56 protein-coding genes, 1 other RNA gene and 2 pseudogenes are annotated in these 57,671 nt (G+C 52.1%); 15 read left to right on the top strand and 44 right to left on the bottom strand.

The window, feature by feature from the left end:
* Positions 1–11: 11 nt before the first annotated feature.
* Positions 12–1,373: a signal recognition particle protein gene (gene ffh / locus ACHHZ7_RS19575; RefSeq protein ID WP_003031226.1), complete on the bottom strand. Its 1,362-nt coding sequence runs from the start codon at positions 1,371–1,373 to the stop codon at positions 12–14.
* 165 nt (positions 1,374–1,538) lie between these two features.
* On the opposite strand from ffh, the gene ACHHZ7_RS19570 reads away from it, so the two are divergent.
* Together ACHHZ7_RS19570 and ACHHZ7_RS19565 are read left to right on the top strand one after the other, a co-directional pair.
* Positions 1,539–2,330: an inner membrane protein YpjD gene (locus ACHHZ7_RS19570; protein WP_003031224.1), complete on the top strand. Its 792-nt coding sequence runs from the start codon at positions 1,539–1,541 to the stop codon at positions 2,328–2,330.
* An 18-nt stretch (positions 2,331–2,348) separates the two neighbouring features.
* Complete coding sequence (locus tag ACHHZ7_RS19565) at positions 2,349–3,638, top strand: HlyC/CorC family transporter (RefSeq protein WP_008785520.1); 1,290 nt, start codon at positions 2,349–2,351, stop codon at positions 3,636–3,638.
* A gap of 49 nt (positions 3,639–3,687) precedes the next feature.
* Here the strand turns inward: ACHHZ7_RS19565 and grpE are convergent, their stop codons facing one another.
* The gene (gene grpE, locus ACHHZ7_RS19560; protein WP_008785521.1) at positions 3,688–4,281 is read right to left on the bottom strand and encodes a nucleotide exchange factor GrpE; all 594 of its coding nucleotides are present in this window, start codon (positions 4,279–4,281) and stop codon (positions 3,688–3,690) included.
* Between the two features lie 122 nt (positions 4,282–4,403).
* Between grpE and nadK the strand changes: the two genes are divergently transcribed.
* The 3 genes from nadK to bamE all read left to right on the top strand — a co-directional run bounded on the left by nadK (position 4,404) and on the right by bamE (position 7,523).
* Positions 4,404–5,282, top strand: a complete 879-nt coding sequence (gene nadK, locus ACHHZ7_RS19555; RefSeq protein ID WP_003826406.1) for an NAD(+) kinase — start codon at positions 4,404–4,406, stop codon at positions 5,280–5,282.
* An 85-nt stretch (positions 5,283–5,367) separates the two neighbouring features.
* Positions 5,368–7,029, top strand: a complete 1,662-nt coding sequence (gene recN / locus ACHHZ7_RS19550; protein ID WP_008785523.1) for a DNA repair protein RecN — start codon at positions 5,368–5,370, stop codon at positions 7,027–7,029.
* Positions 7,030–7,178: 149 nt separating this feature from the next.
* Positions 7,179–7,523 (top strand): outer membrane protein assembly factor BamE, encoded by a 345-nt coding sequence (bamE, locus tag ACHHZ7_RS19545; RefSeq protein ID WP_008785524.1) that lies wholly within the window; start codon positions 7,179–7,181, stop codon positions 7,521–7,523.
* A gap of 50 nt (positions 7,524–7,573) precedes the next feature.
* On the opposite strand, the gene ACHHZ7_RS19540 is transcribed toward bamE, so the two are convergent.
* Positions 7,574–7,870, bottom strand: coding sequence for an RnfH family protein (locus ACHHZ7_RS19540; protein ID WP_008785525.1), 297 nt, complete (start codon positions 7,868–7,870; stop codon positions 7,574–7,576).
* The gene (gene ratA / locus ACHHZ7_RS19535) at positions 7,854–8,297 is read right to left on the bottom strand and encodes a type II toxin-antitoxin system toxin RatA (RefSeq protein ID WP_003826396.1); all 444 of its coding nucleotides are present in this window, start codon (positions 8,295–8,297) and stop codon (positions 7,854–7,856) included. Before ratA ends, ACHHZ7_RS19540 begins: the two co-directional genes overlap by 17 nt.
* A 154-nt stretch (positions 8,298–8,451) precedes the next feature.
* Between ratA and smpB the strand changes: the two genes are divergently transcribed.
* From smpB to ACHHZ7_RS19500, 7 genes are all read left to right on the top strand, one after another.
* Positions 8,452–8,934, top strand: a complete 483-nt coding sequence (smpB, locus tag ACHHZ7_RS19530; RefSeq protein WP_003031211.1) for an SsrA-binding protein SmpB — start codon at positions 8,452–8,454, stop codon at positions 8,932–8,934.
* Between the two features lie 583 nt (positions 8,935–9,517).
* Complete coding sequence (locus tag ACHHZ7_RS19525) at positions 9,518–20,992, top strand: BapA/Bap/LapF family large adhesin (RefSeq protein WP_060683400.1); 11,475 nt, start codon at positions 9,518–9,520, stop codon at positions 20,990–20,992.
* A gap of 71 nt (positions 20,993–21,063) precedes the next feature.
* On the top strand, positions 21,064–22,473 hold the full coding sequence (locus ACHHZ7_RS19520; protein WP_060683399.1) for a TolC family outer membrane protein: 1,410 nt from the start codon (positions 21,064–21,066) through the stop codon (positions 22,471–22,473).
* On the top strand, positions 22,470–24,656 hold the full coding sequence (locus tag ACHHZ7_RS19515) for a type I secretion system permease/ATPase (RefSeq protein ID WP_060683398.1): 2,187 nt from the start codon (positions 22,470–22,472) through the stop codon (positions 24,654–24,656). The genes ACHHZ7_RS19520 and ACHHZ7_RS19515 overlap by 4 nt, the downstream gene beginning before the upstream one ends.
* Before the next feature lie 7 nt (positions 24,657–24,663).
* Positions 24,664–25,827 carry an HlyD family efflux transporter periplasmic adaptor subunit gene (locus ACHHZ7_RS19510; RefSeq protein ID WP_085951585.1) on the top strand — a complete coding sequence of 388 codons (1,164 nt, stop codon included), beginning with the start codon at positions 24,664–24,666 and terminating at the stop codon, positions 25,825–25,827.
* 72 nt (positions 25,828–25,899) lie between these two features.
* Positions 25,900–26,263: a transfer-messenger RNA gene (gene ssrA, locus ACHHZ7_RS19505) on the top strand.
* 167 nt (positions 26,264–26,430) lie between these two features.
* Positions 26,431–27,255 (top strand): hypothetical protein, encoded by an 825-nt coding sequence (locus ACHHZ7_RS19500; protein WP_284243163.1) that lies wholly within the window; start codon positions 26,431–26,433, stop codon positions 27,253–27,255.
* Between the two features lie 426 nt (positions 27,256–27,681).
* Here the strand turns inward: ACHHZ7_RS19500 and ACHHZ7_RS19495 are convergent.
* Positions 27,682–28,187, bottom strand: a pseudogene (locus ACHHZ7_RS19495) (S24 family peptidase).
* On the opposite strand from ACHHZ7_RS19495, the pseudogene ACHHZ7_RS19490 reads away from it, so the two are divergent.
* Together ACHHZ7_RS19490 and ACHHZ7_RS19485 are read left to right on the top strand one after the other, a co-directional pair.
* Positions 28,179–28,298: pseudogene (locus ACHHZ7_RS19490) on the top strand (hypothetical protein); the annotation flags it as partial. The pseudogenes ACHHZ7_RS19495 and ACHHZ7_RS19490 sit on opposite strands and share 9 nt — an antisense overlap.
* Before the next feature lie 93 nt (positions 28,299–28,391).
* Positions 28,392–28,634, top strand: coding sequence for a DinI family protein (locus ACHHZ7_RS19485; protein WP_284243161.1), 243 nt, complete (start codon positions 28,392–28,394; stop codon positions 28,632–28,634).
* Positions 28,635–28,795: 161 nt separating this feature from the next.
* Here ACHHZ7_RS19485 and ACHHZ7_RS19480 read toward each other — a convergent pair whose 3' ends face one another.
* From ACHHZ7_RS19480 to ACHHZ7_RS19435, 10 genes are all read right to left on the bottom strand, one after another.
* Positions 28,796–29,938 (bottom strand): tail fiber domain-containing protein, encoded by a 1,143-nt coding sequence (locus ACHHZ7_RS19480; protein WP_395149162.1) that lies wholly within the window; start codon positions 29,936–29,938, stop codon positions 28,796–28,798.
* Between the two features lie 58 nt (positions 29,939–29,996).
* Positions 29,997–30,236 carry a cor protein gene (locus ACHHZ7_RS19475; RefSeq protein ID WP_354676261.1) on the bottom strand — a complete coding sequence of 80 codons (240 nt, stop codon included), beginning with the start codon at positions 30,234–30,236 and terminating at the stop codon, positions 29,997–29,999.
* A 108-nt stretch (positions 30,237–30,344) separates the two neighbouring features.
* Positions 30,345–31,019 (bottom strand): hypothetical protein, encoded by a 675-nt coding sequence (locus ACHHZ7_RS19470; protein ID WP_395149161.1) that lies wholly within the window; start codon positions 31,017–31,019, stop codon positions 30,345–30,347.
* Positions 31,019–31,333, bottom strand: a complete 315-nt coding sequence (locus tag ACHHZ7_RS19465) for a hypothetical protein (RefSeq protein ID WP_003826224.1) — start codon at positions 31,331–31,333, stop codon at positions 31,019–31,021. The genes ACHHZ7_RS19470 and ACHHZ7_RS19465 overlap by 1 nt, the downstream gene beginning before the upstream one ends.
* A complete protein-coding gene (locus ACHHZ7_RS19460; RefSeq protein ID WP_395149160.1) occupies positions 31,333–34,518 on the bottom strand; it encodes a host specificity protein J in 3,186 nt (1,061 codons plus the stop codon). Before ACHHZ7_RS19460 ends, ACHHZ7_RS19465 begins: the two co-directional genes overlap by 1 nt.
* 54 nt (positions 34,519–34,572) lie before the next feature.
* On the bottom strand, positions 34,573–35,163 hold the full coding sequence (locus ACHHZ7_RS19455; RefSeq protein WP_148977621.1) for a tail assembly protein: 591 nt from the start codon (positions 35,161–35,163) through the stop codon (positions 34,573–34,575).
* A gap of 55 nt (positions 35,164–35,218) precedes the next feature.
* Positions 35,219–35,644 (bottom strand): hypothetical protein, encoded by a 426-nt coding sequence (locus ACHHZ7_RS19450; RefSeq protein WP_395149159.1) that lies wholly within the window; start codon positions 35,642–35,644, stop codon positions 35,219–35,221.
* 110 nt (positions 35,645–35,754) lie between these two features.
* Positions 35,755–36,498 carry a hypothetical protein gene (locus ACHHZ7_RS19445; protein ID WP_047715739.1) on the bottom strand — a complete coding sequence of 248 codons (744 nt, stop codon included), beginning with the start codon at positions 36,496–36,498 and terminating at the stop codon, positions 35,755–35,757.
* Positions 36,499–36,575: 77 nt separating this feature from the next.
* Positions 36,576–37,244, bottom strand: a complete 669-nt coding sequence (locus ACHHZ7_RS19440) for a Bro-N domain-containing protein (RefSeq protein ID WP_052941157.1) — start codon at positions 37,242–37,244, stop codon at positions 36,576–36,578.
* Positions 37,231–37,398, bottom strand: coding sequence for an Arc family DNA binding domain-containing protein (locus ACHHZ7_RS19435; protein ID WP_071698655.1), 168 nt, complete (start codon positions 37,396–37,398; stop codon positions 37,231–37,233). The genes ACHHZ7_RS19440 and ACHHZ7_RS19435 overlap by 14 nt, the downstream gene beginning before the upstream one ends.
* Before the next feature lie 119 nt (positions 37,399–37,517).
* On the opposite strand from ACHHZ7_RS19435, the gene ACHHZ7_RS19430 reads away from it, so the two are divergent.
* Entirely contained in the window at positions 37,518–37,961 is a 444-nt protein-coding gene (locus ACHHZ7_RS19430; protein WP_047715738.1) for an Arc family DNA-binding protein, read from the top strand.
* A 6-nt stretch (positions 37,962–37,967) separates the two neighbouring features.
* Here ACHHZ7_RS19430 and ACHHZ7_RS19425 read toward each other — a convergent pair whose 3' ends face one another.
* From ACHHZ7_RS19425 to ACHHZ7_RS19285, 29 genes are all read right to left on the bottom strand, one after another.
* Complete coding sequence (locus ACHHZ7_RS19425) at positions 37,968–38,678, bottom strand: C40 family peptidase (protein ID WP_395149158.1); 711 nt, start codon at positions 38,676–38,678, stop codon at positions 37,968–37,970.
* Between the two features lies 1 nt (position 38,679).
* The gene (locus ACHHZ7_RS19420) at positions 38,680–39,435 is read right to left on the bottom strand and encodes a phage minor tail protein L (RefSeq protein ID WP_395149157.1); all 756 of its coding nucleotides are present in this window, start codon (positions 39,433–39,435) and stop codon (positions 38,680–38,682) included.
* Complete coding sequence (locus ACHHZ7_RS19415) at positions 39,432–39,779, bottom strand: phage tail protein (protein ID WP_003826213.1); 348 nt, start codon at positions 39,777–39,779, stop codon at positions 39,432–39,434. The genes ACHHZ7_RS19420 and ACHHZ7_RS19415 overlap by 4 nt, the downstream gene beginning before the upstream one ends.
* A gap of 3 nt (positions 39,780–39,782) precedes the next feature.
* The gene (locus tag ACHHZ7_RS19410) at positions 39,783–42,299 is read right to left on the bottom strand and encodes a phage tail tape measure protein (RefSeq protein WP_395149156.1); all 2,517 of its coding nucleotides are present in this window, start codon (positions 42,297–42,299) and stop codon (positions 39,783–39,785) included.
* Positions 42,277–42,555, bottom strand: a complete 279-nt coding sequence (locus ACHHZ7_RS19405) for a phage tail assembly protein T (RefSeq protein WP_008322441.1) — start codon at positions 42,553–42,555, stop codon at positions 42,277–42,279. Before ACHHZ7_RS19405 ends, ACHHZ7_RS19410 begins: the two co-directional genes overlap by 23 nt.
* Before the next feature lie 50 nt (positions 42,556–42,605).
* Entirely contained in the window at positions 42,606–43,013 is a 408-nt protein-coding gene (gene gpG, locus ACHHZ7_RS19400) for a phage tail assembly chaperone G (RefSeq protein ID WP_315684513.1), read from the bottom strand.
* 36 nt (positions 43,014–43,049) lie between these two features.
* The gene (locus tag ACHHZ7_RS19395; RefSeq protein WP_181553706.1) at positions 43,050–43,787 is read right to left on the bottom strand and encodes a phage tail tube protein; all 738 of its coding nucleotides are present in this window, start codon (positions 43,785–43,787) and stop codon (positions 43,050–43,052) included.
* A gap of 7 nt (positions 43,788–43,794) precedes the next feature.
* On the bottom strand, positions 43,795–44,193 hold the full coding sequence (locus tag ACHHZ7_RS19390; RefSeq protein WP_032938647.1) for a phage minor tail U family protein: 399 nt from the start codon (positions 44,191–44,193) through the stop codon (positions 43,795–43,797).
* A complete protein-coding gene (locus ACHHZ7_RS19385) occupies positions 44,190–44,744 on the bottom strand; it encodes a phage tail protein (protein ID WP_003826200.1) in 555 nt (184 codons plus the stop codon). The genes ACHHZ7_RS19390 and ACHHZ7_RS19385 overlap by 4 nt, the downstream gene beginning before the upstream one ends.
* 9 nt (positions 44,745–44,753) lie before the next feature.
* Complete coding sequence (locus tag ACHHZ7_RS19380) at positions 44,754–45,107, bottom strand: head-tail joining protein (protein ID WP_032938641.1); 354 nt, start codon at positions 45,105–45,107, stop codon at positions 44,754–44,756.
* A gap of 11 nt (positions 45,108–45,118) precedes the next feature.
* Positions 45,119–45,523: a DNA-packaging protein FI gene (gene gpFI, locus ACHHZ7_RS19375; protein WP_395149155.1), complete on the bottom strand. Its 405-nt coding sequence runs from the start codon at positions 45,521–45,523 to the stop codon at positions 45,119–45,121.
* Positions 45,524–45,568: 45 nt separating this feature from the next.
* Entirely contained in the window at positions 45,569–46,594 is a 1,026-nt protein-coding gene (locus ACHHZ7_RS19370; RefSeq protein WP_043016020.1) for a major capsid protein, read from the bottom strand.
* 67 nt (positions 46,595–46,661) lie between these two features.
* Positions 46,662–46,994 (bottom strand): head decoration protein, encoded by a 333-nt coding sequence (locus tag ACHHZ7_RS19365; protein WP_395149154.1) that lies wholly within the window; start codon positions 46,992–46,994, stop codon positions 46,662–46,664.
* A gap of 9 nt (positions 46,995–47,003) precedes the next feature.
* Positions 47,004–48,341 (bottom strand): S49 family peptidase, encoded by a 1,338-nt coding sequence (locus ACHHZ7_RS19360; RefSeq protein ID WP_395149153.1) that lies wholly within the window; start codon positions 48,339–48,341, stop codon positions 47,004–47,006.
* Positions 48,322–49,914, bottom strand: coding sequence for a phage portal protein (locus ACHHZ7_RS19355; RefSeq protein ID WP_003826190.1), 1,593 nt, complete (start codon positions 49,912–49,914; stop codon positions 48,322–48,324). Before ACHHZ7_RS19355 ends, ACHHZ7_RS19360 begins: the two co-directional genes overlap by 20 nt.
* On the bottom strand, positions 49,911–50,117 hold the full coding sequence (locus ACHHZ7_RS19350; protein ID WP_003034782.1) for a phage head-tail joining protein: 207 nt from the start codon (positions 50,115–50,117) through the stop codon (positions 49,911–49,913). The genes ACHHZ7_RS19355 and ACHHZ7_RS19350 overlap by 4 nt, the downstream gene beginning before the upstream one ends.
* Positions 50,117–52,039, bottom strand: a complete 1,923-nt coding sequence (locus tag ACHHZ7_RS19345) for a phage terminase large subunit family protein (protein WP_395149152.1) — start codon at positions 52,037–52,039, stop codon at positions 50,117–50,119. Before ACHHZ7_RS19345 ends, ACHHZ7_RS19350 begins: the two co-directional genes overlap by 1 nt.
* Positions 52,014–52,559 carry a terminase small subunit gene (locus tag ACHHZ7_RS19340; protein ID WP_000453624.1) on the bottom strand — a complete coding sequence of 182 codons (546 nt, stop codon included), beginning with the start codon at positions 52,557–52,559 and terminating at the stop codon, positions 52,014–52,016. Before ACHHZ7_RS19340 ends, ACHHZ7_RS19345 begins: the two co-directional genes overlap by 26 nt.
* Before the next feature lie 313 nt (positions 52,560–52,872).
* Positions 52,873–53,352, bottom strand: coding sequence for a hypothetical protein (locus ACHHZ7_RS19335; protein ID WP_279278969.1), 480 nt, complete (start codon positions 53,350–53,352; stop codon positions 52,873–52,875).
* Positions 53,353–53,458: 106 nt separating this feature from the next.
* Positions 53,459–53,737: a hypothetical protein gene (locus ACHHZ7_RS19330; RefSeq protein ID WP_395149151.1), complete on the bottom strand. Its 279-nt coding sequence runs from the start codon at positions 53,735–53,737 to the stop codon at positions 53,459–53,461.
* An 83-nt stretch (positions 53,738–53,820) separates the two neighbouring features.
* The gene (locus tag ACHHZ7_RS19325) at positions 53,821–54,018 is read right to left on the bottom strand and encodes a hypothetical protein (RefSeq protein WP_395149150.1); all 198 of its coding nucleotides are present in this window, start codon (positions 54,016–54,018) and stop codon (positions 53,821–53,823) included.
* A 29-nt stretch (positions 54,019–54,047) separates the two neighbouring features.
* A complete protein-coding gene (locus tag ACHHZ7_RS19320; protein ID WP_395149149.1) occupies positions 54,048–54,245 on the bottom strand; it encodes a hypothetical protein in 198 nt (65 codons plus the stop codon).
* Positions 54,202–54,471: a hypothetical protein gene (locus ACHHZ7_RS19315; protein WP_395149148.1), complete on the bottom strand. Its 270-nt coding sequence runs from the start codon at positions 54,469–54,471 to the stop codon at positions 54,202–54,204. The genes ACHHZ7_RS19320 and ACHHZ7_RS19315 overlap by 44 nt, the downstream gene beginning before the upstream one ends.
* A 7-nt stretch (positions 54,472–54,478) precedes the next feature.
* Positions 54,479–55,096 (bottom strand): glycoside hydrolase family 19 protein, encoded by a 618-nt coding sequence (locus tag ACHHZ7_RS19310; protein ID WP_395149147.1) that lies wholly within the window; start codon positions 55,094–55,096, stop codon positions 54,479–54,481.
* Positions 55,096–55,377: a phage holin family protein gene (locus ACHHZ7_RS19305; RefSeq protein WP_008323297.1), complete on the bottom strand. Its 282-nt coding sequence runs from the start codon at positions 55,375–55,377 to the stop codon at positions 55,096–55,098. The genes ACHHZ7_RS19310 and ACHHZ7_RS19305 overlap by 1 nt, the downstream gene beginning before the upstream one ends.
* Positions 55,364–55,759: a phage holin family protein gene (locus ACHHZ7_RS19300; RefSeq protein ID WP_008323296.1), complete on the bottom strand. Its 396-nt coding sequence runs from the start codon at positions 55,757–55,759 to the stop codon at positions 55,364–55,366. Before ACHHZ7_RS19300 ends, ACHHZ7_RS19305 begins: the two co-directional genes overlap by 14 nt.
* Before the next feature lie 94 nt (positions 55,760–55,853).
* Positions 55,854–56,639 (bottom strand): hypothetical protein, encoded by a 786-nt coding sequence (locus ACHHZ7_RS19295; RefSeq protein ID WP_395149146.1) that lies wholly within the window; start codon positions 56,637–56,639, stop codon positions 55,854–55,856.
* A 149-nt stretch (positions 56,640–56,788) separates the two neighbouring features.
* A complete protein-coding gene (locus tag ACHHZ7_RS19290; protein WP_395149145.1) occupies positions 56,789–57,367 on the bottom strand; it encodes a DUF1133 family protein in 579 nt (192 codons plus the stop codon).
* A 14-nt stretch (positions 57,368–57,381) separates the two neighbouring features.
* The coding region (locus ACHHZ7_RS19285) for a DUF968 domain-containing protein (protein WP_395149144.1) at positions 57,382–57,671 on the bottom strand (290 nt) is incomplete at its 5' end.

Genomic DNA, 57,671 nt, shown 5'->3' with positions numbered 1-57,671 from the left:
AGCCAGGCCGATTAGCGGCCTGGGAATCCTGGGGGCATCATCCCCTTCATACCACGCATCATCTTCGCCATTCCGCCCTTCTTCATTTTCTTCATCATGCGCTGCATGTCGTCGAACTGTTTCAGAAGGCGGTTTACGTCCTGCACCTGCATACCGCAACCGGCAGCGATACGGCGTTTACGGGAACCTTTGATAATTTCCGGCTTAGCGCGTTCTTTCATCGTCATCGAGTTGATGATGGCTTCCATACGCACCAGCACTTTATCGTCCATCTGCGATTTCACATTGTCAGGGATCTGACCCATGCCCGGCAGCTTGCCCATCAGGCTTGCCATACCGCCCATGTTTTTCATCTGGTTAAGCTGTTCAAGGAAATCGTTGAGATCGAAGCCATCGCCTTTTTTCAGCTTGCTGGCTAATTTTTCTGCCTGTGCGCGGTCAACCTTGCTTTCGATATCTTCGATCAGCGACAGCACGTCGCCCATGCCGAGAATGCGCGAAGCAATCCTGTCCGGATGGAACGGCTCCAGTGCTTCGGTTTTCTCGCCGACGCCGAGGAATTTAATCGGCTTACCGGTAATATGACGAATAGAGAGCGCCGCACCGCCACGGGCATCACCATCAACTTTTGTCAGCACTACGCCGGTTAACGGCAGCGCTTCGTTAAAGGCTTTTGCGGTATTCGCGGCATCCTGACCGGTCATGGCGTCGACCACAAACAGCGTTTCTACCGGCTTGATAGAAGCGTGGACCTGTTTGATTTCGTCCATCATCGCTTCGTCAACGTGCAGACGACCGGCGGTATCCACCAGCAGCACGTCGTAGAATTTGAGTTTGGCTTCTTTCAGCGCGGCGTTAACGATATCGACCGGCTTCTGGCCGACATCCGACGGGAAGAAGTCAACACCGACCTGCTCGGCCAGCGTTTCCAGCTGTTTGATCGCCGCCGGGCGATAAACGTCCGCAGAGACCACCAGCACTTTCTTCTTGTGCTTCTCGCGCAGGAATTTACCCAGCTTACCGACGCTGGTCGTTTTACCCGCACCCTGCAGGCCCGCCATCAGCACCACGGCTGGCGGCTGTGCAGCCAGATTCAGGGTCTGGTTTTCTTCGCCCATTGCCGCAACCAGTTCGTTACGGACAATCTTGACGAACTCCTGACCCGGCGTCAGGCTTTTGTTAACTTCATGACCAACCGCTTTCTCTTTTACGCGATTGATAAACTCACGCACTACCGGCAGCGCTACGTCAGCCTCCAGCAGCGCCATGCGCACTTCGCGCAGCGTCTCTTTAACGTTGTCTTCAGTAAGGCGTCCACGGCCACTGATATTGCGCAGCGTGCGCGACAAACGATCGGTTAAATTATCAAACATTGTCTCTCGCCTGGGGTGGAAACGGTCGGTCGCGACAGCGACACATCAACAGAAATTTGTCGCAGTATAACATGAAGCCGCCTTTGTTGTTATGCAACGGTTGGAGCAGCGGTCACGTAACGCTATACTGCTTTTCTTTATCACTGGCCAACTGTCGACACCTATATGCCCGTTTTTGCTCTGCTCGCCCTTGTCGCCTACTCAGTCAGCCTCGCGCTGATTATTCCCGCTCTGCTGCAAAAAAACAGCGGCTGGCGGCGTATGGCTATTCTCTCTGCGGTCGTTGCGCTGGTAAGCCATGCTATCGCCCTGGAAGCGCGTATCCTACCCGGCGGTGAAAGCGGACAAAACCTGAGTCTGTTGAACGTCGGCTCGCTGGTAAGCCTGATGATCTGTACGGTAATGACCATCGTCGCGTCCCGCAATCGTGGCTGGCTATTGCTGCCCATTGTCTACGCCTTTGCGCTGATAAACCTGGCCTTCGCCACATTTATGCCTAACGAGTTCATCACCCATCTCGAAGCTACGCCAGGCATGATGATCCATATCGGGCTTTCGCTTTTCGCTTACGCCACGCTGATTATCGCCGCACTCTATGCGCTACAACTTGCGTGGATTGACTACCAGCTGAAAAACAAGAAACTGGCCTTCAGCAATGAGATGCCGCCACTGATGAGTATTGAGCGGAAAATGTTTCATATCACCCAAATTGGCGTGGTTCTGCTGACGCTCACCCTGTGCACTGGCCTGTTTTACATGCATAACCTGTTCAGTACCGAGAACATTGATAAAGCCGTTCTCTCTATCGTGGCATGGTTTGTCTATATCGTTCTGTTGTGGGGACATTACCATGAAGGTTGGCGCGGACGTCGCGTCGTATGGTTTAACGTCGCAGGCGCTGGCATTCTGACGCTGGCCTATTTCGGCAGCCGTATCCTGCAGCAGTTCGTGAGTTAAATCTTTAAGGAACCCTACGTGGAACACATCTCCACCACCACGCTCATTATCACGCTCCTCATCATGGTGGTCATTTCCGCCTATTTTTCCGGTTCTGAAACCGGAATGATGACCCTGAATCGCTACCGCCTACGCCATCGGGCCAAACAGGGAAATCGCCAGGCAAAACGCGTTGAAAAGTTACTTCGCAAGCCGGATCGCCTGATAAGCCTGGTGCTCATCGGTAATAATCTGGTGAATATTCTGGCCTCCGCACTCGGCACCATTGTCGGTATGCGCCTGTATGGCGATGCTGGCGTCGCCATTGCCACCGGGGTACTGACGTTTGTGGTGCTGGTTTTTGCCGAAGTGCTGCCAAAGACGATTGCCGCGCTATATCCGGAAAAAGTTGCCTATCCGAGCAGCGTCCTGCTGGCTCCGCTGCAGATTCTGATGATGCCGTTAGTATGGCTACTCAACACCATTACGCGGCTTCTGATGCGCATGATGGGCATCAAAACGGATATCGTAGTGAGCGGTTCGCTGAGTAAAGATGAACTGCGAACGCTGGTGAATGAATCGCGCTCGCAAATCTCACGCCGTAACCAGGATATGCTGCTGTCAGTGCTGGATCTGGAAAAAGTCAGCGTCGATGACATCATGATCCCGCGTAATGAAATCATCGGCATTGATATTAACGATGACTGGAAATCAATCGTGCGTCAGCTTTCGCACTCCCCGCACGGTCGTATTGTGCTGTATCGCGACTCGCTCGACGATGCCATCAGTATGCTGCGCGTACGTGAAGCCTGGCGATTGATGGCCGAGAAAAAAGAGTTCACCAAAGAGACCATGTTACGCGCCGCCGACGAAATTTATTACGTTCCGGAAGGCACACCACTCAGCACCCAGCTCATTAAATTTCAGCGCAATAAGAAGAAAGTGGGCCTGGTCGTTAATGAATATGGCGATATTCAAGGACTGGTTACGGTCGAGGATATTCTGGAAGAGATTGTTGGTGACTTCACGACCTCAATGTCACCGACGCTTGCCGAAGAAGTCACGCCGCAGAATGACGGTTCGGTGATCATTGACGGTAGCGCCAACGTTCGTGAAATCAATAAGGCGTTTAACTGGCACCTGCCGGAAGATGACGCTCGTACCGTGAACGGTATTATTCTTGAAGCGCTGGAAGAGATCCCGGTTGCTGGCACACGTGTGCGTATTGGGCAGTACGATATCGATATTCTCGACGTGCAGGATAATATGATTAAACAGGTGCAGGTGTTGCCCGTCAAACCGCTGCGGGAAAGCGTATCGGACCAGTGAGAGTAATCCAGACCGGGTAGCGCATCAGCATTACCCGGTCTGAGGCTGATTAGCCTTTGGCTTTCGCCACAGAGACCATCGCCGCACGGATGGTACGTCCGTTCAGGGTATAGCCTTTCTGCATAACCATCAGCACATTACCGGCAGCAACGTCGTCAGACTCTACCATTGCAATCGCCTGGTGCACGTTCGGGTCCATCGGCACGTCGATATCTGCAACCACCTGTACGCCAAACTTCGCCACGACATCCAGCATTGACTTACGGGTCAGCTCAATACCTTCGACCATAGCCGCCATAGCGTCATTGCCTTTGTCCGCAACTTCCAGCGCACGGTCCAGGCTATCCAGCACCGGCAGCAGTTCGTTGACGAATTTTTCCAGTGCAAACTTATGCGCTTTTTCTACGTCCAGTTCGGTACGACGACGCAGGTTTTCCATTTCCGCTTTGATACGCAACACGCTGTCGCGCTCGCGCGTTTCGGCTTCAGCAAGCTGAGCTTCCAGATTCGCAATTTTTTCATCGCGCGGATCCACCTGCTCAGCAGAAGCGTCTGGTTCAACCGCCTCAACTTCTTCGTGCTGATCCATGATAATTTCTTCCGGGGCTTGCCCCTCAGGCGTTTTCTGTTCTTTACTACTCATGAATTTCTCCGCGTTTTTTTCGCATTCATCTCGCTAACTTGGCTTATTATGGGGATCAGATTCAGGGATTCAAGGGAAGTACTCACATTGTCACTAATCTTCGTTACAAGGACCTCGAGAAAATGAACAAACATTTCAAGTGTATTGGCATTGTGGGGCATCCACGTCACCCCACTGCACTGACCACACATGAAATGCTCTACCGTTGGCTGTGCGCCAAAGGTTATGAGGTTATCGTTGAGCAACAAATCGCCCACGAGCTGCAGCTGAAAAATGTGAAAACCGGTACGCTCGCAGAGATTGGCCAGCAGGCAGACCTCGCCGTGGTAGTCGGCGGCGACGGCAATATGCTGGGCGCCGCACGCACCCTGGCACGTTATGATATCAAGGTTATTGGCATTAACCGCGGTAATCTCGGTTTTCTGACCGACCTTGACCCAGACAATGCCCACCAACAGTTAGCTGACGTGCTGGAAGGCCACTACATCAGCGAAAAGCGCTTTTTACTTGAAGCCCAGGTGTGCCAACAGGATTGCCAGAAGCGCATTAGCACTGCGATCAATGAAGTTGTGTTGCACCCCGGAAAAGTGGCGCACATGATTGAATTTGAAGTCTATATCGATGAAATTTTTGCCTTCTCCCAGCGTTCGGACGGCTTGATTATTTCCACACCGACCGGCTCTACCGCCTACTCGCTCTCTGCCGGAGGTCCGATCCTGACGCCTTCACTGGATGCTATTACGCTGGTCCCGATGTTCCCGCATACGCTTTCCGCACGACCACTGGTGATCAACAGTAGCAGCACCATTCGCCTGCGCTTCTCTCATCGCCGAAACGATCTGGAAATCAGTTGCGACAGCCAGATCGCCCTGCCTATACAGGAAGGTGAAGACGTATTAATTCGCCGCTGTGATTATCATCTGAACCTGATACACCCAAAAGATTACAGCTATTTCAACACATTAAGCACTAAACTAGGCTGGTCAAAAAAATTATTCTAATTTAACGCCAACCCCTTTACTGTATAAAAAACCAGTTTATACTGTATGTAATTACAGTTATGGTTTTTCATACAGGAAAACAGTTATGTTGGCACAACTGACCATCAGCAATTTTGCTATCGTTCGTGAACTTGAGATCGATTTCCAGAACGGAATGACCGTTATTACCGGTGAAACCGGTGCGGGTAAGTCCATTGCCATTGATGCTCTCGGTTTGTGCCTGGGCGGACGCGCAGATGCCGACATGGTACGTGCAGGCGCCACGCGAGCCGACCTCTGCGCGCGATTCGCCTTAAAAGACACCCCCGCGGCTCTGCGCTGGCTGGAAGAAAACCAGCTTGAGGAAGGCCGTGAATGTTTGCTGCGTCGTGTTATCAGCAGCGATGGACGTTCACGCGGCTTCATTAACGGCACTGCCGTACCGTTGTCACAGCTGCGCGAGCTGGGCCAGTTGCTTATTCAAATCCACGGTCAGCATGCGCATCAGCTCCTGACAAAATCAGAACACCAAAAGTCTCTGCTGGATGGTTACGCCAATGAAGCGTCCCTGACTCAGGAAATGGCTGCGCGCTACCAGCTGTGGCACCAAAGCTGCCGTGACCTGGCGCATCATCAACAACAGAGTCAGGAACGAGCAGCCCGGGCGGAACTGTTGCAATACCAGTTAAAAGAACTGAACGAATTCAACCCGCAGCCGGGTGAATTTGAGCAAATTGATGAAGAGTACAAGCGTCTGGCTAACAGCGGGCAATTGCTCACCACCAGCCAACAGGCGCTGGCTATCCTGGCGGATGGCGAAGACATCAACCTGCAAAGCCAGCTGTACACTGCAAAGCAGCTGGTCACTGAACTGGCAGGCATGGACGGCAAACTTTCCGGTATCCTGGATATGCTGGAAGAGGCCACGATCCAACTCAGCGAAGCCAGCGACGAGCTGCGCCACTATTGCGATCGTCTGGATTTGGACCCTAACCGTTTGTTCGAACTTGAACAGCGTATTTCCAAACAAATCTCATTGGCCCGCAAGCATCATGTTGCCCCTGAAGCGCTGCCACAGTTCTATCAGTCATTGCTGGATGAACAACAGCAGTTAGACGATCAGGCCGACTCGCTCGAAACCTTAACCCTGGCGGTGAACAATCACCACCAGCAGGCTCTGGAAACGGCAAAAATGCTGCACAAACAGCGCCAGCATTATGCTCAGGAGCTGGGACAACTGATTACAGAGAGCATGCATACTCTCTCAATGCCGCACGGTGTCTTTTGCATTGATGTGAAATTTGAGGAACATCATTTGAGCGCAGACGGTGCCGATCGCGTAGAGTTTAAAGTGACCACTAACCCAGGCCAGCCGTTGCAGCCGATTGCGAAAGTCGCTTCCGGTGGGGAACTGTCGCGCATTGCACTGGCTATTCAGGTTATTACCGCACGCAAAATGGAAACACCTGCGCTGATTTTCGATGAAGTGGATGTCGGTATCAGCGGCCCGACTGCTGCGGTAGTGGGAAAAATGCTGCGTCAGTTGGGCGAGTCAACTCAGGTAATGTGCGTTACTCACCTGCCGCAGGTTGCTGGCTGTGGCCATCAACATTTCTATGTCAGCAAAGAAACAGATGGCGCGATGACCGAAACACACATGCAGCCGCTTGATAAACGCGCTCGCCTGCAGGAATTAGCCCGCCTGCTTGGCGGTAGCGAAGTGACGCGCAATACCCTCGCAAATGCAAAAGAACTGCTGGCGGCATAAACTTTTTTACCTTGTTAAGGTCTGAGTTCAACATAAAATCGCCGACCGACCCGACAGCAAAAGGTTTTAAAGTGGTGAAAGGTCTATTATCATCGGCATATTACATATGAGCCGCGTACTGCTCGGGCCCGAAAAGGAATCAAATCACTATGCGCTGTAAAACGCTGACTGCTGCTGCAGCAGTACTACTGATGTTGACTGCAGGCTGTTCCACTCTGGAGCGAGTGGTTTACCGCCCTGACATCAACCAGGGAAATTATCTGACACCTACCGATGTCGCCAAAGTGCGCACGGGTATGACGCAACAGCAGGTTGCTTATGCTCTGGGTACACCAATGATGTCCGATCCTTTTGGCACTAACACCTGGTTTTATGTGTTCCGTCAGCAACCTGGTCATGAAGGCGTAACCCAGCAAACACTGACGCTGACCTTTAACAGCAGCGGCATTTTGACGAACATTGATAACAAACCTGCTTTGACCGACAACAAGTAGGATTAACAGATCAAAAAAAGGTGCTCAATGAGCACCTTTTTTATTGTCTGCTATTTTTTAGCGGATTTCTCTGCTCGCTGTCTGCGCAGCTCTTTCGGATCGGCAATCAGTGGCCGGTAAATTTCCACCCTATCACCGTCCTGGAGAACATCAGCAAGCTTTACCGGACGGCTGTAAATGCCCACTTTATTTTTGCTGAGATCGATATCGGTACGCAATTCCAGCAGCCCGGAAGCGCGGATAGCCTCTTCCACCGTAGCGCCCTGTTGCAGCGTCACACGCTGTAGATACTGTTTCTCGGGTAGCGCATACGCCACTTCAACGACAATTTTAGCTGACGCTGACACTGTAAACCTCTTTCGCGCGGACCGTGAAGGCCTGCACCATGTTCGAAGCCAGCTCTTTAAAGATACGACCAAATGCCAGCTCGATTAACTTATTGGTAAACTCAAAATCGAGATGAAATTCAATGCGGCACGCTTCATGACTCAGTGGCGTAAACTTCCATCCGCCAATGAGTTTCTTGAACGGTCCGTCGACCAAATGCATCAGGATGCTCTGGTTACTGGTCAATTGATTGCGCGTGGTGAACGTTTTGCTAATCCCTGCTTTCGAGACATCCACCGCTGCGGTCATCTGTCCCGGAGTCGACTCCAGCACACGGCTACCGGTGCATCCCGGTAAAAACTGGGGATAGGATTTAACATCATTCACTAGCTGATACATCTGTTCCGCACTGTAAGGTACTAAAGCGGTCCGGCTAATCTGAGGCATAACAATTTCCATCAATATCAATCACACAAATAATACCATTTATCCCCCGCTAAAAAAAACGCTATAGCCTAACTCGTGCTAAGATAGCGCCTTGCGCCCCGCTGGATGAAATGGGGTGTTTTTCGATTCCAGATTACCTATACTGAGCGGCATTATGACGAAGAAAAAAGCACACAAACCTGGCTCAGCCACAATCGCGCTTAACAAGCGCGCACGACACGAATACTTTATTGAAGAAGAGTTCGAAGCAGGACTCGCTCTGCAAGGTTGGGAAGTCAAATCCCTGCGCGCGGGTAAAGCTAACATCGGTGACAGCTACGTCATCCTTAAAGACGGCGAAGCATTCCTGTTTGGCGCCAACTTCACGCCAATGGCTGTTGCCTCAACGCATGTGGTATGTGATCCCACCCGTACCCGCAAGCTGTTGTTAAACCAACGTGAGCTCGACTCCCTGTATGGTCGAATGAATCGTGACGGTTATACCGTTGTTGCGCTTTCACTGTACTGGAAAAATGCCTGGTGCAAAGTGAAAATTGGCGTCGCGAAAGGTAAGAAACAGCACGACAAGCGCTCCGATGTGAAAGAACGCGAATGGCAGTTAGATAAAGCGCGTATTATGAAAAATGCTGGTCGCTAAACGCTATTCTCCTGTGACCAGTCTCTGATCCTGAGACTGGTTCTTATTTTTTAGTTATTGAAACCCACTCAATACATTCATCAGGTTTATGGTTTATTTGTGCTGAATCGTTCAGGTATGAAATAAACTCCCCTGGCATTACCGTAGCGCCCCATAGTCTAATAAAATAAAACTTCAAGACCATGCCACCTATATTCAAACTTATTTAATAACACTATTATTACTGTTGTTTATTATATCACCTCTCATTTCGATTAAAATACAAAATCTTTAAATACAACAAGTTAACCAAAAACAAATCATTAAATACACACCGGAAAGTATACTTTTCAATTAGCTAAATATATTTTTAATATGGATAAGTTGCAGAATACATTCTTTCTGACTATATCATCTAATACGAAAGAACTATTCAGCTAACAGGGCCCGAACGTATTTGATAAGTAAATGAACCTCTGCATGACCTAATCAATGTAATTACATGTGTAAATTCATCTTTATGGTGAACGGGGCCCCTGTCTGCTCATTTTCCCAGCGCGCTGTTGCGGATTAATACTCCCGACATGCCATCAGGAGTGAACATATGCGTCTACTCGCCGTTGTATCAAAATTAACTGGCGTTTCCACAAATGTTGAATCCTCTGAAGTTACGCTCAGTTCGCCTTCTATCGTGAAACTGTCGGTGTCACGTGAGGAGGTAAGTCAACTGACTCGCGTGAATCAGGATCTGGTTGTCACTCTCCGCTCAGGTGAAACCATCACCATTAAGAACTTCTATGTCGGAAAAGGTGATGCACAAAACCAGCTTGTTCTGGAAGACAGTAATGGCGCGCTGTGGTGGGTTCAGGATACTGATGGGGCATTCCATTTCCAGCATCTGGACGATCTCACTCCGCTAATGACTGCCGAGGGAAGCCATGAAGGCGGCGCCGTCTGGCCGTGGGTTCTTGGTGGGATCGCGGTCGCAGGCGGAATTGCCGTTATAGCCTCTTCTTCTGGCGGCGGTGGCGGACATCACAATAACGACAACGGCTCAGGAAATGGTAATCCCGGAGGTAGTACGGATCCAGGCGTTGGAACAAATCCTGGCGGTGGCACAGATCCAGACGGTAATAATAGCGGAGATATCTCTCCACCAACATCCCCAACTACACTGGAGGTCTCCCCTGATGGCAAGTCGTTGACCGGGCTGGCAGAACCAGGCAGTACAGTCATCATTAAAGATGCGCAGGGTAACATTGTTGGTCAGGGTAAAGCCGACAGTGACGGCAAATTTGCGATCGATCTTAATCCCCCAAAACTCAGCGGAGAACACCTGACCGTTACCGCAACTGATGCGGCAGGTAATACCAGCCCCGCCGCAAGCGTTAACGCGCCCGATATTCCTCTGCCTGCCACACCGGTATTTGCTGCTATAGACGATCATGCTCCGGAAACCGGGACTGTCGCTAACAAGCAATTTACCAATGACAATACCCCGACGCTACAGGGAACCGGCACACCCGGCTCAACTATCCATATTTTCGTTGATGGTAAAGAGACGGGTACCGCCGTGGTGGATGCGAATGGAAAATGGAGCTTTGCTGTTGCCACACCGCTGGCGGATGGCGAACACAGCTTTACAGCCATTGCTACCAACCTCAAAGGCAGCAGCGGAGAATCTACCCAATTCACGCTCAACATCGATACTCAAACCCCGGACGCCCCTGTACTTGAAGCCCTAACGGATAAAACAGGCACCATTACTGGTCTACTCATCAATAACGCACACACTGATGAAGCAAAACCAACCCTCTCCGGTAAAGGCGAAGCAGGAAATACCATCACCATCCGTGAAGGGAACATCATTCTGGGGACTACTGTCGTTGATGCCAGCGGCCAGTGGAGCTTTACCCCGACAACAGCCTTAAACGATGGCGCACATACGTTCACGATTCAACAGACGGATAAAGCAGGAAACGTCAGCGGGATAACCACAACCCCAACAATTATTGTTGATACAACGCCCCCATCGGCTGCAGTGGTTGACACAGTCTCCGTGGATGGCACCACCGTAACAGGCCATGCGGAAATCGGCAGTACCGTCTCCATCTATGATGCCGATAACAATCTCCTCGGTTCAGCTGTAGTAGGCCAGGATGGCTTATTCAGTATTACGCTGAATCCAGCGAAAACGCATGGCGAAACGCTGGAAACACGTATCCGGGACGAGGTGGGTAATAACGGACCGGCAGGCCAATTTACTGCATCAAACTCTCAATTTCCTTCTCAACCGATCATCATCACCGTATCAGATGACATTGGGAGCGTGACCGGTGCACTGAAAAATGGCGATGCTACAGATGACAATCGCCCGACCATCAGCGGCACTGCTGAACCGGGGAGTGTTATCACAATTAATGACAATGGCGTGCCAATGCCGATAATCCCGCCGGTGATTGCTGACAGCGATGGGAAGTGGAGTTTTACGCCCTCTCAGCCACTTCCTGATGGCGATCACCTCTTTACGGCAACGGCGACAAATAACTTCGGCACCAGCGGACAGTCCATCAGCTTTGCGGTTGATATCGACACCCAACCTCCGGTGCTGGAAGATTTGGAAGTCATTAATCAGGGAACCACGCTGACAGGCTCCACCGAAGCCGGTAGCACGGTGGTAATTAAAGACAGCCAGGGAAATGTTTTGGGAAGCGGTAAGGCAGGTAACGACGGCTCATTCTCAATAGCGATCAATCCCGCCAAAACCAATGGTGAAACGCTGACCATTTCGGCCACAGATAAAGCCTCAAATACAGGTCCGGTAGAAAGCCTGAAAGTACCGGATATTTCACCGCCAGCCTCCCCTTCCGGACTAACTGTCGCTGCCGACGGTGAATCCGTTAGTGGTCAGGCGGAACCCGGTTCTACGGTTATCATCAAAGACGTCGCAGGTAACGTACTGGGTACCGGGGTCGCCAACGGCAGCGGGCAATTTATCGCCCCGCTGAATTCACCACAAACCAATGGCGAAGCGTTAACGGCCACAGCCAAAGACGCTGCACAAAATGAGAGTCTACCGTCTACCGTGCTAGCAGGGGATACTACCGCTCCGCTCGCCCCGCAAGACGTAACGATTAGCCAGGATGGTACCAGCGTAACCGGGACGGCTGAACCAGGCAGTACAATAACCATTACCGCACCGGACGGCAGCACTATCGGTACTGGAAAAACGGGAAGCGATGGCAACTTTAGCGTAGCGCTTTCACCTGCGCAGACGAATGGCGAAACCGTCAGCGTCACCGCCACTGACAGCGCTAAAAATGAAAGCCCGGCGCAAACCGCAGTCGCGCCGGATACTACCGCCCCAGATAAGCCCATTATTTTGCAGGTATTTGATGATGTCGCAGACGACACCGGGCCACTCACCAGTGGACAAACAACCAACGACAACCGTCCGACACTGAGCGGCACAGCAGAAGCTGGCTCAACGGTAGAGATATTTGATAACGGGGCATCTCTAGGTGTGGCAGTAATGCAGCCTGACGGTAGCTGGAACTTCACCCCTCAGACCGACCTCGGAGAAGGGAAACACCAGCTTACGGCAGTCGCTACTGATACCAAAGGCAACGCCAGCCCAGCGACCGCGTTTGAACTGATTGTTGATACACAGTCACCGCAAATGCCTGCCATTACCCATGTAACGGATGACAAACCGGGCATTGTCGGTTCCATCGCCAATAACGGTCTGACCAACGATAACACGCCAACCATCAACGGAACCGGCGAACCCGGCTCAATAGTTCATCTGATGCGTGACGGGCAACTGATTGCAGATATTACCGTCGATACTAGCGGGACATGGAGCTACACCCCGCCGCAAACGTTGCCCGATAATAAATATGAATTTACGGTGACGGCCAGCAACAGCAATGGAAACACGACACCTCTCTCCGCAGGGTTCACCATTACCATTGACAGCACGGCACCTCTCGCCCCGGGATTTTCTGCGATCCTTGATCCTGATAAAAATCCTATCGATACCAGTCAACCGACCAACTCTTCTCAGCCACAGTTAACCGGTAGTGGCACCGCTGGTGACACCATCACCATTTATGACAATGGCAAGCCGATTGGCGAAACAAAGGTTGGCACGGATGGAAGCTGGCAATTCACGCCGCCAGTGGTACTGGGTGACGGTACACATGTTCTGACGGCAACCGCCAGCGATCCGGCGGGTAATGAAGGCCCGAAATCCACCAGTTTCACGCTACAGGTCGATACAAATGCGCCAAATGCGCCACAAATCCTGTCAGCAACCATTGTTGTGGGTACCGAAAATGTGGTCCTGGCTAATGGCAGCACAACGAATCAGGAAACCCCGCTTCTGAGCGGTACCGGCGAGCCAGGCGCCACGATCACGCTCTATAATAATGGCACTGAAGTAGATACGGTTCTGGTCAATGCGCAAGGGAAATGGACCTACCAGCCAACCGCCAATTTATCTGAAGGGTTAAACGTCATTACCGCGACGGCTACCGATGCGGCAGGCAACGTCAGCCCGGTATCCGGCGTCTACTCCATCACAATTGATACCATTCCACCTGCGAAACCTGACGTACCGCTAATCACCGATAACGTTATACCCGTAGTCGGAAACGTTGCCAGTGGTGGCACAACCAATGACACCACGCCCACCTTCAGCGGTAAGGGAGAGCCGGGTAACACTATCACTATCTACAATTACGGCAGTGAAATTGGCCAGACAACGGTAGGTGATAACGGGAGCTGGACCTTTACCCCGAGCCCATTAGACCCAGACACGACTTACGTCATCACCACAACCGAAACCGACATTGCGGGCAATACCAGCGATCCGTCGGATCCCGTCACACTAACCATTGACACAACGGCCCCAACCACTCCCACTATTGAATTTGCGACGGATGATAACGGCGTACCTGACTCAAACTTTAACAACAACGCCACCACCGGTGACAATACGCCGGTTATACATGGTACGGGTGAAGCTGGCAGCATTATTACTGTATTCAATGGCGCTACCGTTCTGGGCGTGGCCACCGTCGACAGTTTGGGCAACTGGGAATTCCCCATTACCAGCGCCCTGCCTGACGGAACCTATACCCTGACCGCCAGCGCAAAAGACGCCGCCAGTAACCCCAGCGGAACATCGAACAGCTTTACCTTTACCGTTGATACCATTCCTCTGCAGGATCCAGTGGTCACGGAAATCCTTGATGATTTTGCACCGGTCACCGGAACGCTGACGGATGGTTCATTCACTAACGACCAGACATTAACCATCAACGGCACCGGCGAGGCGGGCAGCACAATAACGATTTATGACAACGGTACAGTTATAGGGACCGCAAACGTCATTGATGGGAAATGGACCTTCACCACGCCTGCACTTTCAGAAGATACAGCTCCTCACGCGCTGACCTTCACTGCAGATGACGGAGCCGGAAACACAACGCTTCAAACGCCGGCCATTAATATCACCGTAGATATTACACCGCCGCCAGCCCCGACGATCCAGACTGTCTCACCGGATGGCACCCGGGTGGCTGGTCTGGCGGATCCCTTCGCCACGGTTGAAATTCGCGATGCCTCCGGCACACTAATCGGTACCGCAACCGCAAATAATACCGGCGAATTCGCCGTCACCTTAAGCCCGGCCCAGACCAACGGCGGTGAACTCACGGCGAAAGCAATTGATCGCGCGGGCAACGAAAGTCCCAACGCGACCTTTACCGCTTCTGACAGCGGCCTGCCTGATGTGCCGTTCATTACCGCGATTGGCGACGATGTCGGTAGCGTGCAGGGAAATATTCTCACTGCTGGCGGTAGAACAGACGACACAACTCCCACGCTTAGCGGCACAACGGAAGTGGGGTCGACGGTCGAAGTCTTTATTAACGGCACCAGCGCTGGCCTGGCCATCGTTGATACCAGCGGCAATTGGACATTTGCGGTTCCCACCCTACCGGGCGAAGGGAGTTACAGTTTTACCGTTCAGGCCACCAACAGCAACGGCACGGGCGGTCTGTCCGCCCCCGTTGCAATAACGGTAGATTTAACCGCACCGCTCCAGCCGGTGATTGTCAATGCGACGGATGACGTTCCCGGCTACACCGGCTCACTGGCTAACACTGCGCTAACAAACGATGCGCGTCCTACGCTCAACGGTACCGGTGAAGCAGGTGCCACTATCACCATCTTTGATAATGGCAATGCGATCGGCACCACTACCGTAGCTCAAAACGGTAGCTGGAGCTTCACGCCGGGAAGTAATCTCAGTAACAGCCAGCATGTGTTCACCGCCCGCGCAACGGATAATGCGGGTAATACCGGGGGTATGTCGGGCGATTTCACCCTGACCATTGACGCACAAGCGCCCAACGTCCCGGCAATTACATCGGTGATTGACGATAACAACCTACCGAATGTTTCCGTTTTGCCAGGCCAGGTAACCGACGATCGCCAGCCCGTGCTGAACGGTACGGGCGAAACCGGTGCGACAATTAATATCTTTGATAACGGCGTACTCCTTGGTACGACCGTAGTGGGTTCAGGAGGAACCTGGTCCTGGACGGTTGACAGCGCGCTAACGGAAGGCAGCCACACTCTGACCGTCAGCGCCACCGACCCGGCAGGTAACACCAGCGCAGCCTCGTCTGGATGGAATATCGTCGTGGATGTAACGCCACCCGCCGTACCAACGCTCACTTCCGTGGTAGACGATCAGCCCGGTTTAACCGGCAATCTGGTCAGCGGTCAGCTCACCAACGACGCGACCCCGACGCTCAGCGGTCGCGGAGAAATCGGGGCTACAATTAATATCTGGCTGGATGGCGGAACAACACCGATTGGCACAGCCATTGTTGATGGAACCGGGGCGTGGAGCTTCACGCCTGAAACGCCACTCACTAATGGTAACCATACCTTTACCCTCAGCGCGACGGATCCAGCCGGCAACACCAGCGCCTTGTCCGGTGGATTTACGCTGACTGTTGACGCCACTCCACCTGTAGCACCAGTCATTACCAGCATCGCGGATAATACGGCCCCCGTTATAGGCGTCGTACCGAATGGTGGAAGCACCAACGAAACAAAGCCGACAATTACCGGAACCGGTGAAGCAGGCTCGACGATCTCTATTTATAACGGCGCTTCTCTCTTGGGCACCGCCCTTGTCCAGGCCAACGGCAACTGGAGCTTTACACCAACAAATGCGCTTGCTGCGGGCACATGGAATCTTACCGCGAAGGCAACAGATACCGCGGGTAATACCGGGCCAGCATCGGATGTTCGCTCATTCACTATTGATACCACCCCCCCCGTTGCACCGGTCATAACCACCGTCTTTGACGATCAAGGTCCGCTCACTGGCAATCTCAACAATGGACAAATTACTGATGATGCTCGCCCGACATTCACTGGTACCAGCGAACCCAACGCCATAATCCGCATCTTTGACAACGGCTCTTTGTTAACGGAGATAACCGCTGACAGCAGCGGTAACTGGAGCTATACGCCTGCACAACCACCAGCGCCTGCAATGGCCACGGGAAACCATGTTATCACCGTAACAGCCATCGATGCGGCGGGTAATGCGAGTCCGGCATCGGACAGCTTCACGTTCGTGGTGGATACCACCGCGCCTTTGCTACCGGTTATTACCCTGGTGACCGATGATATGCCCCCTGGCACCGGGGCGATTACTAATGGACAAAGCACCAACGATCCAACGCCGACGTTTAGCGGAACAGCGGAGGCCGGAGCCACAATCACCCTGTATGAGAATAATACGGTACTTGGAACCACCACCGTGTTAGCCAACGGTACCTGGAGCGTCACCACCTCCACGCTGGGAAGCGGTACACATACCATTACCGCTGTCGCTACGGATGCCGCAGGCAACGCCAGCCAGCCAACCGGCGGTTTTACGCTGACAGTCGACACATCGGCCCCAGCTACGCCAATCCTGGCTACCGTCGTGGATGACGTTGCTGGCGGCGTATTCGGCAACCTGAATAACGGTCAGATCAGTAATGACAGCCGACCGACGCTGAACGGGACCGCTGAGGTGGGGAGCACAGTAAGTATTTATGACGGCAACACCTTGTTGGGGACAACCACGGCTGGCGTAGGGGGCGTCTGGAGCTTCACGCCGGGAACCCCGCTCAGCGAAGGCTCGCACACGCTAACCGTCACCGCCACCGATGCGGCGGGTAATAACAGCCCGGCGACCAACAGTTTTGTGATAGTCGTTGATACCACCGCGCCAGGCGTGCCAGTTATTGTCAGCATTATTGATGATGTGCCTAACATCACTGGTGCAGTGGGTAATGGTCAGTCCACCAATGATACTCTCCCCACGCTCAACGGCACGGCGGAAGCCAACAGCACGGTCAATATCTTTGACAACGGCGCGCTGGTGGCCTCCGTAACGGCGAACGCCAGCGGAAACTGGACCTGGACTCCCACCTCGGCATTGGGCCAGGGCACGCATGCTTATACGGTTAATGCCAGTGATACGGCGGGTAACGTGAGCCTTGCCTCCCCAGGCTCGTTGATTGTAGTGGATACCCTCGCGCCCGGCGCACCGACAGGCCTTACTATCAATGCAACCGGAAACCGTGTCACCGGTACAGCTGAAGCAGGGAGTACCGTGACCATTACGTCCAGTACAGGAACCGTACTGGGAACCGCCACCGCGGACGGCGCTGGCAGCTTTGTGGTGACGCTTTCCCCGGCGCAAACCAGCGGCCAGGCGCTGCTAGCATTTGCTCAGGATAAAGCAGGTAATACCGGTGTTTCTGCCGGGTTCACTGCCCCGGATACCCGCGTACCCGATGCCCCCACCATCGTCAGTGTTGTGGATGATTTCGGCATTTATACCGGGATTATCGCCAATGGCCAGGTAACCAACGATGCCTTACCTACGTTAAACGGAACGGCACAGGCCAATGCCGTCATCAATATTTACAACAACGGGGCGCTGCTTGGCTCCACAACGGCGAACGCCAGCGGCGTCTGGTCCTTCACGCCTGACAGCAATTTGACCGAGGGCTCGCACGCCTTTACCGCGACGGCAACTAACGCTAATGGCACCAGCGCCGCATCAGGTCCCGCCACGGTAGTGGTCGACACACTGGCTCCCAATACGCCAACCGGCATACTGAGTGCGGATGGCGGTTCGCTAACAGGTCAGGCGGAAGCAAACAGCACGGTGACGGTGACAATTCCTGGCGCGGGTACCTACACCACGACGACAGGAAGCAACGGCGTCTGGTCATTGACCTTGCCGACCAAACAAATTGAAGGGCAGACGCTGGGCATAACCGCAACCGATGCGGCGGGCAATACGTCGGGGTCGCTCTCCATTACCGCCCCGATCCTCCCGCTCTCGGCTAACGATAACGTCACCAGCCTCGCGCTGACAACCACCGCAACCACCAGCTCACAAAGCTACTCTGACTACGGTCTGCTGTTGGTAGGTGCCTTGGGGAATGTCGCCTCCGTTCTGGGTAATGACACCGCACAGGTACAGTTCACTATTGCCACCGGTGGTTCCGGCAATGTCACGATCGATGCGGCAGCGACAGGCATTGTTCTGTCATTGCTCAGCACCCAGGAGATTGTGGTGCAGCGCTTTGATACCACTCTCGGCACCTGGAACACCTTCATCAACACTGCAGTTGGCGACTTCGCTAACCCGCTGACGTTAACTGGTAGCGGCGTAACACTTAATCTGACCGGCCTGACCGGCGGGCAGTATCGCGTGCTGACGTATAATACCAGCCTGCTGGCGACAGGTTCATATACCAGCCTGGACGTAGACGTACATCAGACCAGCGCAGGCGTTGTCAGCGGGCCGACCGTCAATACTGGCAACTTGATGGCCGACGACGTTACGCCAACCGGGACAACACTAACATCAGTCACTGATGCCAGCGGGAAAACCACCGTCGTTGGTGAGGGTGGGGTCAATATCACAGGTCAGTACGGTATCCTGCACATCAACCAGGACGGCAGCTATACCTACACATTAACTGACACCAGCGCCGCGGTATACGGTCAAAAAGAGAGCTTCACCTATACCATTACGCAAGGCAGCAACAGCAGCTCGGCACATCTGGTGATCAACCTGGGACCAATCCCGGCGACCACCACCGTTATTGCTGCCGACAACAATGCTGCCATGGTCTTTGATACCAGCGTCAGCTATGTCAACAATGGGCCATCAGTACAAAGCGGTCTGACGGTATTGAGCGTCGGAGTTGGCACCGTGCTTAACGCCAATCTGCTTGATGACATGAGCAATCCGATTATCTTTGATGTAGAGGAAGGGTCAACCCGTACGATGACCATTCAAGGGGCCGTTGGTGGCGTAACGCTGGCCTCAACGTTCGATCTTTATATCTACCGCTTCAATGATGCGATCCAGCAGTTTGAACAATATCGCGTGCAAAAAGGCTGGATCAACACCCTGCTGCTGAATGGCAATTCCCAACCTTTGACTGTATCGCTGCCAGGCGGCGAATACCTGTTTGTACTGAATACCGCCAGCGGGATCAGCGCCCTCACCGGCTACACGCTTAATATCTCGCAGGATCATACCTATGTCGTAGATAGCACTACCGCCAATACCACCGGCAATGTACTAACTAACGATATTGCGCCGCCAGATGCGGTGATCACTGAAGTCAACGGCGTGGCTGTCCCGACAACGGGAAGCATCACCATTAACGGCCTCTACGGTACGTTATCCATTGATGCAAAAGGGAATTACACCTACATCCTGAAAAACGGCGTTGGTGCGGACAGCATCAAATCCCCGGACAGCTTCGTCTATACCGTTCGCGCGCAGAACGGTGATACGGATACCGCCTCACTAAATATCACACCAACCCCGCAGGTGTTGAATGCCGTCGATGACGTCAGCAGCATCATGACGGTTAATACCGTTCAGGACTCTGCTGCGTACGCAAGCGGCGCGCTGGGGACCGCAACGATTCCCACGCTGGGGAACAAGGCAACCGGTACAGGTTCGTTTGACATAGCGACAAATGACGTCCTGAAAAACGCCACGCTCAATTTCAACATCGGCACACTTATCACCGTCGGTACGCTCGGTGTGAGCTGGACGATAACTGGTCCTGGCGGATACACACTTTCAGGTTCGGTACCCGCCAGCTCCATCAGCCTGTTAGGTAGCTCAATCGCGGTCTCGCTGGGGAATGCCGAACTGACTGCAGGTCATTACAGCATCAGCTTCACAGGAACTATGGGAGGGCTGGCCGTGGGCAACGTCAGCATTACGCCGAACGTCACCGGCACCACCTGGCACCTTAATACCTTTGACGTCAACACCGCCACGGTAAATGGCAATATTTTTGATGGTAGTGATGCGGCAGGCGCCCACGATCAGCTGTCAACCGTCCACACCCTGCTCACCATCAATGGCTATAACGGCAGTACCGCCACGCTCAATCCAACCAGTAGCGCCAGTAGCGCCACCATTCAGGGCCATTATGGTTCACTGACCATGAATCTGGATGGCTCATACACCTACACGCTGAAGCCGGGTACAACCGTAGCATCAATGACCACCAAAGAAACCTTCACCTATACGCTTAATGACCAAAACGGACATACGGACACCGCCACGCTGACCATCAATATGAATCCGCAACTGGCAAGCTCCTCACAACATGATGTGATCACCGGTTCGGCCTACGGCGATACGCTTATCTATCACCTGCTTAATGCCAACAACGCAACCGGAGGGAACAACAGCGACAGCTGGACCAATTTCTCTATGACCCAGGGCGACAAGATCGATATCCACGAACTGCTGAGCGGATGGAACCATCAGGCCTCAACGCTTGGAAACTACGTGCAGGTCACCACCAACGGATCCAACACCGTGATCGCCATCGACCGCGATGGCACGGGTGGAACTTATCAATCCACCAACCTCATCACCCTGGAGAACGTCAACACCACGCTGAATGAACTGCTACAGAACAATCACCTCATTACGGGTGGTTAATACATAAAGCTCCGGGCGCCACGACGCCCGGAGCAACTGCCGTAACGGTTGTAGTTTGAAAGGGATGAGATATGGGAAAAGTCATGCCTGTTGCATTACTTCTGGCATTAACGCTCTGTACCCTGCGGGTGAATGCCGAAGATGAACCGCAAATTATTACGCCGGAAGGACTGGCCACCAGCCAGATGCTTCCCTCGCTGGACGGCGCGGTTGCCGATCTGCCGCTGAGCGCTGCCGCCCCCGGCAACCTGATGCTCAACGACGCGGTAAGTCGTGCCGTGAGCTGGCATCCTTCTATTCGTGAATCGATCGGCAAACTGCTTTCGCAAAACGAACAGATCGACGTGGCGAAATCGAAATATTACCCGCAGGTTTCTGCCGGAATGAATAACGGTTACAGCAATACCTATACCGACCACGGCTTTAGCCCGGCGCTGGTTATTTCGGTGTCACAAATGCTGTACGACTTCGGCAAAGTGGCAAGCCAGGTCCGCGCCGAGACAGCCGGAGCCGCACAACAGCAGGCGAATGTGTTACTCAGTATTGATACCATCGCCCACGCAACCGCCAACGCGATAGTCCAGGTGCAGACGTGGCAGCAAATGGTGGACGCCGCCGAAGAACAGCTCACCGCCTTAAACGACATTGGTCGACTGACCCGACAACGCAATGATGAAGGGGCAACCTCGCTGTCCGACGTGGTGCAAACCGATGCGCGTATCGAGTCTGCGCGTTCTCAGCTGGCGCAGTATCAGGCCAATCTCGACAGCAGTAAGGCCACATTGATGAGTTACCTCGGCTGGAACTCACTTAACGGCATCAGCAACGAATTCCCGGCCAAACTGGACAACAGCTGCGATGTGGTCAAACCGGAAGATAAACTGGTTCCCGCGGTTCTGGCGGCCTGGGCGCAAGCGAATGTGGCACAGGCAAATCTCGATTACGCCAACGCGCAGATGACGCCCACCATCTCTTTGGAACCGTCGGTTCAGCATTATCTCAACGACAAATACCCCAGCCATGAGGTGCTCGACAAAACCCAGTACTCCACGTGGGTAAAAGTTGAGATGCCGCTGTATCAGGGGGGCGGACTCACCGCCAGGCGCAACGCCGCCAGCCATGCGGTAGAGTCTGCACAATACTCCATCCAGCGCACCCGACTCGAAGTACGACAAAAATTACTGGAGTCCCGCAGCCAGGCAATTAGCCTCGCCACCGCCCTGCAGATTCTGCGCCGCCAGCAGCGACTGAGTGAACAAACGCGCGAGCTTTATCAACAGCAGTATCTGGACCTCGGTTCGCGCCCGCTGCTCGACGTGCTTAACGCCGAGCAAGAGGTGTATCAGGCCCGCTTTGCCGAACTCCAGACTCAAAACCAGCTGCGCCAGCTCCAGCTGAACTGCCTCTATAACACTGGCTCGCTTCGCCAGGCGTTCGCCTTAAATAATCGCAGCATTCAATCGGTGGAGATCAAGCTATGAGCGACCTCGATTCACATGCAGAAGATGCGATTAGCGAACACGCTCTTAGCCAGTGGGCGCAGGCGATGACGCATATTGCCAATCACTATCGCGTGGCCTGTTCTCCCGGCGCAATCCAGGCCAACGCCCCGTGGTTTGCGGGAAAAAGCCGGGCCACAGCCCTGTCGCAACTGGCGCGTCAGGCGGGACTGTCATTTCATGCGCTGAATACCGCCACGCAGGTATTCGGTCAGTGGCGTCTGCCGGTGGTGGCGGAACTGCGCGACGGCCAGCTAATGGTGATAGAACATTTCAACGGCGAAGATGCACTGGATGTGTTTATCATCGCCGAAGAGGGCCAGCGTAACCGGCTCACGGTCGCAGAGCTTCTGCCGGAGATCGTGAGTATTACCGCGATGCGCCCGCTGTCGGCGCTGAAGGACAGTCGGGTAGACCGCTATATTTCGCGCTTCAAGCCCGACTGGATGCGCGAACTGGTGTTAAAAGACATTAGTCCTTATCTGCCGGTCATGATTGCCGCCTTTCTGATTAACGTTCTGTCGCTCGCCGGGATTATCTTTTCCATGCAGGTTTATGACCGGGTGATCCCCGCCCAGTCTTATCCAACGCTGTATGTTCTCTCCACTGGCGTTCTGGTGGCGGTGCTGTTTGGCTTTTTGCTGCGCGAAGCGCGTACCCACATAATGGACCTGCTCGGCAAACGCGCCGATATGCGCATTTCCGATCGCGTGTTCAGCCATGCATTGCGCCTGCGCAACAGCGCCGTCCCCCGCTCGACGGGGAGCTTCATTTCTCAACTGCGCGAGCTGGAACAGGTTCGCGAGATGATCACCTCCTCGACCATGTCGACCATTGTCGATCTGCCGTTTTTCTTTTTGTTTATCGTGGTGCTGGCTTTTATCGCCCCGCCTCTGGCATGGATAGCGCCCGTCGCGGCCCTGCTGATGATCCTGCCCGGTTTGCTGTTACAGAAAAAGCTGGCGGTGCTCGCCAACCAGGCTGCCCATGAATCCACCCTGCGCAACGCGGTGCTGGTCGAGAGCGTTCAGGGGCTGGAAGACATCAAGCTGATGCAGGCGGAAAACCGCTTTTTACAGCAGTGGAACAGCTACATCCGCATTACCGGAGAGTCCGGGCTGCGCACGCGCAGGCTGACTCAGGGGCTGATTGGCTGGGGCATGTCGGTACAAAGTCTGGTCTACGCCGCGATCATTATGTTCGGCGCGCCGATGGTCATTGAAGGCACGATGACCACCGGGGCCGTGGTGGCCGCTTCGATGCTCGGTTCCAGAATGATTGCCCCAATGGCTAATCTGTGCGGCGTGCTAGCCCGCTGGCAACAGGTTAAGGCGGCGAAGATGGGGTTGGATAGCATCATGCAGCTCCCCACTGAAACACAGTACGATGAAGACCGGGTGCATCAGGAGATTTTTCACGGTCATTATCTGTTTGAGAACGCACACTTTCGCTACCACAGCGACGATCAGCGCGTTCCGCTGCGCATCTCGCGCCTGGAGGTCATGCCCGGCGAGCGCGTGGCAATCCTCGGGCGTAACGGTGCAGGGAAATCAACCCTGCTGCAGGCCATGGCGGGTGGTGTGGAGATTATCCAGGGCGATGTCCGGCTCGACAACCTGAGTCTGGCGCAGATCGATATGGCTGATTTACGCCGCAACATCGGTTTTCTTAGCCAGAACGCGCGGCTGTTTTTCGGCACCCTGCGCGAGAACCTGACCCTCGGCGCACCGCATGCCAACGACGCGCAGATCTTCGAAGCGCTGGAGGTCAGCGGCGCGGCAGCTTTCGTTAAACAGCTCGCCAAAGGGCTGGCGCATCCCATTATGGAGGGCGGCAACGGTTTGTCCGGTGGACAACGGCAGTCGATCCTGCTGGCAAGAATGCTGCTGCGATCGCCCAATATCGTGCTGCTCGACGAACCCAGCGCCTCGCTGGATGAACATACCGAGCGGGAGTTTATTCAGCGCCTGAACCAGTGGCTGGGCAACCGCACATTGATTGTCGCCACCCATCGCGTACCGGTTCTGGAGCTGGTCGAACGCGTGGTGGTATTAAAAGAAGGCCAACTGGTTATGGATGCCCCGAAAGCGCAGGCATTAAATGCGAGCCGGGCACCCGCCCCAACTCACGGTCGGGAGTGGAAAAATGAAAACCAATCCGCATGATGCCGCCATGGACGACCTCGATATCCGCCGCGAGCACCGTTTTTCCGGGGCCAGCCGTATTATTCTGCTCAGCACGCTGCTGTTTGCCGTCCTGGGTATCTGGGCATATTTCGGCAAGCTGGATGAAGTCTCAACCGGCAGCGGAAAAGTGATCCCCAGCTCGCGAGAGCAGGTCTTGCAGTCGCTGGATGGCGGCATTCTCGCCGAGCTTACGGTACGCGAGGGAGATAAAGTGCAGGCCAATCAAATAGTCGCCCGCCTCGACCCCACCCGTTCTGAGTCCAATGTTGGGGAGAGCGCCGCCCGTTATCGCGCCTCACTGGCTTCCAGCGCAAGGCTTAATGCCGAAGTTAACGATCTGCCGCTGGTCTTTCCCGATTCACTGCGCGCCTGGCCGGATCTCATCGCCTCCGAAACTCGCCTGTATAAAAGCCGCCGCGCGCAGCTTGCGGATTCAATGGCAGAACTGCAAGATGCACTGGTCTCAGTAAATAAAGAACTGGCCATCACCCAACGGCTGGAGAAAAGCGGTGCCGCCAGCCACGTAGAAGTGCTGCGCCTGCAACGACAAAAAAGCGATCTGGGATTAAAAATCACCGACCTGCGCTCGCAATATTTCGTGCAGGCGCGGGAAGCGCTGTCAAAGGCCAACGCCGAAGTGGATATGCTGGCGGCGATTTTAAAAGGACGCGAGGATTCCGTCACCCGCCTGACCGTACGCGCGCCGATGCGCGGTATTGTGAAAAACATCCAGGTCACCACCATCGGCGGCGTTATCCCGCCCAACGGCGAGATGATGGAGATTGTGCCGCTGGACGATCATCTGCTGATAGAAACGCGCCTGTCGCCGCGTGATATCGCGTTCATCCATCCCGGCCAGCGGGCGCTGGTAAAGATAACCGCCTATGACTACGCCATTTACGGCGGACTGGAAGGCGTAGTCGAAACCATCTCTCCGGACACCATTCAGGACAAAGTGAAACCGGAAATCTTCTATTACCGCGTGTTTATCCGCACGCATCAGGACTTCTTACAGAACAAACTGGGACGCCATTTCTCCATCGTACCTGGCATGATTGCCACAGTGGATATAAAAACAGGTGAAAAAACCATCGTCGACTATTTAATCAAACCGTTTAATCGCGCAAAAGAAGCGCTGCGCGAGCGCTAAATCCTTGAGGATTAGGGGTTGCGGGGGCTGGTCACGCGTGTCACAAGTCTGTTATACTTGCTCTAACACATTGGGGCTGATTCTGGATTCGACGGGATTCGCGAAACCCAAGGTGCATGCCGAGGGGCGGTTGGCCTCGTAAAAAGCCGCAAAAAAATAGTCGCAAACGACGAAAACTACGCTTTAGCAGCTTAATAACCTGCTCTGAGCCCTCTCTCCCTAGCTTCCGCTCTTAAGACGGGGATCAAAGAGAGGTCAAACCCAAAAGAGATCGCGTGGAGGCCCTGCCTGGGGTTGAAGCGTTAAAACTAATCAGGCTAGTCTGGTAGTGGCGTGTCTGTCCGCAGGTGCCAGGCGAATGTAAAGACTGACTAAGCATGTAGTGCCGAGGATGTAGGAATTTCGGACGCGGGTTCAACTCCCGCCAGCTCCACCAATCATGATTGGACAGTGCCAGGACAGCACTAACAAAAACAGGAAGTTAGCAGTCTCAGCAGGACACCGACCAGACGGTGAGGGGACAAAAAAGGATACGCAAAGGAGCCGCGGCTCTTTAGTGAATTAAAAGCCCGCATTCGCGGGCTTTTTTGCATGAGGAATGCCATGGGTTCGTCAATCCGTCAGTTGATTAGAGATCGTGAAGAAAGTATTACCTCAGTTAACAAAGCGTTCGCAAACTCCGCGCATTGTTACGTTATTCATTACTCTTGCGAATCCTTTTATGATGCACCTAGTGGTCGTTCTACTCGAATAACTTCGATAGCTGTGCGTAACTTGAGCAGCGCGCAAACTCACCATTGGGCACTCAATCGCTCCGCCGAACTATTAAAGCTTGATGTAGCAGACCCACAAAATTTGGATAGCCTTGAGCATCATATGCTCAATAAATACTTCGAATTTCTTCGCCTCAATGCAACGCTTCTCTTTATGCACTGGAATATGAGGGATAATAATTATGGGTTCCAGGCACTTGAGCATAGATTTTCTGTTCTTGGCGGCGAACCATTTTTGCTTTCCGATGATCGGAAATTAGACCTTGCTCGCGTTGCCAATTCAATTTATGGAAGAGACTACATCCAGCACAAGGGCAAAAGTGGTCGCAAAGGGCGATTATTGGCTATTGTTGATAAAAACAATATTGCCGATAAAGACGTTATGGCAGGAGCTGATGAGGCAGAAGCTTATGTCAACGGGAAATATCGCGAATTAGAAATGTCTACGCTTCGCAAGGTTAACATTATTAGCGACATTGCAGAACGTGTTCATGACCGCTCGCTCAAGACTGATAACAAATGGTATAAGCCTTTGAGCTTACACCCTTTATGGCTATCTTCAATAGTCAAAGAACATCCTCTCTTCATAGCTATTGGTGTTATTATCACTTTAATAACTTTATACAATCGAGGCTTTGAGTTTTTTCATCTTTAAGTGGTGTCATGGGGTGTCGGGGGTCAGAGGTTCAAATCCTCTCGTGCCGACCAAAAACTCCTTTAAGAACCAGCCTTTACGGCTGGTTTTTTTATGCCTGTCTTTTGCACGGGGAAACTTTGGGGAATTACTGGGGAGAAACCCCGCCCAAATTAGAATTCACATGGCAGGATAACAGCTGTGTGTAGTCGATGATGAAAAGACAGGGTCTGGTGACATCAACAGACCCCGTAATTACACAGCAATGCATATTGGATACGCTTTATCCCTAGCGAGTGGGTAACTTTATAGTCATTACAAAGATGGTTGTCATCAAATCTTTGTGATTGATATCTAATATTTTTAACTTAAATGCCAACAAAGTAATGAGTGGTTAAATAGCCACCAAAAAAGCATAATTATCCTTCCCCATGGATATGTTTTTATCTACATCACCGGGCAATCATCAAACTCCGCGTTCCTGGCATCATTAATGATGTACGTGATCACCCCGAATATAGCGGGTGCAGAACTGTAACCATCATCATCTGCTGGCAGCGCCTCCCTTCTCCCGTTCTCCAGATTAACGAGGTGGGGCTGAGGATGAGTCCGATATCGCTTGATCCTGAATTCCCCGTCTATCGCGCATATCAGCAGCGAGCCATCACAGGGAGAAAGTGACGCATCAACAACAAGCAGCGCCCCCTGGATTATTCCTTCCCTGAAATGTGAACGTGATGCACGCATGAAGTAAGTCGCTGCGGGCTGACTGATAAGCTGCTGATCAAGGGAAATCCTTGTTTCAACGTAATCTGCCGCAGGTGAAGGAAAGCCCATGGCTATAGTCCTCCGTTTGGATTGAACAGCTGGAAGGTACGATTCTCGCCTTCCTGCGTTGATACATCGCGGAATGTTGTCACATACCACTCGATCCATTCGTTGGCCTGCTTCATCGTCCAGTTCCAGTTAACCTTGCTCAGTTCCTGGACAAACCGTTGCGTGGTGACGGTCTTCCGGCCATTTGGTTCCTGCTGTATCGAAGCATACCAGGCTATTTCAATATCGCTGCGTCGTGGCATCATCACGCCCTCTCTTGAATACCGGATAAAAACACAGTATAAATACTGTATATCCATCCAGTAAAGGAGCAATAAGCAATGTTCGTGGAACTCGTTTATGACAAAAGGAATTTTGATGGTCTGCCTGGTGCAAAAGATATCATTCTGGGCGAGTTAACTAAGATGGTTCACCGGATCTTCCCCGATGCTGATGTTCGGGTTAAACCGATGATGACACTGCCGGCGATCAACACTGACGCCAGCAAGCATGAGAAGGAACAGATAAGCCGTACTGTTCAGGAAATGTTTGAAGAAGCTGATATGTGGCTGGTTTCAGATTAAACACCTTGAACCGTCATATTGCTTAAGTACAATCCGCCGTGACTGGCCATCATTCAATACTCGCACTATCGGACGTTTGCCAGTCGCCGCAGTCATGCTCTTGCATACGGTGTGATTGCGGCAACCATCATTTTTACACCTGAGCATCCTGCTGGTTTTACTCATAAACCCTTTCCTTTACTTTTCAGGGCTAAAACTTCTGAATACAAATTTTCTATCTTATCCATCAAAGTAAGGATAGCCTCATGGTGTAGTGCAGCCGCAACGCCATAAGTGTCAGGATAAAGTACGCCAGAAATCACCGTTCCATCTGGAAGCTCTTTGTCACCGCCTTCCGTTACAGCTTCCGGAAATGATTTTTTTACATCCTGCGCAATAAATCCGATACCCCATTTTCCAGTGTCCTTTCTAATCCAGGTACACCCCCTGATATTTCTCATTTTTTCCTCAGGAGATTCGATTATTGATACCTCATCCTTAAACCTGATATCTGAAGTCGGAACCCAGGCTCCAGGTGCAACCGCATTACCTGTAGTATCGAAATAATATGCGGCCTGGACGGCAGCTGGACCATCATCCTGTTGCACATGCAGTACCCCTCTGCGGATAGCATTCTCTGTCACTACATAATGTGCGAAAAATGCTCGCATCGCACCTCCAACCAAAATACGGCTGTTTACTATCCCACCCTGTCTATTTAATTCATCAGGATACGGAATATCAAATGCGCCATTACCATTTACAGAACCTCCAGATTTCCCATTTATTGTGTTCAAACGATTGTCGTTTCCCTGAGCAACAGTACCAGCAGTATTCCCATATGCTAAGCCAAGGTTATTCCTCGCTTCACCATTATCACTTACATCACTCAGGTTACTATTTTTATCAAGTTTCTTAGCAAGCTCAGTAACAATTCCATTCCAGGCCGGACCATTCCATGAGGTACCATCAGGAAGTCTGACAGTTACAGTACCGTTACCGCTGAAAAGGCTCTGCCAGTTCTGTTTGTCGTAATTAAGTCCACGCAGAGCTTCTGCACTCTGCGTCACCAGCGCCGCGGTGACCATATTCAGCGCCACACGGGGTACTGCAGACCAGGCTGCGCCAGTCTGTGTTGGCCCGGTGAAATTGCTTACCAGCGTCAACGCTGTACCGCTTTCCACTGATTTAATCGGGAGCGTATAGGGAACGCCGCCAACAGTGACAACAATAAAATCTCCGGCCGCCACCTCTGTGGTAAACGCAGTCCCATTGCCAGCGACCGCAGCAGAGTTATTCGTCAGGGTTAAAGTTCCTGCTGACATGGATATCTCCTGAATTCAGATAATAAAAAACCCGCCGGAGCGGGTTATTTTTGGTATTTCATTGAAGGCAATTCGAACGGGTGAAGTTATTTTTATTCACCCATCGCCAGTTAAAGGGATAACCGGCCCTGTACTCAGTCTGATTAGCAACTTTTCGCACACCGTAGACCTGTACTGACTGGGTCAACCCACCTGACATTAACTCAGCCTGACAAACCGGTTTTTGTTTCTCCAGGACAGGTCCTGAACAGGCTGAAAGCACCAGGCAGACAGTAACTGGAATAATTATATTTTTCATTTCGACACCAGAGTTAATTGTTTAAACAAAAAATAACCAATAGCATTGAATAATAAAAATAGTTTTAATAGATCAATATTCTAAAATTGATCGTTTAAATCGATCGGTTTAATCATATGCGGCTGTGTTTATCGCCGTTATCACAATTCCGCTATTCGTTGACCCTATAGTGGCACCACTGGCGGTGGTTGAACTTTGCCCCCTAATTCTTGTACCACCAGTGTCGTCATGGCAACCCGTCCCCACATCAACGGACTGAAATATTGGCTGTCCACCTGGTGCAGAACCAGCGTGGATGATGACAGATCCCAGCCCCATCGGATTTACGGCCCATTTCCCCGGCATTGTGACATCGATATTAATTCCACCCGTAGCCGCTCCAGGTGTCCCGATAGTTGTCAGATCTGTCAATACCCTTGATTCGTTTGTAAGAACCAGTGTGCCTGATTCGTCCCATATAGCGATACCGTGACTGGGTAAGGTTTGCGGAGTTATTGCGAAAAAATATGCTTCAAGAGTAAAAGCAGCCCTTCTGTAGTTCGAAGCAGAAACATTAAATAAGCTCCCTTCTTTTACGGCTGAGATTTTTGCCGCAGTACTTGTTCTTGCGAATACAATCCCTGCTTTTTGATTAACAATATTTTCCTCAATAACCGCAGAGTTAAAATCACCATTATACTGTGAGTTTAACGACACTTTTTTATAAAGTGTCAATGGTGTGGAATCCGGAGTAACAAAAGGATTTCCATTGGGTAACGCTAGCAAAACACCATATTTTGCCATTACACCTTCTCCGCAAAAACAATCAGCTGAACCTGATTTGCAGGATAGTCGTTAACACCGTCGCCCGTTGATGGCTGAATTGTAATTGTGTTACCGGAAGCAAGAATGTTTCTTTTGTTTGTGTACGCAATCAAACTTGCAGCCTCCGCAGTCCCTACTGTAAAGCCAACTTTCAGGCCAGGTTCCAGGTTGAAAGAATAAGAGCCGGTTTTCTGATCCACTAACAGGTCGATTATACCAACTACGCTGATTGGTTTGATTCCGTAGTTATTAGGGACGCCATTAGCGTCCCATGTCTGTATCCCCCATTCCATCAAAACACTCCTGTTAATTTCCCAATCTGCACGCGAAGGACGCCATTCCCGTCCTTAACGCTCTGGGTTGTGTTGGTAATTTTCATTGCCCCCTCCCCGGCAACTGCTCCATTCATTTCAAACGTTCCGTCCGATTTCATGATGGTGCCCGTTTGTCCCTGAACGTAATTTTCTGATCGCAATTCTTTAATTTTTGCCAGCGTGATTTGGCTATACTGGATAAATGCATCACTGATAAAGACCTGACCATTGACCACCGCAAAGGGTGAATATTGCGTATCGCCGCTGCCACTCATCAGGACGAACTGATTGGCGTTAAACCCGACACGGGTGACTACCGGCTTGCCCGATTCCGCCAGCACCGCAATCGACATTCCGGCGTTATACATCACGCCGTTAATCCGGACTCCGGTTTTGAGGGTATAAATTGCAGATGCTCCGGTAGCATCAACCACGGCGGTAAGCTTATCCTCCAGCGCGGCAGTTACATTATTGAACTGCGCCTGCACCTGAGTGGACATTTCAGCCATCGCCTTATCAACATCTGCAATAGTCGTTTTGACCACCAGAATATCCGCGCGTACTTCACCATACTGCGCCCACTGGTGTTCCACGGTTGCATGGTTGGCCAGCGCATTCTGCAACGCGGCTTCGAGGTTGGTATCAATGTCGCTTGTCAGGCGGTCACCGTCTGCAGAAGTCAGGAAGTCATCAGCAATATCGCCCAGGTAGTCGTCAGCATTCGCGTTGGATTGGCCACGAACCCAGTCGGTCCAGCCTGATTCATTACCCGTTCTGTCTACCAGCTGCGCGCGATACCAGAATTCCTGCCCCGCCTTTAATCCCAGTTGGGTGTATTCGGCAGACGGATAAGGCACATCCGACAGCAAAATAGGATTCGAGAAATCACTGTTCGCGGTGTACTGAATTTCCGTCTTCAGTGTGTCCCCGGTGTTAGCCGGGAATCCCCAGCTCAGGCGAATCCCCCAGTTGATCGGCGTTGTCGCAAAGCCGACAGGTTTCGGTGGATTTCCCACCTTGCCCGTCAGCGTTTTCTCTTCGGAGTAGCCCCAGCCAGAGGAAATTTCAGCGGCATTAATGGCACGCACACGCACGAGGTAGCGCCCTGCATAAATACCCGATACATCAAATGAGGTGGTGGAGCTGCGCGGCACGTTTACCCAGTTACCATCATTGCGGCGCCACTGTGCCTCGTAGGCGATAGCATTCTGCGCCTGGTCCCAGCTCACACGCATGGTTTCGACGCTGATATTCTGCTGCACCACTGAAAACGAGCTGATCACAATGTTAGCCGGCGGCGACTGGTTACCCGGCGGGATTACACTCACCGGCCGCTGGTCAATGATGGCTCCGGTATCGATACGGGCATATTTATCCGGGTCGTGCCATGCGCCGGTAATCGAGAAGGTACCATCATTGTTATCGGAGACACTGACAACACGATACTGCTGGGCGTAGAGTTCATCTGACTCAACCACCCATACAGCTTCGGCATGTGGCGTCTCACTGTATGCCGTGGTGACTGTGACAAATTCCGCGTTAACCGCCTGAATAGTCCTGCTCTGTGACGCGCCGGAGGGAAGGTTGAGAATCAGGCGATCACCTGCTGCTGCATCAGCAACGCGGTCAAGTTTTATCACACGACCGTTAACGGCACTGATGCGGCCGCCCATAACTTTGCCGGACAGAAGCTCGTCTGACACGGCGATGATGTATCCCGGCTGCGGAATGTTTCCGTCCAGCCCGACATCAAACGAAACAACGCGATCCTTATTGTTGGTGAGAATGCCCCAGCGCCCCTTGCGGTTTGCTTCTGACTGCCGGGTACAACCAATCGCTGTCATTTCCAGCTGATTAAATCCGTACCGGGCCACCAGAGGCTGCTCAAACACCGGCTCCATCGCATCCGCATAGGCATTACCCGGATCAGACCAGGAAACCAGTGCCGTGGTATACCGCGTTTTTGTCGTGCTGCTGGAATAGGTAAAGCGTCCGTCGATAACGTTAGCGCGGGTGTAAGCGTAATCCACATCTCTCGGCATATCGGCAAGCGCAACAATCTGATCACCGCCCCAGTACGTCATACCCCGGAATATAGCCGCAAAGTCACGCAGCACAGTGTAAGCGTCATTCCTGTCCTGAACATAGACGTTACAGGTATAGCGTGGTTCGGTCCCGTTTCCACCCTTTCCATCCGGTACCGGCTGATCGCAATACTGCGACACCTGGTACAACGTCCATTTATCGATGTTGGCTGCAGTCAGGCGATTACCCAGACCAAAGCGATCGGTAATCACCAGATCGTAAAATATCCACGCAGGGTTATCAGTCCAGGCCCACTTAAACGCGCCCTGCCATGTACCGCTGTAAGCCCTCGTTTCAGGGTCGTAATTATCAGGAACACGGATCACGCGCCCGCGAGGCTCACAGGAGATCTGCGGTATTGAACCGTTAAACTGACTCGAGTCGAATTCGATGTACAGCAGTGCGGTATTCGGGTAGCGCAGCTTGGCGTCAATCACCTCGGTAAAACTCTGCAGCGTCATCGTGTCGCCGATCTTCGCGCTGTTTGCATCAGTGGTGATCTTACGCAGTCGGATTGTCCAGGTGCTGCCAGTCTGCGGTAAATCAATACGGTGGCTGCGCTCATAACCAGACGTCGTTTTGCCGGTTACGCTGGTATTAAGAACGGTTTGCCAGGTTCCACCATCAGTCTGCAGGTCTATCGCATAATTGATGGAATACCCTACCAGATCACCGTTGTCCTCCTGCTTAAACAGTGAAGGCCATTTCAGTCGGAGGCGAACGGCTGATAGTTGGGTGTTGGTGAAGGTGCGCGTCCAGGCAGTAGCGCTTGATACTTCAGTTCCAACATTGATTTCGTTTTCGGTACCGGGAATACCCTGAATGTAATTTTGTGCCTGCGTTCCCGCGCGAAACTCCCACGTTACGCCGCTAAAGTTTTGGGAGCCGTCGAAGTTTTCCAACGCCGTGCCGTCCAGGTAGATATTTTTTCCGGTTAATTGCCCTGCAAATTCCCCTTCCCCAAGCGCAACGAGGATTTTAGCCTTCGCTACAGATTGCAGATCATCAGGCTGTTCGGTAGGGGTTCGGGAACTGGAACTGCCGCCCTTGCGGCCTTTAATCGGGGTTGCTGTAGCCATATTGCGCCCATAAAAAAAGCCACCATATGGTAGCCTGAAAGGAAGATTATTTTGTTATTGCTGGTCTTCGACGTATATACCAGCAGAGATGATCGCCCCACCAATACGCCTGCGTCCGTATAGAAGCGGAACTGGATTACCCTGAGCAGCAGTGTTAGTTACACCACCGAATGCATACGATGCCCGATTTTCGGCATCCTGTTTGCTGGCAAGTCCTGCTGGCTGTGGCGAAAGCATTTGGATTACGCCTCCAGCCATTAATGCAACACCGGGTGCGACCAATACCATACTTGCACCGCCAGTAAAACCTGACAAAGCGTAGCCAGCTACAACAAGGACGGCACCTAATATGGTTTGTAACAGGCCAGCTTTTTTACTACCAATAACTACTGGCACGATCCGGATCACTTCACCTGTCACCGGAAAGCCTAAATCATCTTCCCCAATATTTTTCTTTCCTCGAAAAACTGCATATGTCAGACCGCGCTGTTTACTTGAATTCATGAAGGCCTCAAACCCTTTCACTGTTGCAGCTAGCGCTCGACAGGCTTCTCGGGTTGAGCTAATTAAACGATGATGCGTCTTACCAAAGGTTTTACCAAGAATCCCGCTTAGTTCAATTTGGGTCATAACTTCTTGCTGCATATTCTTCTCCAATAAAAAAGCCACCCGGAGGTGGCCATTTATAAAATGACTCGAACTATATGGTTGATGCTCTGATATCAAGTCCGGAATTAGTATCTCCGGTGATGCGGAATTTTTGATGTTCACGAGCATTGATCTGCGTGGCAGTCTCTTTGAGTGGTTGTCCGACCTGCATTCCACATAATCCTTTACCTTTTGAATCGCCAGATATTCCTAGAATATGTCGGCCGGATGTAACATTGATATCGATCGTTTCTCCCGTATCAATTCTTGCATAGGATTTTCCATCAATAATTACTTCTACAAAGCATCCACCACCAGCAAACCATCCTTGATCTCGTGTAATTGTTATCACCGAGTCACCAGCCCCCTTCAGCAATACACGTTCAGATGGTACTTGTTTTGCAACGGTAGAATTCACCGCCGTGGTTGAACACCCAGCAACGCTAAGCGCAATTAGAAGCAGCAAAGTCTTTTTCATATCCCTATCACCTTTGATTAATTTGCCAAAAGAGTAGCAGGGATCCGGTAACGACAAAACCCGCAGCTAAGCGGGTTGGGATAGCAAAAACATTTTAACTGCTTTGAAATTTATGCCACATCAGCACCATGAATCAGATGGCGCAACGCATCAATTCCGTTAGTGTTGTACCGGAACGCTTCAACCTGTTTACTTGAGTAGGCCGACTTGTCCAGAAAGAACTTGCCATGCGCTTCTGTCTTCAGCTTGTGTGTGTTAGCAACGCGTCCAATTTTCTGAGCAGAAACCCCCAGCATCTCCCCCACCTCACTCGCAGTGTGGTAATGCTCCTCGATAACAGGCAACGGGATGGCGTCATAACCAATAAGCGGATTAATCAACGATGCCGTGAGCACCTGATGTGCCATCGGATCCAATCTAGGAAGCAGAGTAATGATTTCCCGCGCGCTCGCGATATTCTTCTCCAATGCCTGGGCTTTCAACTGTTCTGCCTTAGCCAATCGGTACTCAGTGATACCTGTGTTACTTTTTGGCATCGCTGGTAATACCTGCATATCTTCCAGCTTATCAACCAGAGAACGTCGAACGGCTTTCGATTCACGAGCGGCTACTCGGAGGGCTTGCTTGATAGACATTGTAATTACTTCAATGTCTTGACCATTTTTACGACCTACACTTTTTGTGTAGGTCTCCCCTTCAAGCTCATCAACAACCTTCTCAATGAACTTGTTATTTCGGACAGCCGGCTCACCGCATTGCTTTCGCGCAGCGTTCACCATTTCCAGCAAGTACTGGCTATCAATGGTTTTCTCGGTGACATTAGCGCTATTTACTGCTAAATTTAATGAAGTCATTGGTTGGACCCTTATGACAGATTTATGGATAGCCGATAGCTCTAACTATCGGCTTTTCTATTTGCAGCATTGCAAATTCAGTAGATTCTTGGCCTTTCTCCTTCCTGAAGCTGTAGTTCAGCATGAGTCTTAATCATGTACATAAACGCGGCCCCATCATTGAAACGATCGTGAAGACGGCCTGCGAGCGGAGACTCAATCGCCCTCAACGCTGGCTCTATCTGGTTAAACCATGCTTCACACATAATCTCGAAATAATCGAACATTGCGTTTGCATTGTGGGCGTGGACTTCTCGATCGCTGAGCATCTTCGGTACTGGAAAGTTAATAGATACCTCACGGTCCAGAATGTCTAACACCCAGTGTCGGAATTCTTTAGCAACCGGAGTTCTGGCAAACATAGCGACCATGTGTGCGCCACGTAGAGAAAAAACCCTAGTTTCCTGATGCCCACCAGGGGTGGTCAACTTGACCACCCTTGTCATTTTTTCTGTAAACTCATCAATATGACGAGCAAAAATTCGCTGAACAGCTTTATCGTCTGCATATTGAAGCGCGTAACCAATCTGATTAGCGGTCAGCCAGATGCCATCGATATCAGGAGCTGGCTGCAGAGAAATGCCATGGAAGTTCAGCTCTTCTTTCGTTACACTGTTCATGTCGATATTTCCTGCCAAGGATTTCTTCGATAAGAAGCCCAGGGTGTTCGCGCACTCCTGGGTTTCACTGTTTTTATGCTTGTTCACTCTTCCCCCCTTCTAATCCGTACGCTTTCCTCAACTGATAGATGAGCTCAGTATTGAACTGACGGCATTCATCTTCCCCATTTCTCTCTATCGCCAACCGGACATCTTCAGGAAATCGAACCTTTCGCTGGTACATATCTTTAGCTTTTTCCATAACCCCTCCAATTATGCCCCACGGTGGGGCGCCTAAAGTGTCACACCGTGCGTCATTGATGTCAACCCCACCGTGGGGCATAATTTACATAATGTGAACTTTTTGAGTGAGGCAACCAAATGAGCAGAGAAGATCCTCAACTAAGAATAAGATTACCAATTGAATTAAAAGAAAAAATTGAAGATGCAGCAAAATCCAATAACCGCTCTATGAATGCTGAAATAGTTCAACGTCTCGACAACAGCTTCCTTAGCGAATTACGTGAAGATGAAGTAATTTCTGCTCAAGATGCAATTCAACTTGTTGAAAAAGCGAGGGATGAACTCTCTGAAATAATATTCAAAAGGACTTTTTCAGAGATCAACAAAAAGGTCCGGATTGGTCATTCCACATTCCATATTCATCTCAGCGATCTTGAGTTGGACGGACTTAGTGACGATGATTTCAACACTGTTTTCAAAAAAACTTTTAGTCGCCTAAAAGAGTTAGGTTACGAAGTCTGGGAAAAGACTTGGGATGCGGATGGTTTTGGGGTGGAAATTCCAGGGGAACAGCCCACCTAAATGGGCTTAAGCTAGAGTCTTATAACGAAGTATCTTCATCGTCCGTTCCTGCCAGTAACCACCATAAGGCACACGCTGGCTCAAATGGCCATAAAGATGGTGGAGTAACATGTTACCTTCCAGCAGGATCCCTGCATGGTTCCACTTATTAGCCTGGACCTGCATGATAACCATATCACCTGGCTGCAGTACGCCACTGAATTCTCGGAATCCGCATTCATACCAGCAATCGTGGTAGAAATTTTCGGGGTAACTATCCTCCCACCAGGGATAATCCACGCGGTAATCCGTCAGTTCGATACCATGCGTCTGCCTGAAGTAGCTCATTATGAGACCCCAGCAATCGAAATGGCCGAGCACAAACGGACGCTCCAGTAGCGGCAGTTCACCGCGCGGCTGGATGGTACGCAGATCCCCATCCGGCCAGCTGATGATGTGCCAAGGTAAGAGCGTTGCATCACATTGCGCTTTATCCAGTTCGCTCGGCTGTGTCGTTGCGTCCGGGTGGCTGTGAACAATGGCAATCACTGTTCCCCAGTCTTCGGCAGCGGCATAATCTTCCGGCGACAGGTGGAAATGCTCTGTCGGATCGGTTGCCAGATTACGGCAGGGAATGTACCGATGCACCCTGCTTTTTTGCACCACCACGCCGCAGCATTCGCGCGGATATTCAGCAGCAGCATGCGCCATAATGGCGTCGATAATTTTCTGACGCATATCAGCTCCTGATCAGGGATGTGCCAGGGAAACCACCGAACGGCAACTCGTTGCCCTCGCCATGCCTCAACTTGCACGCAGTGAGCGTACCGGGGCACTCATCGAGTGACGGATCGTTAACCGGGTTGTTGTGCTTGTCGAAATAGTGCGTTCCGGCATAGTCGCATCCATCACCGGAGCGGTATTTGTTCCGGATACACCAGGTACAAAGTGAATGTAGCTGGCGTGTCGGGATCATCAGCCCTTGCAGATCCATCGGACTGGACAACGTAAACGCCACCACCTCGTTGGTTTCAGTGCTCTTGGCGTCAATGTAAAACACCTTCAGCTTTTCCTGCTGCGGATCCGCTGACGGGTTGCCCTCCGGATAGTTTTTCGCATCCAGATACTGCGCCAGCGTGTCATGAATGGTGACCTTCGCCTGCAGAAGGTCATCATAAGCAAGACACAGCGCCGTAATGGAACTGTCCAGGTTAGCGACCGAGAGCGTTGGCTGCGCGCTGGTCCCGTCGGTCGCCGTCTCAATACCCTCTATCTGACAAGGCCATGCTTTATATTCCTGCCCCTGCCACCAGATCGAATTCGCCGGTAGCTTATTTTCAGCTCCACCAGCAGCGGCAATTTCATCGGCAGTGTGGGCAATATTGTGGGCGTGGAAGCGGAGAACGTCGGAAACACCAAATGCGGTGCCATCGACATCAAAAAGCCGGACAACATTGCCCGGCTCAAGTTTTTGATAATCACTGTTTAAGCTCATGGTGCAAACGCCTGTTCAAAGGTAGCTGATACGGTTTCCACTGTTTTACTTTTGGTGACGCGCTGCAGGCTTTCTGCCTCAACGCGCCACAGCGCAAGATCACCGCCTGGCGGGGTAAACGAAAATGATTTCGTCTTATGGCGCCGCAGGAAAGCATAAATATCCCGGACGGTTTGCGGTTCGCCGGTAAATGAAAACTCATAACTTAGCGTTTCATCATTCAGCCCGGCACCTGAAACCTGCTTATAGCCATCACCAAACTGCGCCGTACGGATGGTATCCTTACTTTTCAGGGTCGGCTGGCTGGATGCTTTAATCCGCCATGCAAAATGCTCGATCGCCATTGCTTACCTCTGTTTTGTTGCATTCCAGATGATGCCACCGGGCCGGACTTCTCTGGTGATCCCTTCCCTGATGGAGCTGTTGATCACCTGCTGATAGGCTTTCCCCAGCGCATCGCCACTTCCTTTCTGTTGACCGGAATCCCCCTGGCCTGTTGTAACCGAAACCGGCGCATACACACTGACACCAAAAGGAGAAGCAACGCCACCGCCACTCCCACCGACAAGACCACCAGTCGCATAGCCACGCATCATGCGATAAAGGTTGCCGACACCGATTCGGTTGGTGGCTTCCTGCGTAAAGACAAACTCTCCACGGTGCACCACACCTGCAGGCTCATACTTACCGCCGGTCCCGGTAAAACCACCGCCAGCAAAACCCAGCGCAGAAGTGGCAGAACTGACCAGGCCAGCCATGGCCTGCTTCATCAGGATCTGCGTCAGCATCGACAACGTGGAACGGGTGAAATCTGCCCAGTTTGCTTTCCCAGTCGTCAGCATATCGGCCATATTCTGGCTGATACCATCGAATGTGGCTGAAGCAGCGGACTTCATCGAGCCATAGGCATCAGCTGCTGAATCGGCATAGTCAGCCCACGCTGATTTCGCCCCGGCCTGCCAGTTGCCGCGGAGCTCGTCCTGTGCGGCATAATATTTCTTCAGTGCATCCAGTTCGTTCTGATAACCCTGATCGGTGTCCGTACCACCGGCATTCATCCAGCCCTGCCGCAGCTGTGCCTCTTCGTTTTGCCGCTGCGCGCCGCGACTGCTCATGCTGCCCCCGGCCACCAGCGCCCGGGTTTTCTCCCCAATCTGGGTAACATACTTCTGCGAGCTGTCCTGCAGGCGGTTTAACCGTTCCTGGGCAACAATCTGATCGCCCAACCGGGCATTCACTTCGGCCCGCGCCAGTACCTCGTCCTTGTTCGCCAGCACCGATTTTTCATCGGCGGTCAGCGCGCGCTTTTTGGCGGCCTCTTCCAGCACCGAAAAGCGGGATTGTTGTTTCCACAATTCCTGCCGCTGCTGGCTGATGGTGTCCGTGATGCTCTTATGCTCCTGCAGTGTGCGTAACTGCGCCTCCAGCTCCAGCGTCTGCGCGCTGGCAGTATCGACACTTTTTACACCTGCAGGTGTTTTTACCGCTGAAGGGGCTTTGGGTTTCTTCAGCGAGTCGTCGTATTCTTTTTTCGCAGCTTCCAGATTGATGTTGTAGTCAGCCTGGAGGATCCGTCCGTCTTTCAACGCCTTGTTCAGTTCATTCTGACGGGCCGTGAACTTCTCCAGCGCAGTCTGCGTCTTTGCATAATTCGACTGCGCTTGCGCGGCATACTTCTGGCGGTCAGACTCAATCACCGCCTCGCGTGCTGCGTTATCCTCAGTTGCTTTTGCCACACTGGCCTGCTGCTGCGCCATTTCCAGTGCAAGCCGTGCCGACTCCCGATCGTTCCAGTAGCTGGCACGCGCATCATCATTGACATAACCATCACCTTTACGCAGATTCCAGATTTCATCCGCCCGCTTAAAGGCCGCTTCAGCTTTGGCAACCATCTCCTGCGAGGTGTCAGGTCGCCCGATATCGAGCGCCGCATCCCACATCGATTTAAACGCACGCTTCAGGCTGTCGGCAGCAGACTCAATCGACCCCATATTGTCGCGCAGGCTCTTTGTCTGCTCACGAAAGCCGTTCGTCGCCGCATCATTAGCCGCCTGCAGCGCCCCTGCCTCATCACCGGCACGCTGCAACTGCGCCACATAAGCAATCTGTTCTGCTGTGACGTTGTTGAACTGCTGCGCCATGGCAATCAGACCAGAGGTCGGATCGTTCGTCAGTTTGCCGAATGCCGCCGCCACCTTATCAACCGGCACACCTGACGCATCGGTGAATTTCGCTACCGCCTGACTCATCTCATCGAACCGGGCACCGGCACGCACTCCGGCGTTAACCAGCTCCGTAAGCGCGCTGCTGGTCTGGTTAAACGTGAGTCCCGCCTGCTCGCCGGATTTCGCCAGCACCAGCATGCGGTTTGAGGTCAGCCCGGCTGTATTACCGGACAGAACCAGCGTTTTGTTGAAATCAGACAGCGTGGACGAGCCCTGATACCAGGCGTAAACAACCGCGCCAGTGGCGGCAGCCAGCGCGCCAACACCTACCATCACCGGCGATATGGTGCCCAGCAGCGCCCGAAAGGTCGGAATAATGCCTCCGAAGGAGTCTTTCACCTGACCGCCCTGCTGCAGCAGGATAAGCCACGGACTCTGCCCACCGGCAAGCTGAGTGGCGATATCCGTAAACTGCGCAGGCAGCATACGCATCGCCGCGTTGTATTGGCCGACAGAAATACCGGCCTTCTTCGCGGCGCTCTCCTGGCGGGTAAATGACTGCTGCACCTTCAGCGCCGAGTCATTCGCTGCGTCACCCGTCTGTTTAAACTGCCGTTTTACGTACTCCATCTGCTCGTTGAACTTTGACGAATTAACGTCAAGGTTAACGACCAGGTCACCCACTGCCGTCTGGGCCATAGCGAACGCCTCCTGAAATGCCCTCGGCCTTTGCCATCAGCACAGCGTCACCGGGTTCATCGTCGGCAATATCCTCCGCAGAAGGTGAAAGCAGGCTGAAGCTGGCAGGGGTTGATGTGGTTTTGGGGTCAAGCGCGGTAATGACGATATGCATCAGCGAGGAAAAATGCGCATCCAGTTGCACATCATTAAAAAAATTGTCCTGGTAGAACGTTCGCCAGTCGGCGTATTCCGTTGACGACATACCAGCAAGCATGGCGCGCCAGTCCGGGCGACGAAATTCACGCGCCAGTTTCAGGACGAATGTCAGCTCACTGGCGAGGACTTTTCCAGACTGACCGGCTCAGTCACAGCGACATCCTCTGGATCATTCGATTCCTGCAAAGGCACCATACCTGACAGCAGCTTCACGCTGTACTCTGCTGCGGAAACAATCTCCAGCGGCCAGGTCATCAGCACTTCATTCTGGATCTGCTCTACGTCTTCTTTCGGCGTTTTGTGCGTCCCTTTCAGGTGATGCCCATGCCATAACGACATGGCCACCAGCAGTGCGCCGGATTTAATCGTCATATCCATCGCCGCCTGCATGTCGGCATCAGTGATACTTTCCAGCGACTTCAGGTGTTCAAGATGCTCAATACGCTGCAGTGCCGACAGTTCGTAGAGCGTGACTGTATTACCGTTACGTTCGAACGGTTCACTTTTTAAAAACATGGGTTACTCCGGAAAGCGGGGCCACAGCCCCGGAGGTCAGGAAACGGTGACTTTACAGGTCGCGACAAACAGCCCATCGTTGGTCATCACGATAATGTCAGCGGTTCCGGCGGCAATACCGGTGACCGTCAACACCGTACCGGCGACAGTCACCGTGGCTTTACCTGCATCTGTGGTGGTGGCCCGGAAAGATGGATCGCTCGCGCTGGCTGGTGCCACGGTGACATTCAGCGTGGTGGTGGCAGCAACCGCAACGGTGGTGGTCGATTTATCCAGGCTGACGCCGGTTACGGCAATCGCTGCAACAGCGCTGTCTTCAGCAAGGCCTGGCTTGCCGTTATTGCTGATTTTGACAGAACGCGTAATGGTGTCTTTTGCCGTCACCGTTTTACCCAGGCTGCTTACCCAGCCACGGAACACATCGATGGCGCCATTCGGGTATTTAATTTTGTACGCCAGCACGGTACCGTCATCAAACCAGCGAACCAGATCCTGCTGCCCGCTCTCGGCAGGTTTCCAGGCCAGCGTAAAACTGGCCTCACCCGCCGATTTCTGCCCCTGCGCGGTAGCAGTCCAGTCGGCATCATCGTCATCCAGATAGGTATCATCGTTTGATTCGGCAGTCAGTTCACCGGGCTGCAGATCTTTAATCTTTGCCAGGCGCGTCCAGTCAACATCCGATAATGGGTTAGCGAACGGGTTGCCCGATCCGGAATAAATCCAGAGTGTGGTGGTGGCACCCTTTACCGGCGCCAGTGGGTTTGGTGTAGTCATTACGTCCTCACATTTCGTAGGTAATGGAATATTTCAAATCAGCCGAACTCCACAGCCCAAGATCATCATCGCGCTGGTAGTCATACCCCTGCTGCACCATGTTATTGATCAGCAGGGAAAGTCCTGGCACATTGCCAAGCACCGGATAAATACGTGACTCCATCCAGTCATCGAGCTCGGAGTCTGGTACCTGCGCTGGTAAAAAGATTTCGATATGCAGCGTGGCCTGCCAGATATCAGCATCCAGTTCTTCGCCGGTATACCCGGCATCCGTCAGGAAGACAGCGACCGCCGGAAAATCCCCCTCTTCCAGTACCGCTGGACGTCCGTCAAAATAGAGCGCGCCTTTACCAATATGGCTCTCCAGCGCATCAATAATGGCCTTTCTAATATCAGTGTGTTTCATCGTTTCAGAATCAGCCTGAGTTGGTTTTTAAGGGATGCCCGAAGTTCTTTAGGCATATCCGATTCCATAAGCTTCGGCAGCTCATCTTTAAATGCGGTCGTCAGTGGCGCTGCCAGTGGAATGCTGACCACTTCGATCGGATAGCGGGGTCTGGATGTCCTTCGCATCACATGCCAGCGGCCATTTTCCAGTTGTTGAATAAAGGCACCGGGGAAACGAAAAGGGCCAATACGCAACACACTATTGGCCCCTTTTTTATCCCGTTTTCTGCGGGATAACCGTACGCTGGCGGTACCCAGCTTTATCGCGGGCAGGTTGCCCCGGTTCACGCGAATCATTGCCATCGGCTTTTTCGCCGTGGCACGTTTTATCCTCGCGCGTTGTTTTACCAGCTTGCGTGGCACCCGCGTATCTTTCGAGACCACGGCAACGCTTCGGCTGACTGCCCGGGTGGCGACACGGTTAACAGCCTGCGCCGAGGCCCGCGGAACCGCCGTATTGCTGATGCTGTTCAGGTTTGCTATAGCCTGCTCAAGCCCTTTTAAAGACATAGTTTCCCCTTAACGGCGCCGGGTCGCTGCGGGAGGAGAACCCGTACCGAGCCAGACATGGCAGGATCCACAGTCATCAGGACCAATACGATCAACCCAGAAAGGCTTTCCGTTAATATCCAGCGTGTCCAGCCGCGCCAGTTGCCCAATCATTGCTGATTTAACAAACAGCGACGGGCTGGTCCCCTCGACACGGATGCCGGGTGTGGCGTAACCGATATTTTCCGGATCATCGAAAACACCACTCAACGTGACGCCAGAAATCGCGCCGGACGTTACTGTTGCAGAAGTCCCCATAACCTGCCGAATAGTGTCATCGGCCTGTGTTATTGCAGCATCAAAAAGGTTATCGAAATCAGCCACACAGCCCCCTGTTAGTGCTCGCGGACCAGTCCGAGTGCAACCAGGCTGTCCGCATCCGCTTCTTTCACGCGGATCACGGTCCCCGCCTCGACAATAGATACCCGTTCATCGCGGGTCGCGTGCAGCGCCTCAATGTGCAGCGTGGCCAGCGCTTCGACGGCCATCAGCGCGTCATCTGTTCTACCGCTTAACACAGTATCCACTGGCGGCACGGGTTCTACGGCGCCGGTGGATGCACTACCATCACTCACGCCACCATTTTCAACACTATCGGTATCCGTGCCGTCATTCAGTTCTTCCTCCAGCTCTGCAATGCGCATAGAGAGCTCCTGAATGGTGCCACTGGTATTCACTTCCCGACCAAGCTGCGCGCCAAGCTCATTAAGCCGCGCAATCAACTTTTCTTTTTCTGTCATAAGAACAACTCCGGAACAGGGCCCCGCAGGGCCACAGAATGGACATCAGGCGAGTTTGACAGACACGAACGCATCCGGGTCAGCCAGCAGCATCAGTGGTGCAGACTGGATCATGGTGAACTCACGCGCCGGATCGCCTGTCTGTACCCAGTTTTTCGGATAACGCGTGGAAGCGTTAATGCCTTCACGCTGGGCATCCACATCCTGAATGCAGCCGTAGGTGCGCAAGCCGCGGGCCTGGGTATTACCCAGCACCATGCTCAAATCCGGCAGGTAGTTCTTTTTGGTGTCGTCTTCAATGTATTGCCCGGAGTAGACGACAATGGCCACATCGCCATACATTCCCTTATAGGAGACCGCTTCACCCAGATCCTTCAGCGCCGTTTCCAGTTCAGAGTTAGAACCGCGACGGGTGTCGAGCTTCTCTTTTACCGCTTTGAATGAACGGAACAACGCCCAGCCCTTCGGATCAAAAACGATAATATTGACCACGCCGCTGGCGTTCAGCGCATAGGTTTCAATATCGTCAGTGGGGTCATAGGTTTCTTTGTCGCGGGTGCTCCATGCCGCAGCGCCTGCCTGGATGATGTTGTTTCCGGCACTGCGTCCCATATCCACCTCAACCGGTTCAAACGCTTCGCCGGTCATGGTGTATTTACCGTTGAGGACAGCAGCCACCGCCTGTTTCTCTTCCACCTGGGCAATCGCCAGCTCCTCATCCTTCATGTTCTGCAGGATAATGCGACGGCGGCGGTAGGCCGGGTCAGCCAGATTTTGCGGATCTTCATCCGGCAGGCGACGCAGCGTCATCTGTGGGTTTACCTCGTGCTTGGGTTTGACGTAACCCGGCGTAAACTCTGACGTTGCGCCGCCGCGGGAGCGGATAACCTTGCCGGAAATAACAGGCGAGACGTACAGCGCCATGTTGACCATGCCCGGGATTTGCGACAGATACACCTTCTCGGTGCTGAAGGGATAGCTTTCACGGAAGAAGATACGCAGGAAAAGCGGATCGAACTTGAATTTCTTCTCATTGACCGCCAGCAGTTGGGCCGTTGTGTAAGTTGACATAGATGTTTCCTGTAAAAAAAGCCGCGATGGCGGCTTCTGTGGATGATGGTTAGTATTAAGTCGGATGTCAGACGATACTGATGGCTGTACCTGCGAATGCGTTGCGTTTGATGTGTTCATCCGTCACCGCATCCGGCCAGAGCACATCTTCAATACGGAAAGAGCCGGACTTATAGAATGCCAGCTCAGTGCTGCTCTGGTCGGCAGACACCGCCAGAACGCCACAGGCAGCCCCAGCATGCTGGCCATCCCAGACGGTCAGCTTGCCGGAAGTGGCATCCAGCATCAGAGGCGTCATCGCCGGTACGGCTTTCGTCAGTTCACCAGGTGCAAAACCGGTATGCGCCGGATCACTGTTCCCGATGGGCTGATTGTGCGTAAATTGTTCAGTGTTAGACATGTTGACCTCTTAAACAGGCGTATTTAACAAATCGTCACCCGCTTCGGCAGAAGCGCTACCTGCCGTTACGGTGCCGGGTGCGGTTTCCATCAGACGATCCAGCGCGGTATCCGTACGCGCCTGGGCACTCTGAGGAGCCGCGGCAAGGATGCGCTGGGCACTTTCCACCGTCATCCCTGGCGTTTCCGCCAGCGCGCGCGCCTGTGATTCACGCCCTTTCGCCTCTTCACAGTTCAGGATCCCCATAATGCGACCGTTTTCGGCTGCGACCGCCGCTGCCAGCTGGCTGCTGATATCAACAGTTGCACCCGCTGCAGGGTCAGTAACGACCGCAGCAGGCACGTCAACGGTGGTCACGGTCTGGTCAGCAGATGCTGCTGGTTGAGTGGTATCTGCGGATGCAGTAGTACCTTTCATGCTTCCTCCTCGGGAAATCATCGTTCGTTTGTTAATTGCATCGCGCATAACGTTCAGCGCATCCATGTTGTTGACCAGCTGCTCCGCCAGGCCGTTGTCTACTGATTCCTGGCCTGAAAACACAGCGGCTTCAGTATCAAGAACGGCCTGAACCGACATGCCGGTATAACCCGCCACCTTTTCAGCGAACATCTGCCGGGTAGCGTCGATACGCGCCTGAAAATCTGCACGTACCTCTTTGGGTAATTTCTCGTAGGGGTTCCCGTCCACCTTGTGATCGCCGCTGTAAATCAACGTGACCTCAACGCCGCTGGTTTTAAGGGCGGCGCCGTAATTGCTGTGGGCCATCATGACCCCGATGGATCCCGTTCTGGCAGTCTGCGTCACAAGCCGACGCGATGCCGCACTGGCAATCAGCTGGCCAGCGCTGCAGTTCATATCGTTGGCTAACGCCCATATGGGTTTGATATCCCGCATGCGGGCGATGATGTCCGCACAGTCAAAGGCACCCGCCACCATTCCACCTGGCGTATCCATATCCAGAAGAATGCCGTCTACACCCGGGTCACTGATGGCCTGCTGGAGGCGCGCGATGATGCCGTTGTACCCCGTCATCCCCGAATACGGCTGCAGTGAGCGGGTTTTACTGACCAGCGTCCCGGAAACAGGCAGCACTGCGATACCACCAGTGATCTGGTAGCTTCGCGCCGGCTTTGGCCCCATTTCCTCATCATCACCAAAGAGTGCCAGCGGTTCAGCCATCTGCTCTGCGCCAAGCGTAACGCCCGACACGGTGTCGGTCAGACGGGTGATACCTAACTGACCAGCGAGCGCGCAAAAGAAAACCCGCGCATAGGCGGGTTCAAGTAAAAGCGGCTCATTGAAAGCCATACTGGCAATGTGCGGGAGATTACGCAGCTCTGGCGTCATCGGTCCCCTCCTCATTCGATTTTTTCAGTCCAGACTCAAAGGCCGAAGCCGCCCACGCTGGCGGTTTAAGTCCCGCAGCGCGGCGCTCCATCGTTTCACGAACCTGCTGGGCAAAGATTTCCTGATAGTCTTCCCCGCGTTTGGCGCATTCCTTCTCATAGGTGCTCAGCCCCGCCTCAATGAGCATGACGGCCTCCTGCACCTCCTTCAGTCCGTCAATGGCCATTCGCCCGGAGCCGATCCAGTCAGCATTTCCCCAGGCGCTTCTCGCCTCCTGAAAACTGAACCGGGCTTTAGACGGTAATGTCACCACGCGGCGAACAATGGCCTCTTCCAGCCAGCATAAAAACATCTGACAGGCCTGGCGGGAGGCAACAAATTTGCGACGCCCCATAAAGTACGCCCAGGACTCGTTAGCACTGGCACGGGCGGTGGAATAACTCATCTGCGAATAGTTGCGAGAGAGTTGCTCATACGACACCCCCAGCCCTGCAGCAATGTAGCGCAGCAGAGATTGTTCAAACGTCGAATAGCCGTTGTCAGTGTCCTGCGCTGACTGAAGATTCAGGGAGTCGCCCGGCATTAGATGCGGCACCTTCGCGCCCCCGAGACGAACCGGCGCCGCGGTATAGTACGAGGCCATCTCCCCCAGCCAGCCGGTCATCTTGCTTTGCTGCTCTTTACTGTCTGAGCCGAGAATAAAGTCCATCGCGGTTTGCGTATCCAGCTCACTTTCAATCGTGGCGGCATACATCGCCTTGACAATCGCGCTCTGGAGCTGTGTATTCTGCAGTGTATCGAGCATTTTCATTTGCTCCATGACGCTGTAAAACACGTTGGCACCGCGTGTCTGCCCATCTTCCAGGGGTTCAAATACGTGGATAAAGGAAGGCCGCCCGCCGGGCAGTTCACGCGGGATGTAGGTCCACTTCTGCGCCATCCACCCCGGATAGCCATCCTCGCTGACGTAATATCCCAGCGCGGCGCCACTGTCATTTGTTCTGACACCTGCCCGGCAGTTTCGCGTATCTCCGGCGTTATTGGGGTTGCTGATGCGTTTCGGGCTCACCATTTTGAACTGTGTGCGGAAAAGACGCGTGGAATCACTGTCCCAGGTGGCCTGTGCACATAATTCACCGTTAAACGCATGCATGGAAACACCCTCGCGGATCATCATGGTGAATGTACGCTTACGTTCCGCATCAATGCAGCAGCAATCATCCTCTGCAAATTCTTTCCAGGCCGCCTCAACTTCACGGGAGAACGCCCGGGCCTCTTCCTCCCCAATGCCAAGAAAACGCCAGCTGGGCCGATAACTGAGCCGGAAAAACGACCCGACAATGTGGTCCTGATGGAGCTGTACCGCGTTTGCCGCATAGCCGTTATTGCGGACCAGATCGTCAGCGCGCGCGTTACCACGGGAAAAATTAGGCAATAACGCAGCATCTGCACTTTCACTCGGTGGATTCCAGGCGCGGAGCTGACCGCCAAAGCCACCAGCACCGCCATGATATCCGGCATAATCCCGCAGAGCGGTTTTACCGTCCGGTCCTAACAAAGCAGGTGTTTTCATGCGTAAAATCCTGCCGGTCCCCGGCGTCGTGGAGTGGTGCCAACCTGTGACTCAAGTTCGGCAATGTATTTTTTCAGGTCACTGACGGAGGTCGCGGTAAACTCAACCCGCCGGCCGTCTTTTTGCACCGTTGCCACCCGCTTTCCCATCATGAGATCGTGCAACGCAGCGCGGGCGGCATCCAGATCAGTCTGTGTCGCCATTATTCATCTCCAGATAATGCCCTGGCATAATCAGCCAGGGTTTTGTTATTGGTCCGGTTCCCCTCTTCCTCCAGCAGGCTTGCGAGCAGTGAATCAAGATTCAGTTGCCATCGCGAAATACTGATCCGCAGGGCGGCCAGCGCGTACACGAAGCAGTCCAGCGCCTCATTTCGTCGCTTTTTGCTGTCCCAGACGATTTTCTTACGCCCGTCCACCCATTTTTCAACCTGCTCCTCAGCAGTAAGCTGCTGTGCCTCAGCCAGATCGTAAATTTCGGGGTTATTGGGAAAATGCACGGCACCGGCAAGAGGTTCACCCCCTTCCGGCTGAAGTGTGAAGCGGTTATAAATCTGCTCTTTTGCGGTATCAGTCCCCACTTCCGTCAGATAAACGCCGTTCTTGTTGCGTTTGCGCGGCATATTCGCCACAGGCTTGCCGTAAACGGAAGCCCCTTTAATCGGGATCACACGAAACAGTCCATGCTTTTTTGAGCGATTGTAGACAATGGTGGGGTCAATACCGCCGATATCCCAGCAGATACGGGATACCGACATTTCCACGCCATTCTTTCGGAGATAGGTTTTGTTAATCGCCTCGTCCACCCTGACGAGGGTCGCTTCATCATCATGACGGCCCATAATGATCTGCCGGTCAATCAGCCAGCTTTCCTCACCGGGCCCCCATCCCCAGACGCGCATTTCATATCGATCCAGTTGGGAGTCAATCCCGGCTGTCAGATAAGCAACACGCTCCGGTACGGATGCCCCGAAGAACTCTTTGCGTTCGGCCATGAGCTCCGCGTCAGGCCGTTCACCAATTTTAGGCTCCCATGTTTCGCCCAGAGTGGTGTTCACGAAGGTTTTACGCTTTCCTGTATCCCCTTTCGTTTTTAGCCAGTCTTTAACGATCTGAACCCAGGTGGTAAACGGGCTGTATGCCGTCCAGATGTGAAACGTCACGCTGTCTGGCGGGTCGATTTCGGTGCCTGTTGATGAAAACCAGGATAAACCGTCGCGCGTCCAGATCCCGGTGGTGTCGCAGATGTAACGAGCTTCAGTGAAATCCAGCTCCTGTTGCTTAATGACGCAGGCATTATGTTCACACAGGTAAAAGACGCTGGAGGGTTCGCCCGGTGTCCATTTCAGCCCGAACGGGGTCTCTTTGTCGCCAAATTTAAGGTACTGCTCTTCACCACAGTGCGGACAGGCAACATGAAAACGCATGAAATGCCCGGACTCGCTGGCAGCACGCTCAATCTGGCAGGTCCCCTTTGTTTTTGGCGTTGAGCCGCGAATAGATTTTGGCCAGACAGACCCCTCAATACGTTTATCACCCAGGAACGTCGGGGAACCCTCTTTCTCAATATCTTCATCGAATGCCGCCAGTTCATCGTAACCGGCGACATCGACCGATTTCTCACGATAGTTTTTCGCCGCTTTACCACCCAGACACCAGAACCCGCGCCCGTTGGAGAAGCGTTTCATACTGAGTGTATTGTCCCGGTGCTTTTTGCCATACCAGGAGGCCAGCGCCAGAAGTGACGGAATATCGCGGATCGTGGGTTCAACATGCGACTTCATGAAGTTTTCGGCGTCACCATCAGTGGGAAGCCAGATAAGGGAATTTCGCTGCTTGTGCTGTATAAAATACGCATAAACACCCAGCAACATTTTTGAATAGCCAACACGGGCAGACTTAACAACGTTGACCTCTCGTATGTAATCGTTACCCATCGCATTCATGATCGCGCGCTGAAACGGCAACGTTTCCCAGCGCCCTTCCTGGTAGGCCGACTCTTTGGGGAGATAGTAATTATCGTCTGCCCATTCAACCGCCGTTTGCGGCTCAGGTCGGTACAGCGAAAGTAGCCCTGCGCGCGCAGAGTGCTGCAGCCCCTTAACCTGACTGTTCGATATATTCACTCAGCAACCCCGGTATTATTTCATCCAGCGCAGCTGCTTTGTTCATGGCCTTAATGATGTCCTTCTTCAGGAAATCAATATGTCGGTTTTCCAGCTCCGGGAAGCGCCGCTGAACCGACAGAGGAACTCCATCAAGAATGCTGGCTACTTCTCCGGCCATCCGCGACAGCACGAACGTGCAGAATGCGGTTTCCACCACCTCAGCGGAATCTTTTGCATTTTTTAGTTCCTGGGCGTCTGCCTGCGCCCGCGTAAGGCGGTGACGCTCATAGTCAATCGTACCTGGCTGGAGATCGGATTCCGATGCAAGACGAAGGTCTTCCACCTCCTTCCGTAATTTCTCATTCTCAATCGCCGCGTCGCGTGCGGAATACCATTCGATAGCCGCGGAAGATTCATAGAGGACCTCATTACCTTTTCCGCCGCCACGTGCTACAGGCATTCCCTGATCCTGCCAGTTCTGAATGGTTCGCACGCTGACCCCAAATATTTCAGAAAGACGCTTTTTGTTGACCTCCATAGCTCACTCCATACACAAAAACAGAGAAAGGAAACGCCCTCTGGCTATTTAGCCGTTTTTAAGGCTTATCGTTTCCTTTCTTTTCAGGGGTTGTTTGCAGTTAAAACAATGGATTAGCGAGAAGAAGAACGGAAACGGCAAATGCCTGAAAATTTTCATAAACAGCGAGAATCTGCGAGGTCGCCGCCCCGTAACAGGCCGGATCGCCGGAAAGGACCCTTAAACGATAATAAAAACCAATAGCATTAGTGCCACATAGAGCAAGATAGTCTACAAATTGGCAATCAACCCTAAATATTGATTTTATATTCAGTTAGTTAGATTCAATTAGCATTGAATTTGAGTTCCGTATTTTGGAAACCTTAGACTCAGCTTCAGAATTGCTTATCTTCCCGCTAGTATATTTTCTTTGAATATCAGCAAGTTCTGAATATAACTCAGATGCTTTCCCTCTGGTCTTGAATCTGTGCATCATCAATGTCGCTTTATAAACTTCTGCTAGCGCGTTGTAAGTTTCATTAAAACGTATAAAATCAAACTGCTCAAAATTATCCCTATAAAATTCAGGTGCTCTAATCAAGGCCATATTGTAATGATAAACCGATATCCGTAGTGTCTTTAGCTCAGACGCTTCTTCCTGTTTTCTCCATCCAAAAATTGCAAAACAGGCTATTAATGCCGCAATTAATGTTGCTATAGCGGATAGCCACGTACCATACATTGCCCACTTAGCCCACAAAGCTGATTCTCTCGCCGCAACCAGCGATTCATAAGAAATGTATTCGGTATTCATTTTAGCTCCTCATTATATTGAAGCTATTGTAAACAAAAGCATTATCGTAAGCACTCAGTGAATACCTGCTGTGTACCCAGCATAAAAAACCGCCCTAAGGCGGTTTTCAAATATTCCCACGTAACTTGTCAAGAGCATAAAGACCATCACCAGCATCCAACAAGGCATAATACTCAGGATCTTTTATTCGCTCTATCTGGTTAGATATATCTAATAGCTCGTCTTTTAAAGCATCAATTTCTGATCTCAAATTCTCATTTTCGTCTTTGAGATCCATAACTTCTTGCTGTAGAGATAATATGCTTTTACCCGTTGCAGGAAATCGATTTATTTCATGCCAGATACCGATAAATAATGCTATTGCTGCGATGGTTAACGTTCCCACAATCTATCCCCCTCATATAGTTTTAGGAGATAATAACGCATAGAGTAACCACTGGCACTCAGTGAATGCCTGCTGTAATGCCGCTAATCGTCGAGTTGCAATACACCGTGCTCAAGTGACTCTGAGTAGGCGATCAGCCCTGTGTATTCAGGGATAATCTCGCCATCATCCGCTTCAAATTCCGGGATCGTGCCAGTGGTGATGGTGTATTGGGGCTGCCCATCTTCTTTCACGAAGGCTGCCAGGTCTTCAATCTGCTTAGCTGTAAGAACTACTGTCATGCTCATACCTCAGTTGTTAAAAAGCCCCGCTATTGCGAGGCCGTAGTGATTTTATTTGGACAGTTGCGCTGAACAGACCGGTTATGCGTCAACACATCTTTCTTAGTCTGGCGATCCATTACCTCAATGTCGTGCTCGGTTAGGTAGATGATGCTTACCCAGTCACAGGCCGTGTCCGTTACTTCAGGTTTTGCGGGTAAACTTTCCGCGCAACTCGCGGTCAACATCGTCATCAGGAAGATGACTAACAGTTTGCTGTACATCCCTGGCTCCTTTTGTTGTCTCTACCCGGCGCTCTGCAACGGCTTCAGTAGCTGCTGCGCGTTCTTCAGTGCGTTGCTGGTCCGCTTTTGTTTCGGCGATACTTGTACCGCGTGATTTACCCAGACCAAAAGCACCTGCAATTGCAGCCAGCGCAGCAACAGCCAGGCCGATAATCATTTCAAGTCCCATTGTGACCTCACACCAGTGCGGCTTTAGCTTTGGCGTAACGTTCACGGCGGTCTTTAATGCCGTTCTGCCCGCCGTTAATAATCTGCGTGACGCGTTCCACATCCCCCGAATAGAGGAGACAACCGCGTAACGTGAAGTACCATGCCGCCGAACGGGCCGCATGTCGCTCTTGCGTCAATAGTTCCGGAGTGCTCACAAGGTCAAGCTTCAGCGCTGTACCGCATTTGGTGTAGTTCTCACGACCAGTGATTTGCAGCAGGCCACGGCCACGATATTTCCACCCATCTCCTGATGCTTTGTTACCGAGGCGATTGCTGTACACCAGATTTGCAATGGCTGGCTGATTAGCTACCTGCCCTTTTTCTTTGTCACGCCCAAGCATATATGCCTGATAGTTCGTAATGCGGCGTCCAAAGGTGGTCAGCAGAGCTGCGGGGGGGTAGTTGAAGCTTTCCACCAGCGCAGAGAATCCCGCTGATTCATGTCCTGACTGAGCAATAAACATTGCCTGGTCTTCAGGCTTAACAATGCCGAACTCTTTCATTGCCGCGTCAATGTGCGGAAACCAGCGCGAAGCTAACCCGGCGCTTACACCAGCCGCCTGTTGAAATTGTGATTGGTTCATTAATGCCTCAGCGTATCAACGAGACGCGCCACGTTCCCACGAGCCCATAAGACGGCAGCGCAAATAAGAAGGTTTACGATGACCACCATCCAGTGTGACTCCTGGTAGAGGCCAAACAGATATCGGAATGGAACGCTGGCATAAACCAGCACAACGAAGTAAGCCAGCAATGATATAGCGGGGCGATGTCTTGCCCCTTCACGCTGGTAGAACATCAGGACAAGGACGATGACCGCACAAATACCTGCATTCACCATCGCTGACGGATCACTTGTTACCATTGCTGGCCCCTCCTCCACGAAATCGCGAAAGAATACTGAACAGGCTTCCCAAATCCTGACTGTTGAAAAATGTGAGCACTTTGATTGTCATCGCCGCCACTACAACAGCACCAAGTGCGTCTAATGGCCTGTCACTATAACCGGTAGCCTGTGACAACTTTGAACCAACCAGGCCAGCAGCAAGAACGCCAACAATGAATGACGTCATGAAGTAAGCAATCAATCGTACTCGTGTGATATTTGCCGCTGTCGCCACATAAAATACTGCACCAGCGAATGCGCCAAATACCACGCCATAATCAATACCGGTTGCAAGACCAAATACGCTGGCTCCCATCAGGCCACCAGCCGCGACCGTAGTGCCAGAAACAGGATCGGACATTAAGCCCCCTCTTATTGCTGTGAGTCCTCTCAGAATGAGGGGAAACAAAAAAGGCCGCCCGTGGGCAGCCTTCATAGATTTATTGATAATAATATTATCTTGGTAAATGTTGTGGCGGTCCAATCCACGAGAAAGAGTTGAAAACATCTTGAATTATTGCTGATATTTTCAGCATTGATTCTTCTGACACATCTACTTCACCATGATGCCCGTCAGCCATCGTATACCCAAGCTTGGTACCGAATAAGTTACTCAGCATTAATGCACCCTGAGGGGCAACAACGAAACCATTATCCATAGGCTGGAGTTTCAACGGTTTCGGAACCTTTCCCGCACCGAGGCCTCGCGCCCTATCTTCTAAGTGTTGAGCTGAATTCCTCACCGCCCTTAAGTGGGGAAAATCATTGGCTACCTTAGCATGTAACTGTTTTATTTGTGCTGGCGCACCATCTTCTTCGGAAAGAACTTTTATAAATTTATCAATGGTGTCCAGAGCATTCAGAAATGATTTGGCATGTAAAAAAATGATTCTCTGTTCATGGATTAATGGAGCGTCTCCGTTACGCCATCTATCCTTTTTTAAGCGAACATCAACCTCAAACCTTACTTCTTCGTAACCTTCATAGGGGCTTATGCCCAATTCATCTCTCACCTGCTGTTCTAAAACCTGACGTTTTTGGAAATCATTCTGCCACTGATCAGGGTTTTGAACTCCCCTACCTGATCTGTTAACCCTTTCGCCATTAAATAAATTTAATGCGACGTTAGCATCATAAAAGGCCGTTTCTAAATGACTTAACAGTCTTTCAAATTTCCAACTTAGTTCCCTGTCTTCATAATTAAGGTTGCTACCGGGCTTAGTTAATTCAAAAATCAACATTTGTCTGTTCCGCAGGAAGAGGTCAGACAATTATATTACTACCAAAAAATGATTAATCCATTTGTGGTCACACAAAAAAACCCGCACGATGGCGGGTTTCTTTTTGTTCTGTTGCTCAGTTCGCTTTAACGTCCCGAGCTTAACACAATTTAAGCACTTTCCGCGCAACTATTCAAGTAGAATCTGTTGCTATTTGTGCCGAATACGTCACACATTGGCTTGTATAGCATCGATTCTGCTACATTTAGCCAAACATCAATCCGGCTTTCACAGGTTCGCAAACACCATTCAGGATGTTTTTCATTTAAGTCTCTGGCCATCGCCTTTTTGCTAAGGCGCTTGATATATCGATCTTCAATAAGAGCGTATAACTTCTTATGTCCTGACTGCACAAGTATCTCGCTGAGTACAGCGTTGATGGCTAGCGCTTCTTCATCGGTACAGAACGCCAGGCCGCTTTTATTATTCCCTTCCTGAATCTCTTTGAAGAACGCTTCCAGTTCGGGTTTGCTGATACCCGCTTTCTTCATCCGGCGCAGCGCTTCGTTGATTGCAGTTTTGGTAATTTTTCCAGATGCCAGGAGCTGGTTAAACATGTTTCCACCACTACCACCGCCGATGTAAGACCAGCGGCCCCACATACGCAGCTTTCCCTGTATCCAGATACTTTCCAGAGTGCGGAGGCGCACCATTTCACCAGCCCTACCAACTTCAGAAGGATTAATCATTAAGCTTTCTCCATTTATGCCAGCACGCCAATTGCCAGCGCTCGATCTATAACCCGAAAAACCAACACCAATTGGTCATCGTATTTCGCTTCAAATGCCACGAGATCAGCATGCAACTCGTTGTGATGTGCTCTGCACAGCGGTATCACAAACAAGTCGTGTGCTTTTGTACCCATTCCACCCTGCCCGTGGCCAATCAGGTGGTGGGGGTCGTCTGCTGGTTTATTGCAACATACGCAGGGTTGTGTTTTTACCCAGCGGGTGTAAGTCTCATTTATCCAGCGCCGTCGCTTTGGCCTGAGCA

It is taken from the genome of Citrobacter freundii complex sp. 2024EL-00216, assembly GCF_043945515.1.
GTDB classification, from domain to species: domain Bacteria; phylum Pseudomonadota; class Gammaproteobacteria; order Enterobacterales; family Enterobacteriaceae; genus Citrobacter; species Citrobacter portucalensis.
This window is presented reverse-complemented; position numbering and strand designations above follow the sequence as displayed.

What these genes read in the sequence shown, in the direction of transcription:
- ACHHZ7_RS19475 (WP_354676261.1), bottom strand. Translation starts at nt 30,236, where the DNA reads ATGAAAAATATAATTATTCCAGTTACTGTCTGCCTGGTGCTTTCAGCC.
- ACHHZ7_RS19325 (WP_395149150.1), bottom strand. Translation starts at nt 54,018, where the DNA reads ATGACAGTAGTTCTTACAGCTAAGCAGATTGAAGACCTGGCAGCCTTC.
- ACHHZ7_RS19430 (WP_047715738.1), top strand. Translation starts at nt 37,518, where the DNA reads ATGAGCAGAGAAGATCCTCAACTAAGAATAAGATTACCAATTGAATTA.
- gpG (WP_315684513.1), bottom strand. Translation starts at nt 43,013, where the DNA reads ATGTTTTTAAAAAGTGAACCGTTCGAACGTAACGGTAATACAGTCACG.
- recN (WP_008785523.1), top strand. Translation starts at nt 5,368, where the DNA reads ATGTTGGCACAACTGACCATCAGCAATTTTGCTATCGTTCGTGAACTT.
- ACHHZ7_RS19370 (WP_043016020.1), bottom strand. Translation starts at nt 46,594, where the DNA reads ATGTCAACTTACACAACGGCCCAACTGCTGGCGGTCAATGAGAAGAAA.
- ACHHZ7_RS19420 (WP_395149157.1), bottom strand. Translation starts at nt 39,435, where the DNA reads ATGAGCTTAAACAGTGATTATCAAAAACTTGAGCCGGGCAATGTTGTC.
- ACHHZ7_RS19450 (WP_395149159.1), bottom strand. Translation starts at nt 35,644, where the DNA reads ATGAAAAAGACTTTGCTGCTTCTAATTGCGCTTAGCGTTGCTGGGTGT.
- nadK (WP_003826406.1), top strand. Translation starts at nt 4,404, where the DNA reads ATGAACAAACATTTCAAGTGTATTGGCATTGTGGGGCATCCACGTCAC.
- ACHHZ7_RS19360 (WP_395149153.1), bottom strand. Translation starts at nt 48,341, where the DNA reads ATGACGCCAGAGCTGCGTAATCTCCCGCACATTGCCAGTATGGCTTTC.
- ACHHZ7_RS19435 (WP_071698655.1), bottom strand. Translation starts at nt 37,398, where the DNA reads ATGGAAAAAGCTAAAGATATGTACCAGCGAAAGGTTCGATTTCCTGAA.
- ACHHZ7_RS19415 (WP_003826213.1), bottom strand. Translation starts at nt 39,779, where the DNA reads ATGGCGATCGAGCATTTTGCATGGCGGATTAAAGCATCCAGCCAGCCG.
- ACHHZ7_RS19365 (WP_395149154.1), bottom strand. Translation starts at nt 46,994, where the DNA reads ATGTCTAACACTGAACAATTTACGCACAATCAGCCCATCGGGAACAGT.
- ACHHZ7_RS19460 (WP_395149160.1), bottom strand. Translation starts at nt 34,518, where the DNA reads ATGGCTACAGCAACCCCGATTAAAGGCCGCAAGGGCGGCAGTTCCAGT.
- ACHHZ7_RS19295 (WP_395149146.1), bottom strand. Translation starts at nt 56,639, where the DNA reads ATGTTGATTTTTGAATTAACTAAGCCCGGTAGCAACCTTAATTATGAA.
- ACHHZ7_RS19525 (WP_060683400.1), top strand. Translation starts at nt 9,518, where the DNA reads ATGCGTCTACTCGCCGTTGTATCAAAATTAACTGGCGTTTCCACAAAT.
- ACHHZ7_RS19480 (WP_395149162.1), bottom strand. Translation starts at nt 29,938, where the DNA reads ATGTCAGCAGGAACTTTAACCCTGACGAATAACTCTGCTGCGGTCGCT.
- ACHHZ7_RS19500 (WP_284243163.1), top strand. Translation starts at nt 26,431, where the DNA reads ATGGGTTCGTCAATCCGTCAGTTGATTAGAGATCGTGAAGAAAGTATT.
- ACHHZ7_RS19455 (WP_148977621.1), bottom strand. Translation starts at nt 35,163, where the DNA reads ATGCAGCAAGAAGTTATGACCCAAATTGAACTAAGCGGGATTCTTGGT.
- ACHHZ7_RS19405 (WP_008322441.1), bottom strand. Translation starts at nt 42,555, where the DNA reads ATGCTTGCTGGTATGTCGTCAACGGAATACGCCGACTGGCGAACGTTC.
- ACHHZ7_RS19340 (WP_000453624.1), bottom strand. Translation starts at nt 52,559, where the DNA reads ATGGAGGTCAACAAAAAGCGTCTTTCTGAAATATTTGGGGTCAGCGTG.
- ACHHZ7_RS19290 (WP_395149145.1), bottom strand. Translation starts at nt 57,367, where the DNA reads ATGATTAATCCTTCTGAAGTTGGTAGGGCTGGTGAAATGGTGCGCCTC.
- ACHHZ7_RS19385 (WP_003826200.1), bottom strand. Translation starts at nt 44,744, where the DNA reads ATGTCTTTAAAAGGGCTTGAGCAGGCTATAGCAAACCTGAACAGCATC.
- ACHHZ7_RS19510 (WP_085951585.1), top strand. Translation starts at nt 24,664, where the DNA reads ATGGACGACCTCGATATCCGCCGCGAGCACCGTTTTTCCGGGGCCAGC.
- ffh (WP_003031226.1), bottom strand. Translation starts at nt 1,373, where the DNA reads ATGTTTGATAATTTAACCGATCGTTTGTCGCGCACGCTGCGCAATATC.
- ACHHZ7_RS19445 (WP_047715739.1), bottom strand. Translation starts at nt 36,498, where the DNA reads ATGACTTCATTAAATTTAGCAGTAAATAGCGCTAATGTCACCGAGAAA.
- ACHHZ7_RS19485 (WP_284243161.1), top strand. Translation starts at nt 28,392, where the DNA reads ATGTTCGTGGAACTCGTTTATGACAAAAGGAATTTTGATGGTCTGCCT.
- ACHHZ7_RS19395 (WP_181553706.1), bottom strand. Translation starts at nt 43,787, where the DNA reads ATGACTACACCAAACCCACTGGCGCCGGTAAAGGGTGCCACCACCACA.
- ACHHZ7_RS19515 (WP_060683398.1), top strand. Translation starts at nt 22,470, where the DNA reads ATGAGCGACCTCGATTCACATGCAGAAGATGCGATTAGCGAACACGCT.
- gpFI (WP_395149155.1), bottom strand. Translation starts at nt 45,523, where the DNA reads ATGACAGAAAAAGAAAAGTTGATTGCGCGGCTTAATGAGCTTGGCGCG.
- ACHHZ7_RS19520 (WP_060683399.1), top strand. Translation starts at nt 21,064, where the DNA reads ATGGGAAAAGTCATGCCTGTTGCATTACTTCTGGCATTAACGCTCTGT.
- ACHHZ7_RS19300 (WP_008323296.1), bottom strand. Translation starts at nt 55,759, where the DNA reads ATGTCCGATCCTGTTTCTGGCACTACGGTCGCGGCTGGTGGCCTGATG.
- smpB (WP_003031211.1), top strand. Translation starts at nt 8,452, where the DNA reads ATGACGAAGAAAAAAGCACACAAACCTGGCTCAGCCACAATCGCGCTT.
- ACHHZ7_RS19305 (WP_008323297.1), bottom strand. Translation starts at nt 55,377, where the DNA reads ATGGTAACAAGTGATCCGTCAGCGATGGTGAATGCAGGTATTTGTGCG.
- bamE (WP_008785524.1), top strand. Translation starts at nt 7,179, where the DNA reads ATGCGCTGTAAAACGCTGACTGCTGCTGCAGCAGTACTACTGATGTTG.
- grpE (WP_008785521.1), bottom strand. Translation starts at nt 4,281, where the DNA reads ATGAGTAGTAAAGAACAGAAAACGCCTGAGGGGCAAGCCCCGGAAGAA.
- ACHHZ7_RS19425 (WP_395149158.1), bottom strand. Translation starts at nt 38,678, where the DNA reads ATGCGTCAGAAAATTATCGACGCCATTATGGCGCATGCTGCTGCTGAA.
- ACHHZ7_RS19320 (WP_395149149.1), bottom strand. Translation starts at nt 54,245, where the DNA reads ATGTTGACCGCGAGTTGCGCGGAAAGTTTACCCGCAAAACCTGAAGTA.
- ACHHZ7_RS19570 (WP_003031224.1), top strand. Translation starts at nt 1,539, where the DNA reads ATGCCCGTTTTTGCTCTGCTCGCCCTTGTCGCCTACTCAGTCAGCCTC.
- ratA (WP_003826396.1), bottom strand. Translation starts at nt 8,297, where the DNA reads ATGCCTCAGATTAGCCGGACCGCTTTAGTACCTTACAGTGCGGAACAG.
- ACHHZ7_RS19410 (WP_395149156.1), bottom strand. Translation starts at nt 42,299, where the DNA reads ATGGCCCAGACGGCAGTGGGTGACCTGGTCGTTAACCTTGACGTTAAT.
- ACHHZ7_RS19470 (WP_395149161.1), bottom strand. Translation starts at nt 31,019, where the DNA reads ATGGCAAAATATGGTGTTTTGCTAGCGTTACCCAATGGAAATCCTTTT.
- ACHHZ7_RS19465 (WP_003826224.1), bottom strand. Translation starts at nt 31,333, where the DNA reads ATGGAATGGGGGATACAGACATGGGACGCTAATGGCGTCCCTAATAAC.
- ACHHZ7_RS19390 (WP_032938647.1), bottom strand. Translation starts at nt 44,193, where the DNA reads ATGAAACACACTGATATTAGAAAGGCCATTATTGATGCGCTGGAGAGC.
- ACHHZ7_RS19315 (WP_395149148.1), bottom strand. Translation starts at nt 54,471, where the DNA reads ATGGGACTTGAAATGATTATCGGCCTGGCTGTTGCTGCGCTGGCTGCA.
- ACHHZ7_RS19350 (WP_003034782.1), bottom strand. Translation starts at nt 50,117, where the DNA reads ATGGCGACACAGACTGATCTGGATGCCGCCCGCGCTGCGTTGCACGAT.
- ACHHZ7_RS19310 (WP_395149147.1), bottom strand. Translation starts at nt 55,096, where the DNA reads ATGAACCAATCACAATTTCAACAGGCGGCTGGTGTAAGCGCCGGGTTA.
- ACHHZ7_RS19355 (WP_003826190.1), bottom strand. Translation starts at nt 49,914, where the DNA reads ATGAAAACACCTGCTTTGTTAGGACCGGACGGTAAAACCGCTCTGCGG.
- ACHHZ7_RS19335 (WP_279278969.1), bottom strand. Translation starts at nt 53,352, where the DNA reads ATGAATACCGAATACATTTCTTATGAATCGCTGGTTGCGGCGAGAGAA.